A 48,554-nucleotide genomic window follows, 5' to 3' on the forward strand; every position below is an offset into this window, starting at 1 on the left:
GACAGAATATCGTATTTCCGAGGTCCAGAAACGCAAAAAGCCCCACGAAGGGGCTTTGTTGGGATCGCAGGGATCGTTGGTTGCGGGGGCCTGAGTGCGCGGAGACTTGTAAATTGGCAAACATCCAACCGATCAACGACTTATCCGCAAGGTTTAGCTTTACGATCTCGCGGGCAAACGTCGATCCCTAGGCTGTAACAACAATCTTGGGATGATAAGCCGTCCATTCGCCAATCCATGTTGGCTTCAACGAAACGTTCAGCGTGTTCCCATTTGGCGATGTCGCGCCAGCAGACAAAAGCAACTCGCGCTCCCGGCGCGAGCGCGTGGCGCATATGGGTAAACGCCGCTGCAGCATCGTCAAAGAACATCACTCCAAACCGCGAGAACAGGATGTCGAAGGCGCCCTTAGGAAATTCGGTGCTGCTGGCGTCAGCCACTCATAACAGGACCGGTGTATCCTGCGCTAGCACGCGCGCTCTATCGATCAGTTCGGATATGTCCACGCCCAGCACATAGCCCTCCGCGCCGACGCGAGCGGCCAGATCTCGGCTGGACGCCCCCGCGCCGCAGCCGACTTCCAGCACGCGTTCGCCCGTGGCGGGCGCGGCAGCTTCGATCGCAGCCTGGCCGAATCGTGCCATCATGGCATCGAGCCGGACCTGATAGATGCCCCCAGGGCACCCCCCTCTGTCCTTTCCAGTCGGCAGTCTGATCGGCATTTTGCTCTGCCATGCTCACATCCTTCCTTTTCCGATCTGCTCTTAACCAGGCTATGCGTCCATGCGGTCGTTGCCACCGTGCGCGGCCATGAACATGGCGACGGCCGACCGGCAATAGGATTCGATTTCGTTGTCGTCCTCTGCTCTCGCCTCATCGAAGCGTGCGATAATCAGGAGATCAAAGCCTTTGAAAAGCGCGGCAAACAGGCGGGCAGACTGGACAGGATCAGGCACATTCAGAGGCACCTTCGCATGCAATTGACGCAGCAGGGCCTCAATTTGGGCGATCATATGGGCGGGACCGGCTTCGTAATGGATCTTGCTCAACGACTTTTGACATCGGCCGTGACCATGGCTTCGACACTGCGAACGTCCGGGCGCAACAGCTTGCGAAACAGGGATGATCCCACCGCCATGAGCTGATCTTCGGCCGAACCGTCGACGCCTTCAAAAAGGACATGCGGCATTAATTGATGGCAGCGGGCTGCAAATGCTGCGCCGTACGCCCTACTTTCTTCTTGTGGCGCGCGAGTTCCGCGAATGCTTACGGCCGGGAGAGCCCAAACGTCTTCCTGATGCCGCTATCCAATGCCTTGGCTGGAACAAATCGTTTCAGGCGACTGAGAAGCGTAGCCTGCTTTCCAACCGGCCTGCGCATTTTGTGAGGGCCTGTGATCGCTGCCATGATTTCGGCAGCGACAGTCTGAGGACTGCTTGCTGTCCTAATGGCGGAAAGAACGGCCTCATTGGATTTGGCTAATTGGTGAGCGTAGTCGTCAATGCGCGTCTCCGTCCGCTTCGCATTGACATCGAGACTTGTCCTCGTGAACGTCGGCTCAAGCAGGACAGAGCGAATGTTGAATTGCCGAACTTCGTGGTCAAGCGTTTCAGATAGTCCCTCCAGGGCATGCTTGCTGCTGGCATAAAGGCCCATATAAGGTGCGGGGAGGAAGCCGAGGACCGAGCTGACATTGACGATCAGACCGGAGTTCTGCTGCCGCATCGCAGGCAATACCGCTCTTATCATGCGCAGTGGGCCAAAGAGATTGGTTTCAAAAAGGGCCTTCGCCTCATCGTCCGACGTGCTTTCGACCGGCCCGACAAGAGAGACGCCTGCATTGTTCACCACGACATCAATCCGACCTGAACGGGACAGAACCCAATCGACGAATTGCCTCACCGACTCGTCATTGTCCACATCGAGACGTCCGTACTCAACACTAGGAACCGGTCCACTTTTGTCCGGATTGCGTGATCCTGCAAATACCTTGAACCCATTCTGTGACAGCAACCTCACGGTCGCCTGCCCTATACCGGAGGATGCTCCGGTCACCACAACAATCTTGTCTGTGGACATCTACGCTCTCCAAAATTAGCGTTGGATTAGAAATCAATTTAGATTTCGTTTGTAATCTATAACTCAGTTAGATTGCAAGCGAAATAAAACGCATTTGCAGAAATTGAGGAGGCGGATGGTCAGTCCACACGACACATGGGTGAGTCGTCTCGACGCAGGAAACATCGGTCGAGTTAATGCGGCGGTTCTCGCCTGAAGAGTAACAGGTGTGACGGATGCTTATGGCGTCAAGTCACGCCGTTCGCCTGTCCGCTGGTGGATTGCCCAGCGCACGCTGGAACGCGGACCGTTGCTCGCCTCTTTCGACGTAGTCCTGCAAGCCAGGGCTATCCAGCAGAATATCAGAGTGCTTGAGCGGCCGCAGTACGCTCACCATAATGAGATCACCGGCGCTGAACTGAGCCCCCTCAAGCCACTCTTTCCCTCCAAGCGTATCGCCCAGTTCCTGGAGCCGCTGACTGAGATGACCAACGCTGCCGGAGGCGATACAGGGTTCGATCGTATTAACCGCTGCAAACATCCACATGATGGAACGCGAGCGCGCATTCGCTTCATCGGGAAGGAGGCCGGCGAAACGCTGTGCTATGTGAAGCACGATCGCACCGGATTCGAAAAGAATGAGATCGCCCTCCTGGTAGATCGGCATCTGGCCGAACGGCTGCATTTCCAGATATTCGGGGCGGCGCATCTCGGAAAAAGTCAGGTGCCGTAGAGTGTAAGGCTGTCCGACTTCCTCAAGAGCCCATCTTACACGCATATCGCGGTGGTATCCTCTGCCCCCATCCGGAGGATTTTTAAAAATTGAGACGATAGGGTTCATGTAAAGGCTCCTCATTGGCAGGATTGAAGCGGGACGAAGACATGGCTTCCGAAAGGGTTCAGTGGGCACACAAAACACACGCCACTCTCGCCAAAGCAGTATGGCCCCTCCGCAGCATCATCTGCTGCGGAGGCGCGGGTTGGCTATTCCGCAGCAAGCGAATGTTGAGCTGTTTCCGTATTCCCGTGCTCCGTCGGATGCATTTCTGCCTTGGGCGGCTTGACGCGGAACCATGCAGCATAGAGTGCCGGCAGGAAGAGCAGGATGATGAGCGTGCCCACCGCCGTTCCGCCGATAAGCGTGTAGGCCATCGAACCCCAGAAAACCGAATGCGTCAGGGGAATGAAGGCAAGGACCGCGGCAAGCGCTGTCAGGATGACGGGCCTCGTTCGCTGCACCGTGGCTTCAATCACGGCATGATAGTCGTCCAGACCCGCGGCCTTGTTCTCCTTGATCTGCTCGGTGAGGATCAACGTGTTGCGCATGAGGATGCCCGCCAGGCCGATAAGACCCAGGATCGCGTTAAACCCGAAAGGCTGGTTGAACAGGATCAGGGTCGGCACGACGCCTGCAAGACCGAGCGGTGCCGTCAGCATCACCATCGTCATCGTCGACAGGCTGCGGACCTGAAGGATGATGACGATCAGGGTCGCTGCGATCATCAGTGGGAACACCTTCACCAGGGCAGTATTCGCCTTGAGTGATTCCTCTATATTGCCACCCATCTCGATCGTGTAACCAGCGGGCATAGATGCAATGAGCGGCTGAAGAGAGGTCATCACCTGTTGCGAAACCTCCGGCGGTTGGGTCGCCTCGTTAATGTCGGATCGGACCGTCACCACAGGCGTTCTGTCACGACGCTTGAGGATCGGCTCTTCGAAGCGCACCTCCGTGTGGCCGATCTGATCGAGCGGGATCGCACGGCCGTCTCTTGTCACGAGCGAGAAGTCGGCTAGCCTTGCAGGATCGAGGCGGATTTCACCGGCACTTCTCGCCACGACAGGAACGTTTCGGATGTTCTCACGAACTTGCGTGACGGGAACACCACTCAGCAGGAGCTGTATCTGCTGGGCAGCCTCGGCGGACGACATGCCGATGAGGTTCAGGCGATCCTGATCAGGAACGAACCGGACAACAGGTGTACGGTTACCCCAGTCACGGTTGGCATTTCTGACGTCAGGTACCGAGCTCATGAGAGCAAGTGCCTGCTCGGAGATTTTGTACAGCTCTTCGGCGTCCGGTCCTTTGATCCGAAACTCGACGGGGAATGGCGTGTAGGGGCCAAAGACGAGTTGCGTCACACGGACGAATGCCTCGGGCGCCAGCCCTTGCGCAACGGCTTCCCGCAGACGCAGTTTCAGCGCCTCACGCTCATGTGCGTCGGATGTCAGCACAACGATCTTCGCAAAGGCAGGATCGGGCAGTTCGGGCGCCATGGCGAAGAAAAAGCGGGGCGCACCCTGGCCGATGTAGCTGGTCGCGATCTTCGTTTCGGGCTGCTGCTTCAACCAGGCCTCGAGCTTCTTTACCGTGGCTGTCGTCGTTTCGATGCTCGTGCCTTCAGGCATGCGAACTTCGACAAGAACCTCAGGGCGGTCCGATGTGGGGAAGAATTGCTGCTTCACCGCGCCCATCCCGACGACCGACAGCGCCATGACGACGCCGACCACGGCACAGGTCAGGAACTTGTGCTTGACGGTGAATTCGATCGCACCGCGCAGGCGTCTGTAGTTCGGCGTATCGTAAATCGCATGATGACCGCCTGCTACCGGCTTGATATCGGGCAACAGCTTTACACCGAGATAGGGCGTGAAGATCACCGCCACGAACCAGGAAACAATCAGTGCGAAACCGACGATCCAGAAGATGTTACCGGCATATTCACCCGCCGCAGAGGCGGCAAAACCGACGGGCATCAGGCCGATTATGGTCACAAGCGTGCCCGACAGCATCGGTGCCGCAGTATGGCTCCAGGCATAGGCAGCCGCCTTGATGCGGTCCATGCCCTCTTCCATCTTCACGACCATCACCTCGATGGCGATGATGGCGTCATCGACAAGCAGGCCAAGTGCCAGGATCAATGCACCGAGCGTGATGCGGTCGAAGAACCGCCCCGTCTCGAGCATGATGATGAAGACCACAGCGAGCGTCAGCGGAACGGCCAGAGCCACGACGATGCCCACCCGCCAGCCGAGCGCAATGAGACTGACGAAGAGCACGACGCCGAGGGCCATGGCGAACTTCACCATGAATTCACCCACCGCCGCGTCAATGTTGACGGCCTGATCGCTGACCTTCGTCAGTGTTATGCCAAGGGGTAATGACTGTGCAATCTGGCCGGAGCGTTGCTCTAACGCCTTGCCAAGCTCCAGACCATTCCAGCCCTGCTGCATGACCACGCCGAGCATGATGGCCGGCTCGCCGTCATGACGGATGACATAGCTTGCCGGCTCCTGATAACCCCGGCGTACCTCAGCAATATCGGAAAGCTTGAACGCACGGCCGGAAGCGACGATGGGCGTATCAGCGATAGACTGAATACTGTCATAGGCACCGTCGAGACGAATGAAGACCTGCGGACCCTGCGTATCTATCGAGCCAGCGGGCGTAACGGTATTGCGCCGTTGAAGCGCTGCGGCAATGTCCTGAGGTGATATGCCGAGCGTAGCGAGCTTCTCGTAGGAGAACTCTACGAATATCTGCTCCGGCTGTTCGCCGAGAATGTTGATTTTCTTCACGCCTGGAACATGGAGCATATCCTGCCTGATCTTTTCGGCCTCCCGGACGAGATCGCGCATCGGCATGCCCTGCGCCTTGAGAGCGTAAAGGCCGAAGCTGACGTCGGAATATTCATCGTTCACGAACGGCCCCAGAACACCCTGCGGCAGGTTTCTGGCTTCATCGCCAAGCTTCTTGCGCGCCTGATAAAATTCTTCGGCGACGGCGCTTGGCGGCGTATTGTCCTTGAGCGTGACGGTAAGATAGGCAAAGCCGGGGCGCGTCGTTGTCTCGACCCGGTCGTACCAGGCCAATTCCTGAATGCGCTTCTCCAGCGGCTCGGCAACGAGATCCTGCATCTCGCGCGCGGTTGCGCCCGGCCAGACAGTCGTGACAGTCAATGTCTTAATGGTAAAGGAGGGGTCTTCAGCGCGTCCCAGCTTGACGAAGGCATAGACGCCGGCAAGCGACAGAAGGACGATGAAGAACAGCGTCACGGCGCGTTCGCGAACCGCAAGGGCGGACAGATTGAGGTTCATCAGTTTGCCGCCTCTTTTGTGCCAACGCTGGTGCGAACTTGCGCTCCATCCTTCAGAAGATGTGCGCCAAGCGCAATGACCTCCTCTCCCGGTTTGACGTTAGTGACGACCACATTCTCTTCGCTCACGCGCTCTACGTTCACATCACGAAACTTCACGACAGACGATTGCTGATCGATCACCCAGACGCCTGTCCGCGTCCCGTCATCCAACAGGGCGCCTATCGGCAGTTCGGCATGATTCTGCACATCCCTGTTCGCGATTTCGATGGTAACGGTCGCCCCCAGGGGCGCATTCGCAGCCCCCCCTTCAAGCACCCAGCGCGTTTCATAGGTGCGGGTCTGCTGATCGGCAGAATCGGAGATTTGGCGCAGCTCGGCCTTCTCCACATTATTTCTGCCGTACACCGATGCGGAAGCCTGAACCCCGATTTCAGGGCGCATGGTTTCAGGGAGCCAGACAATTGCTTCGCGCGGACCAGACTTCGCGAGCCGCACAACCGGCTGCCCGGCGGTTACCACCTGGCCCGGCTCCCCGAGCGTCTCGACAATGGTTCCATCTGCATCGGCAACAAGAACCGCATATTTTGCTTCGTTTTCCGCGACATCTGCGTCAGCCTGAGCGGCGGCCAACTGCGCCGTCGCCGTATCCAGCAGGGCTTTCGATCGTTCATATTGCTGCGTCGAGGCAGCAGAGGTCTTCACCAGCACGGCAAAGCGTTTCTCATCGGCTTTCGCTTGGACAAATGTCGCCTGTGCCGCAATGACGGCGTTTCGCTTGGCGGTCAGAGCAAGGCGAAGATCGGTCTCGTCAAGCCTCATCAATGGCTGGCCAGCGCTTACCTGCTCCCCGACGTCGACGAAACGTTCAACGATCTTGCCGGGAACGCGAAAGCCGAGATTACTCTGGACCCGGGCACCAACGGTTCCGGTAAAGCTACTGCTCGAATTGCCAGGAAGCCTGGCCGTCGCGAGGTTGACCAGTGGCGCCAAGGTCCGGGGATCGGCAGCCTTTGCCTCTGGCGCCTGCGCCGGAAGCAGCAGTGCTGCGGCTCCGCCTGCGGCCAGCGCCAGCACTGCTGCTGCAGTGACAACAAGTTTCCGTTTCATTTCATCGCCCCTTCTTGACGGCCTGTTCAAAAATATTAGATTGCACTCTAACTCTAAAAGACATATAGATGTCAAATGAAATCTAATTGGAGGTCCACATGCGAGTGAGCCGCGTACAGGCAGAAGAAAACCGCGAGAGGGTGATCAACGTCGCCAGCCGGTTGTTTCGAGAGCATGGTTTCGACGGAATCGGGCTCAAGGATCTGATGAAGGGTGCAGGCCTCACCCAGGGTGGCTTCTACAAGCAGTTCGCATCAAAGGACGATCTTGCGGCACTCGCATCACGGCGTGCTCTCGAGAGCGCCACGAGAAGGTGGTCTGATGCCGCAGCAGACACATCAGATCCGCTGGAATCGATTATCGGCTTCTACCTCTCCAAAGATCATAGTGGCGAGAAGGCCGAAGGATGCCCACTTGTTGCTCTCGGCGCCGACGCGGCGCGTCAAACTGCCGAAGTTCGTCGCCCGTTTGAGGATGGTATCCGGGCGCATTTCGAGGTGCTCGAAGAGCTGATCGGAGACGATGGCGATGGAGCTCGAAGCGAAAAGGCTATGGCAATATTGTCCATGATGGTCGGTGCGGTGACGCTGTCCCGAATCATCGAGGATGAACTGCTATCGACGAGAGTACTCGATGCGGCAGCGAGCGAGGTCCGGCGCATTGCTGGCCACGATGCCAGCGACTGACAGACAGTTTTTGGATATTCGCCGCCGATTGCTGGCACAGCTCAGCCGAAGCCGCACGCCTATCGGGAGAGAATAGCGCGAACCGCATGTCCCACGTTCACGACCAGTCATTCGGTCGGACGCCGAAGGCATGTCAAATTTTTAATCGTAAACAGGTGGAAATACAAATGCGTCGTGTCGTTGTCACGGGAATGGGAGCCGTCAGCCCCCTTGGTGCAAATGTCGATATCTCCTGGTCCCGGCTCCTTGCTGGCAAAAGCGGAATCCGGCGACTGGGTGACGACATCGTCGGGGATTTGCCGTCAAAAATCGGAGGCGTGGTCCCTTCCCTGGCTGACGATCCTGAAGGAGGATTTGATCCTGACAGGACGCTGCCCTCGAAGGATCAACGCAAGGTCGACCGCTTCATCATCTTTGCGCTGGCAGCGGCGGAAGAGGCTCTCGCGCAGGCGAACTGGAAGCCAGCTTCCGAAGAAGAAAGACTGAGAACGGCGACAATCATCGCATCGGGCATCGGTGGCTTTCCCGCGATAACGGAGGCTGTACGTACCGTCGATCAACGCGGCGTCCGCCGTCTTTCGCCCTTCACCATTCCATCCTTTCTCGTGAATCTCGCTGCCGGACAAGTCTCTATCCGGCATGGCTTTAGAGGCCCGCTGGGAGCACCGGTGACGGCATGCGCTGCCGGCGTTCAGGCGATTGGCGATGCAGCGCGACTGATCAGGTCCAATGAAGCCGACATTGCGGTTTGTGGCGGAACCGAGGCCTGTGTGAACATTGTCAGCCTTGGTGGTTTCGCAGCCGCAAGATCACTATCGACAGGCTTTAACGAGACCCCGGCCAAGGCCTCACGTCCTTTCGACACGGCGCGCGACGGCTTCGTGATGGGTGAAGGCGCGGGCATTCTCGTCATTGAAGCGTTAAGCCACGCCCTTGCTCGCGGTGCAACGCCGATAGCAGAACTCGTTGGATATGGAACGACCGCCGACGCCCATCATATTACCTCCGGGCCGGAAGATGGAAGCGGCGCCCGCAGGGCAATGCAAATCGCCATCGCGCAGGCGGGTATCGCGCCGCACGAAATCGGCCATCTAAACGCACATGCGACTTCGACCCCGGTTGGAGATCTCGGAGAGCTCAGAGCAATCAAGAGCCTGTTCGGCCAAAGGAAGTCGATCGCTGTCAGCGGCACGAAGTCGGCGACGGGGCACCTGCTGGGGGCCGCCGGCGGCCTTGAGGCTATTTTTACGATCCTGGCGCTCCAGCACCAGATCGCGCCCCCGACCTTGAATCTCAGTTCACCGGACCCTGAGGCCAATGGCATCGACTTTGTCGCAAACGATGCCCGACCCATTGATGTTGAATATGCGATATCCAATGGCTTCGGCTTCGGCGGCGTTAATGCCAGCGCTGTGTTTCGACGCTGGCCGAGGAGAGGCAATCGTACGCCATTAGCCGACTAACCCCCGCGCGTGGTCCCCTTTGAACAAAGTCTCTACCAGGACGCTCCCATTATGCAACCAACGACTGTCGTTTCACCACCCGGCATAACGCTCCTCAAGCCAAGGATCGCCGTCATCGGCGTCGGCGGTGGGGGCGGCAATGCCGTCAATAACATGATCATGCAGGATCTCGAGGGTGCGGAGTTTATCGTTGCGAACACCGATGCCCAGGCCCTGTCGATGTCAAAAGCGCCACGGCTTATCCAGCTTGGCCCGACCGTCACGCAGGGGCTTGGTGCAGGTTCAGTAGCTGATATTGGACAGGCAGCAGCCGAAGAGTCGATCGACGAGATCATGGATCACCTCCACGGAACACATATGTGTTTCGTGACGGCGGGCATGGGGGGCGGAACGGGAACAGGTGCCGCACCCGTTATCGCCCATGCTGCGCGCAAGGCAGGCATACTGACGGTCGGCGTCGTCACCATGCCCTTCACATTCGAAGGTACCCAGCGAATGCGAACAGCGCGGCAGGGAATCGAGCGTCTCAGCGAATGCGCGGATACGGTGATCGTCATCCCCAATCAGAACCTGTTCCGGATTGCCGATGCGAAGACAACCTTTGCTGATGCCTTCGAAATGGCAGATGATGTGCTGCATGCCGGGGTCAGTTCCGTCATCGATCTGATCGTCAAGGAAGGATTGATCAATCTCGACTTCGCCGATGTAAGGTCAGTCATGCGTGACATGGGCCGGGCGGTCATGGGCACGGGCGAGGCAACGGGAGACGCCCGCGCCCGACATGCCGCCGAGGCAGCGATTGCCAATCCGCTGTTCGATGAAGCGTCCGTCAGGGGAGCGAAAGGCCTTCTCGTCTCGATCTCCGGCGGACCGGACATGACCCTTTTTGATGTCGACGAAGCGGCAACGCGTGTTCGCGAGGAAATCGATGACGACGCCAGTATCGTCGTCGGCGCAACATTCAATGATGCGCTTGAGGGGCAGCTAAGGGTCTCGGTCGTCGCCACCGGATTGAGACAACCAGCAGAGGTGATCCACCTTTCGGAGCGAAGGGCGTGATGCTGGCTCATACCATGGAGATTTGAAATGTTGAAGCGTTTTCGAGAAATATGGCGATCGTGGGAAGATGCCGTCCTGGGTATCGACGATCCGCAGGGAGACTCCCTCATCGCGCTGGAAAAACGGCTGGCCCGGCTGGAGACCGAAGTGGCTGGATTAAAGGCACAGCCCCACGAGGAGGTAGTGCGGGAAGACGGCGCCGAAAATAAAGGGTGATGGCTGTATAAACCGGCTCAGTTCCGCGTGGAAACCAACAGATAAGTTTACAGTGCCCTTGCGACGCCACCCATAAAGCTGCGAGGGATCCAGGCCTTCAGACCGGGCAACCGCCGCGACATTCGCCCCAGGCTGCAGCGTCGCGGCGACGATCCGTGCCTCTTCGTCATCCGACCAGGCACGCGGCTTGCGCCGTCTTCGCACGGGCTCCGCGGTCAAAACCTCAATGGTTAGAGGGTGGATGCCGCCGGCAGCGAATTGATCTTGAGCAGGGGTCCGACTGGCGACGCCTAGATCGCCTGTGGTTTGAAGTCGCTCTTGGCGACTGGCATGACGGCTTGGAGCAGTGCCACAGACTTCTCCAGACCTTCCAGGCTGTTCAGAAGGACGTCTTCATGCTCGATGGAAAGCCAGCCGTCGTAGCCTGCCATCTTCAGCCTGTAGCAGAATTGCCGCCACCATTCCTCTCCGTGGCCGAAACCGAGCGTGATATAGGACCAGCTCCTGGCGGGAATATCCATCAGGCTTCCATTCTCCAGGAGGCTGCCTACGGCCTGTTTCGGGGAGTTCAGGAATGTGTCCTTGGCATGGACGTGATAGACGGCTTCGCCGAGCGCTTCCGCCGCCACAAGAGGATCGGCACCCATCCAGAAAAGATGGGAGGGGTCCAGGTTTGCACCGATGACCGGGCCTACCGCCTCACGCAGCCTGAGCAGGGACGGAACGTTATAGACGCACTGGTTGCCATGAAGTTCCAGCGCGATGCGTTCGACCCCGTGTTCTTTTGCCAGCGCAGCGATCCTCGTCCAGTACGGGATAAGTTTCTCCTCCCATTGATACCGGAGTATGGCCTGCGTTTCGGGAGGCCAGGAGGAAACCACCCAGTTCGGCATGGTGTCCGTTGCGTTTCCGGCGGGGAGGCCCGACATGGAGCAGACAGTACTAATCCCGAGCTCGCCGGCCGCTCGGATCGTATCCTCAAGCCCCTGCCCTTGCGCGGGGTCAGTCGGATGCAACGGGTTTCCGTTGGCGTTGAGGCTAATGACCTCCAGTCCACGGTCAGCGAAGGATGCGAGGAAGTCCTTCCGCACGTTGCCGTCCTTCAATATCCCCGGCAGATCAAAGTGCGGAGCGGTGGACCAGCCGCAGGTGTTGACTTCTACTCCGGAAACCCCGAGCCGGCGGGCATGGTCGAGCATCTCATCGAACGGCAGGCCGCCCAGACTGTCTGAAACAAAACCCAGCTTCATGCGTAGAACTCCGGCTTCATGATCATCTCCACGGGCATCTTGTGTCCCTTGTTCAGCGCTTGCACCCCCGCCTCGGCGACGACGGCGGCGCAGTACCCGTCCCAGCTGCTGGACGCCGTCTCTGGGAACAAGCCGCTCTCCGCAAAGCGCAGGAATGCCCTGTTCTGACGCCGGTAGGCCTCATGGTAGCGGCCACGCCAGTCGGCCTCGTAACTCGTGCTCTGTCCCAGATCGCGGTCCACCCGCGTGTAGTTCACCGGGTTCATCGCTATGGTCGCCTTTTCGCCCACCAGTTCGGCGCGAACATCGTAGCCATAGGCTGCGTTGTTGTTGATCTCGATGTTGACAAGCTGGCCATCCGCCGTCTCAAGCACCATATGAACGGGCGCGACGAGGGAGTCGGAGCGCTTCGGCTGGAACGCAGAAATCGAAATGTATTCGGTGCCAAGGACATGGCGCACCACGTCGAATTCATGGGGTGCCGAATTGGTAATAGCCATCGCACCGGTAAAGTCGGCAGCCGGGGTCGCCACGTTGCGGTGGAAGTTATGCATCATGAGGGCTCGGCCGATCGCGCCATCCTGCACGGCTCGCTTCATCTCGACGTACGACTGATCGAAGCGGCGCATGAAGCCAAGCATGATGAAGCGTTCACCAGCCTGCTCCTCCGCCTTGAGGATATCGAGGCACTCCGATGACGATTGCGAAAGGGGCTTTTCACAAAGGACCCGCTTGCCCGCCTTGATGCAGGACAACGAAAGGGTCGCGTGCGTAAAGTCCGGGCTGGCGATGATGATCGCATCGACGTCCTGTCGTGCCGCGATACCATCCGGATTCACATCTACATCGCGAGCGCCGTAGCGGTCAGCGACTTTCCTCGCCCGATCAGAGTCCATGTCGCACACGACCTGGAGCGTTGCGCCCGGCAGATCTTCCGCCACGATCTTTGCATGGTCTGCCCCCATCAATCCCGCCCCGATGATTGCGATCCTGGTACTCATTTTCTATGATCGTCCTGTAACTGATGAAAGGGATGGCCGGCGCAAGCAGAGCACCGGCCTGTATCGTTGCGTGCCGGGCCTCGTTTCCCGACGCGCTTCCCTTGGGAGGGTTATTTCTTTGCGTACTGATCAACGTTTTGCTTGGTGATCGAAGCAAACGGAACCAGCTTTTCCGCCGGCGCCTGTTCGCCCTTCTTCAGGCCCTCAACAACCTCAAAGGCAGCCTTGGCCTGCCCTGCTGCATCCTGGAAGATCGTCTGGGACATCGTGCCGGCCTTGATGGCGTTAAGCGCGTCGGCCGTGCCGTCGACGCCCGAGATCAGTACGCCCTTAAGGCGATTGGCTCCCTGCAGGGCTTCGAGAGCACCAAGCGCCATCTGATCGTTGGCAGCGACGATGGCATCGAAGTTCGGGAAGCTCTGGATCCAGTCTTCCGTGACCTTCATGCCCTCGGCGCGATCATAGTTGCCCGATAGGCTTGCGAGCGTCGTAACATCCGATCGGCCGAGCGCATCCTCAAACCCCTTCTTCCGCTCCTGCGTGTGGGAGAGACCCGGCGTGCCTTCGAGATAGAGAATCTTCGCATCTTTCGGCAGATTCGCCTTCATGTATTCGCCCTGAAGACGGCCGGCATCGATGTTCTTTGAACCCACAAATGTATATTTGCCGCCAGCAGACTGGATCCCGAGAGCGATCACGGGAATGCCCGCCTCATTGGCCTTCTCAACTCCAGGCACAATGCCCTGATAGTCGACCGGCACGACAACGATGGCATTGACCTTCTGCGCGATGAAGTTATCGATCTGGTCGAGCTGCTTGCTGACATCGTTATTCGCGTCAGAGAAATTGACCGTCACTGCCGGGTCAGATTTGGCAGCCTCGATGAAGGCGTTCTTACGTGCCATGACGAACACGTCGGTGTCGGCCATGTTGGCATAACCGACGACAAACTTGTCGGCTGCTGTTTCGGCGGTTGCGGCGGTTGCGGCGGTTGCGGCGGTTGCGGCGGTTGCGGAAAGCGCGGCCAGAGAGACTGCGCAGGCGAAAGCAAATTTTGCGATAATTTTCATGGTTTCCTCCCAAAGGGTGTGTGTTGGTGCAGGGGCGGAAATCCCGCCGACACAGAGTTATTTCCGGGACCGAAGGTCCCTGGAACGGGTTTATGCCTTCTTCTTGCCGCGGGCTGATTTCGTCCAAACATCAAGGATCACCGCGATCGCAATGATCAGACCCTTAATGATCTGCTGCCAGTAGGAGCTGACATTCATGAGATTGAGGATGTTGTTAATAACGCCGATGATCATGGAGCCAATGATCGTACCGGTGATGGTTCCGGTCCCCCCCATCAGACTGGTACCACCGACAACCACGGCCGTGATCGCGTCAAACTCATAGCCAACGCCGCCTGCGGGCTGGCCGGAATTGATGCGCGACATCAGAACAATGCCGGCGACGGCACAGAGGACGCCATTGAAAATGAACGCCTTGATGACGATGCTGTCGGGGTTGATTCCAGAGGCAAGTGCGGCGCGCTGATTCCCGCCGACGGCATAGACGTATCGACCGAACTTAGTTTTGTTGAGCAGAAGCCACGACAGGACGACCACTACCGCCAGAATGAGCACGGAGATGGGGACTGGGCCTAGTGAACCCTGTCCTATGATCTTGAAGTCACCGAGGCCAGTTACGGGCGATCCGCCCGTATAGAGCAGTACGGTTCCACGTGCGACCGTCGTCATGGCAAGCGTCATAATGAACGAGGGGATTCGGAAGAACGTGATTACGAAGCCGTTGATCGTGCCAGTTATGACACCCACGACAAGACCGGCTGCCACCGCAAGTACGATGCTGCCGGTCATCGACATCACGCTTGCCGCGATTACCCCGCAAAGAGCAAGAACCGAGCCGAGGGAAACGTCAATATGCCCCAGGATGATGACGAAGGTGATGCCACAGGCCAAAAGACTGACAACGACCACCTGTCTCAGAACGTTAGTGAGATTTGCTTCCGTCAAAAACGTCGGGCTCAACATCGAGGCCAAGATGCAGATGCCGACGAAGATCAGGACGGTGCCGTACTTGCGGTAGATCTGGGAGAAGCTCATCTCCCGTAGACCCCGCAACACCCGTCCCTCCCGCTTTTCTGCTCCTGCTACTGGATCTATACTCATCAATGTCCTCCCGTGGCGAGGCGCATGATGCTTTCCTGCGTCGCCTCGCTCCTTGTAAGTTCACCGGTCACCCGGCCTCCGCTCATCACCACCACGCGGTCACTCATCCCGAGAATTTCGGGCAGCTCGGATGAGATCATGATGATCGCGAGCCCTTGGCGGGCGAATTCGGTCATGAGCTTGTGAATTTCCGATTTGGATCCCACGTCGATCCCGCGCGTAGGCTCATCGAGAATGAGAAGCTTCAGATCGCCCAGCAGCCATTTCGCAAGAACGATCTTTTGCTGGTTGCCGCCGCTCAAGTTCTCCACAGTCATCGCTGTGTTGGGCGTTTTGATCTGCAGCATCTTGATCATGCGCTGCGCAGCGCTTTCCTCCTGCCGTTTGCTGATGAACAGCCGCGAGGTGAACTTCTGGAGGTTTGCCAAAGAGATATTTTCGCCCACGGACCGGCACAGAACCAGGCCCTCCGACTTGCGATCCTCGGACACCATGGCAATGCCGCTGGCGATCGCGTCCCTCGGCGAGCCAAGCTTCAAAGCAGCGCCGTTCAGTCGGACCACTCCGGCGTCGGCGCCATCAAGTCCAAAAATCACGCGTGCGACCTCGGTTCGGCCGGCACCTATGAGACCCGATAAGCCTACAATCTCGCCAGCACGAACATTGAAGCTCACGTTTTCGAAGACGTCGTGGCGGGTCAGGTTTTCGACCGACAGGACGACCTCACCGATCGGCACTTCTTCTTTGGGAAATACCTCGGAAATCGTCCGCCCGACCATCTGAGAGATAAGCGTGCCTGTATTGTATTCACTAGCCGGTCCCGCGGCGATATATTGACCGTCGCGCATGACGGTAATGTCGTCGGCTATCTGGAAGATCTCATCCATCTTGTGCGTGATATAGATGATGGCGACACCAGCGGCTTTCAGCTCGGCGATCTGCCGGAAGAGCATCGCGACTTCGGTGTCGCTGATTGCTGATGTCGGCTCGTCCATGATGACAAGAGAGGCTTCGCGCGAGATTGCCTTGACGATCTCGACGAGTTGCATGGTCGCGATCGACAGTTCGCGCATTTTCATTTCGGGGCTGTAACGCAGGCCTACGCGGGCGAGCAGGACCTTTGTTTCGTTGTTCATCCTGTCGAAGTCGACGAACTTGGACAGAAGCCCGGTTTCGGCGCGGACAGGTTCGCGACCGAGAAAGATGTTTTCGGCGATCGTCATATCGAGCACCGGGCTAAGCTCCTGATGTATCATGGAAATGCCGCGATCGAGTGCCGCTGCAGCATTCTGATGATCCAGCTTTTCGCCCCGAAAATAGATCTCGCCGCCATCGATCGCGTACATACCGCTCAGAATCTTCATAAGGGTCGATTTGCCCGCGCCGTTCTCGCCAACGAGCACGTGCACGGTGCCGGCACGGACCTGGAGGTTCATCTCGTCAAGCGCGAGCACACCGGGGAAGGCCTTGGTGATCGACCGCATCTCAAGGACAAAGTCGTTTTCGTCATTTATAGGCGCGCGAGCGCCGTCGCCGCCCGACAGCGGCGCCACCTTCAAGGTCGCGGACATGAAAGGTTTTCCTCCAAATGAAAGGACTCTCCCAAGTCCTCTCTGCCTTAACGGCGGTATTTCATGACGAACAAATCACTAAAACTGACCTGATTGTCAACTTATGGATGGATTTTACTCTCAAATACTCTCATAATTAATTTCATTTTATGAGAGGCTTCGATGTCCCGACCGACGATCCCAGATCTTGCCAAAGCTGCCCGCGTGAGTATTTCAACGGTCGATCGCGTTTTGAATGGCCGCGACCCAGTCCGCTCGCAGACCGCCGAGCGGGTTCTCAATGCCGCCCGGGAGATAGGCTATCACGGAGTCACGGCGATTGAGCGGCGGTTGGAACACGACAAGCCAGTTATCAAGTTCGGTTTCCTTCTCAAGCAGTCGCATCGAAAGCTTTACCAGATGTGGGGGGAGCTGCTGACGGCGGCCGTAGAAGCTTTTCCGGATGCGCATGGGCGACCGATCGTGAGGTTTATGAACGATCTCGCACCAGACAAAGCTGCAGAGGCAATCTACTCCCTCAGCCGGGAGGCCGACGTGATTGGGATAATTACGTCAGATCATCCGCAGGTGAACCACGCCGTAGACGGTCTTGCCGCCGAAGGCATTCCCGTCGTGACGATGATCTCCGACCTCTCAACTGCCGCGCGCGCGGCCTATGTCGGCAACGACTGCGTCAAGAAGGGTCGGACCGCGGCTTGGTTCATAGCGGGACTCAATGCCAACGGCGGCAAGGTCGCTGTCTTCGTTGGTAGCCATAGGTATTTGGCCCAAGAGCTTAACGAAATGGGATTCCGGTCGTATTTTCGAGAAAGCGCGCCCGGCTTTCAAATGCTGGAAACGGTCGCCACTCTTGAGGAACCCGAAATCGCATATGAAGCCACTTGCCGTCTTCTCCAAACCGAACAGGATTTGGTCGGACTTTACGTCGCCGGCGGCGGCATCACCGGCGTGATGCAAGCCCTTCGCGAGAACGGCGGGCCTGTGGCAGAACGCCTGGTCGTCATTGCTCACGAGCTGACGAATGAAACGAGGGCAGGTCTTGCGGAGGGGTTGATCAAGGTGGTCCTATCCCATCCTGCAAGGCTACTGGCGGAGACTCTGGTCCGAGCCATGGCAGAAGCGCTTGACGCTGATAGACCAACGACTCTTTCTCAGCACATTATTCCCTTTGAGTTTTATTCTGCGACAAACATCTAGCGCAACATTGATTGCTGGCACCGGCGATGATCCGTCCGCGTCGCAATCCGCGGGTTGCGTCGGACACTTTTTATGCAAGCGCGTGACCACCAAAGCGGTAAACCGGGCCCTTCGGGCCGATCGCCTCGACGTTTCGGGGCTGGTCAGTGTCTTGCCCTTCAGTCGCACAGTTATCGACTCTCCGCACTCGGAGCTGAAGGTAAGCAAATGTGTCCGAGACAAGCCGTGAAGTTTCCGAATATCCGAGCGGCGAGACACGAGCCAACAAACTCGGCAATAGCAGCTTTCCCTCACGGTAGGTGTACTGCGAGACTCAGGAATCGATATCCTATCTGTAGGTTGCGTTGAGTTTCACGTGCTGCCGGAAAACGCGTCTGAATTCGCGGTAACTCTCAAACCCAAGAGAGATCGCCAACCGAACCACCGTCGATTGGGTGACGGAACAACAAACAGCAAGGGAATTTGCTGTCCCGAAGGCGACGACTTCCGGGCAAGCGACAGCAGTTCGCGCTACTCTCTCTTGATGGCTCGATAGCCTCAAGCTTTTGACCTCAAGCATGTTTCTCAAATCAAATACTGTTTTGGGCTTCTGAACTGTTGATTTCGTTGCCATGACGATTGTCTTTCGCCCCGCCGATGCGTTTCTGAGTGGCTGATTTTTCCAATACCTATGTGATGGCAGGAGCAATATCGGCCCCTGCCATCTATGCCTTCAAATCACAGGAACCGGCTGTTTTTTCGACACGGATTCAATCGCAGCAAGTGCAATCGCCAGAGCGTTGCGAGCATCAGCTCCTGTTGGTGCATTCTGAACAACGCCGCTACGAACCGCATCGACAAAGGAAGCAAGCTGCGCCGTATAGGCCTGAACGAAGTGGTCCGTATCGCGCCGCCATGTGTCGTTGGATACGCCAGTAGCGTCGAACAGCGTCATGCTAGAACGTCGTACGTCGCCCATCGCAACCATTCCGCCGGAGCCGAATACTTCGCCGCGAATATCGTAGCCGTACATTGCAGAGAAGTTTGCTTCCGCAACCGCGATCGAGCCGTTGTCAAAACGAATATTGACGACGGCGGTATCGAGGAAGCCTGTATTGCGTGCGTCCGAGCGAACCAGCGCATCTGCCATTGCGAACACTTCTACAGGCTTTGCGCCGGCGTTCAACCAAAGCAGGGTGTCGAAGTCGTGGATCAACGTTTCATAAAAGATGGTCCACAAAGGAATCCTGCCTGGGTCGCCGCCGAACGGACCAGGATCACGCGTTAGCGACCGGATGAGTTGAACTGCGCCGACCTTTCCGGCATCGATCGCTTCGCGGCCTTCGGCAAATGCCTGGTCCCAGCGACGATTAAAACCGACCTGCAGCGGAACGCCTGCGGCCTTTGCGGCTGCAATGCCGCGGTCCGCATCTTCAAGCGTGAGCGCCATTGGCTTCTCGCAGAATATCGCCTTGCCGGCCTCCGCAGCCTGCACGAGGATATTGGTGTGAAAGCGTGCGGGTGTCGCAATGATGACCGCATCCAGACCGGGGTGAGAAAGCACTTCTGCAACGTCGGTGTAAGAAGCGTCGGCGCCCAGCCTCTCCGCAAGCTTTGCAGCGGCTCCGGGGGCGGGGTCGGCGACGGCTATCAGCTCCGCGTCCACGAGCCTTTTTGCGACACTCTCACCATGAAACGAACCGATGCGCCCTGCCCCGATAAGTCCGACGTTGACTGTTTTGACCTTGGTCATGATTTTTAGTCCTGTTTTTGAAATCAGAGAGTGAAGGCTTCGCGGAAGGCAGCAAGCGCGGCGTCAGCATCTCCGGATGCCCATGCTTCCATCCCGATCGGGCCGGAGTAGCCCATGTGGCTCAGGGCTCTTGCGATCCCCTTCCAGTTCACTTCGCCGGTACCCGGCTCAAATCGCCCGGGTACATCGGCCACCTGAATCTCACCGATCCACGGCAGGCTCCTGCGGCAAAGTTCGATCAGGTTCCCCTCACCGATCTGCGCGTGGTAGAGGTCCAGGTTCAAACGCAGGCGCGGATGGTCGATGCTCGATACGAGTGCCAACGTGTCTTCGGCGCGCCCGAACGGAACGCCGGGGTGATCGACGGGAAGATTGAGGTTTTCCAGCGTGAAAACCACGTTTTCTTCTTCCGCGAGGTCGACGACTCGGCGTAGCGTATCCTGAGCCTTCAGCCACATGGCTCCCGTGACGACCTCGACAGGCTGAATCGGTAGTCCACGATCCCCGAGGCCAGTGCCGTGAAGGTTGAGGCGCTGCACGCCAAGACGTTTACCGATCTGAGCTGTTTCGCGCGCGGTTCTCAAAAGTTCGGCTGCACCTTCTTCATCCGTAAGGCGCCCGGTCAGGTAACCGTTCATAATTGTGAAGGTCGCACCTGTGGCTTCGAGCTTGGCGATGTCGTGCTCTGGCCAATTCCAGAGGCCCACGCCAAATCCCTGCTCCTTCAATCGGGAAGCGCGCCATTCGATAGGCTTGTCCCGCCACAGCATCTCCGCGCAGGCGGCTAACGGAAACGGGGTGTTATTCGTACTGCTCATTTGGGGTGGTTCCCTGGATTTTGGATATGACTGTCCCAAGGCCCGGCGAACGCGCCGGGCCAAAATTCATGTTTCCAAGTGTCTTCAGATGGTGCCGCCCAGCTCCGCGGAGATCGACTGGAGCTCTTTGCCGCCGGCCATCAGGTTCTGCAGGCCATCGAGGCTGATTTCATGTTTGGCAAATGTGCCAAGCGTCTTTCCCCTGTTCAGAGCTGTAAAACGGTTGCCGACGGCAAAAGCGTGTCGGACGTTGTGGGTAATGAAAATCACGCCCAGACCTTTGCGACGAACCTGATCGATGTACTTCAGGACCATCGAGGTTTGCGCAACACCGAGTGCAGATGTCGGTTCATCGAGAATGAGGACTTTCGCCCCGAAATACACGGCGCGTGCGATCGCCACGCATTGACGTTCGCCACCGGAGAGCGTGCCGACGGCCTGCCCGGGTTCACGAACATCGATGCCGATTCTCTTCATTTCTTCGCTGGTCACGCGATCCGCGAATTCCATGTCCATGTATTTGAACGGACCGAAGCCCTTCAACGGCTCGCGACCCATGAAGAAGTTTCTAGTGACAGACATCAGCGGGATCATCGCCAGATCCTGGTAGACGGTAGCAATCCCGGCATCGAGCGCGTCTCTTGGCCCCGTAAAGAGATGTTGTTTCCCCTCGACGAGGAAGTCGCCGGATGTCGGTCTGTGAACGCCGGCAAGAGTATTAATCAGAGTTGATTTTCCGGCTCCGTTATCTCCGAGGAGGCACAGAACCTCTCCTGCGTGAACACTCAGCGAAACGCCGTTGAGTGCGATAATCGAGCCGAAGTGCTTTACGAGGTTCTTGACCTCGACGAGTGGTGTCTGGGTCGTGCTCATCAGCGTTCTCCCGTCACACGCTTGCGAATGATGTTGTTGAAAATAACGGCAGTCAGCAGCATGCCTCCGAGGAAGACGAGGTACCAATCCTGGTCGATTGACGTATAGGTGAGGCCGATCAAAACCATGCCGAAGACGATCGATCCGAAGAACGCACCGATTGCCGAACCATATCCGCCAGTCAGGAGACATCCGCCGATGACGGCCGCGATGATGGCTTCGAATTCCTTCTGAAATCCCCGTCGGGCGTCCGTTGAACCCGCATCGAGCACGGTAAGAATCGCGACAAGCGTGGCGCACATGGCGGTGATGATAAAAAGGGTGGTCTTTACGCGCGCGACAGGAACACCCGACTTGCGCGCTGCCTTCGGGTCGCCTCCGGATGCAAAGATCCAGTTTCCAAACCTCGTGCGAAGCAGAACCCAGGTCGCGACGAGTGCAATCAGCACAAACCAGAGGATTTCTACGGGGATACCGGGAACTTTCGGCGTTCCGTTCGGGAAGGTCTCAATAATCCCGGCATTTCCGAGCCATGTAAACAGGCCCGGGAATGCATCACCCGAAAACAGCGGCGCAAGGGGACTGTCCGCCACAGCTTCCCTCATCCCACGAAGCTGGGTTGAACCACCGCTCGCCCATTTCAGCCCGACGAGTGTAAGGCCGCGAAGAATAAAGAGAAACGCGAGCGTTACTATGAACGATGGAAGCCCGGTGCGCATGGTGAGTTGGGCATTGGTGACACCGATGACCACGGCGAAAGCAAGCGCGATCAAGATCGCGACGCTGAGCGGAAGATTAAGGACGACGAGGGCCGTGCCGAAAACCAGCCCCGCGAACGCGACCATCGAGCCGATCGACAGATCGAACTCGCCGCCGATCATCAAGAGTGCCGCGCCAACCGCAAGAATCCCCAGCTGAGCAGCTGGCGCCATGAAGTTTACAACGCCTGCAAGTGTGAACATGGCGGGGTTGGCGGTCAGTATGAAAAATATTGTGACGAGCACCAGTCCTGCGACTGCGCCGAGTTCCGGACGTCGCGCGAGCGCGGTCAGAGTCGAAACCTTTTTCAGGCGCTCGTCGGATCGAGTCGGCGACCCGTTCTGTTCGTTTGCCAGCGTCATGGTCGTACCTCAGATGTAAGTTGTTTTACGTGCGCCATCGGCTGCCGTTCACGCGTCCTGCGGATCGGATGTCTGGCGATGAGGGCAGCCCCCGCTGGAGGTGCGGAAGCTGCTGGATGGGTACCGCTCAGCGGATACCCTGGGAGGATTTCTCAATCACCGAAGCTGCGGTATCCTTCTCGACGAAGCTCGGACCCGAGGCGACGTTTCCAGCAGGAATCGTGCCATATCTTGCATTCAGTGCAAGGAAAGTGACTGGCAGATAACCTTGGAGATAGGGTTGCTGATCCACGGCAAAAAGTGCCTTGCCTTCCGAAACAGCCTTCAGGAAATTGGCCGAAAGATCAAAAGAAGCGACCTTGACCTTTTCGCCGTTGCCCATCTTATCGACAACAACGACAGCCCGCTCACCAACGAGGGGTGCCGATAGGCCAAGTATGACATCGACGGAAGGATCAGAGGTCAAGGCAGCCTGAATCTTTGATTCAATTTCCGCCGGGTCGGCGGTCGTCGGCAGGATCGTAACCTTTCCACCTTCGAAACCCTTCTCGGTACCCGCGCAGCGCTGGTCAAGGGCGGCATTTCCGACCTCCTGGTTTACGCAAAGCACGTGCTTCATGCCGAGCGACTTGAGTTTTTCGCCGACCTTGACACCTGCCGTCAGTTCGTCCTGGCCAACATGGAGCTTGATGCCAAGCTTTTCAGTTGCTGCAATGCCGGAGTTCATGGAAATGACGGGGATACCGGCCGCGATGGCCTTAGCAATCGCCGGGCCCAGCGCATCCGGATCGGGATTGGAAATCACGATACCCGCCGGGTTCTGATTGACCGCTGCTTCAATGAGCTGTGCCATGGCGACCATGTCGAAGGTCTCCGGCGCCCGATAGTCGACCTTGGCATTGATGTCCTTGCCGGCCTGCATCATTCCGTTTTTCACGATCGACCAGAAGGGGTCAGACGCTTGTCCATGAGTGACAGCAATGATGCTGGGCTGTTCGTCGGCTTTGACGCCAACCGACCACGCGCCAGCCAGTGACACAGCAAAAACCGCAGAAGCGAACTTCTTCCAAATGGATTTCATTTTTTCCTCCTCGATGTCGCCCACTCCTCTGGGCGACCAATTCGAATGCTACCGGGTGCAAATTGGTTTGCTACCGGGTGCAAGCGGGTGCATGTTATGTCAGAATGCGATAAAAGCAAGCGTTCATTTCACTGGAATCTCAGATTGGAATGAATATTCCATTTGCAGGAGAAGTCATGCGCAAGAGATCAACGGCAAAACAGGTAGCGGAGGCTGCTGGCGTCTCCAAGTGGACTGTCATCAGAGCTTTTACGCCCGGGGCTTCAATCACCGAGGAAAGCAAGCGGAAGGTTCTTGAGACTGCTGCAGCTTTGAACTACACGCCAAACCTGCTTGCACGAAGCCTTGCCACAAGCTCAACGGGACAGGTGGCGGTTTTTGTCGACGACTTCTCAAATCCCCAAAAACTTCCATTTCTTGAAGCTCTGACCGAGAAGCTGCAAGCCGCGGGTCTGGTGGTGATGCTGATCAACATCAATAATCATTTTGACCATGTTAACGCCCTCCTCCACGCCGACCAGCGCCAGGTCGACGCCATAGTTCTATTTGGAACCGCGTTCAGAGACGAGACACTTGCGGATCTGCAGCACGGCCACGGCATGCCTCCCATGTTCGTGCTTGCACGCGACAGTCAGATCGACGGCGTTCCAGCAGTTGTTTGCGACGCGGAACACGCTCTCAGGGAGATTGTCGCTCACCTTCACGAACAGGGATACAAACGCCCGGGCTTCATGAGCGGTGCTGCCGCTTTGTCCACCGCTTTAAAGAGAGGCCACTACTTCACGGAGTTTTGGAAGGAAAGAGGCGTGCAAAACATCGTCCACATGAGTGCCGAAAAATATAGCCTGGACGCCGGCGCCACCTCGGTTAGGAAGTACTTAAGCGAGACGTCGCCGCTAGAGCGCGTGGATGTTCTGATGTGCGAAAATGACATTCTGGCGATGGGCGCGTTGGATGAGATCAGGGGAAACTTTCACCTTGAGGTACCAGGAGATATCGCGATAGTGGGCTTCGACAATTACGAATTATCGGGCTCATTCGGATACGGCATTACCACCTACGAGCAACCGCGCGATGAAATGGTTGATGCGATTTTGAGCATGATCAAGAAGCGCTCGGATTTGAAGACCGTAACTCTCCGGGGAAAGCTTGTCGTTCGAAGCTCGACATAAACGCTGCGACTTCGCCGGCTAAAAAACTCGATCGTCGCGACCCTGGTGGCCCTGAGCGCTTTGCGAGCAAGGTGTGTTTCGGCGTGGAATATTGGCTCTGACGCAGATTTGGTGCAATTCGCTCATGTCGCGCCGATCAGGCGAGCTTGAAGCAGATCAAGCTTTCCGCGACCGTACATCTGGCGCTTCACCAGCTTGAGCTTGGTGATCTGCCCCTCGGTTTGTCCATTGGACCACGGTGAGATGATCGCTGCTCGGACTGCCTCTATGTCTTTCGCAACGCCATTGCCAAAGGAGGCAACCAGACTTTCGCGAGCGCGGTCTATCCACGGCGCGAGCTCGTTTTCCGCCTTGCGCCGGATCATGCGATGGAAGTCGGCGATGATGTCGCGAGCTTTAACCAGCAAGGGAACACCGCCTTCTATTGCAGCGATGGTGACGGTCTCGGATTTCGTCAGATTGTCTCTGCTGGTTGTCAAAAGGCGGGCAATCGTTCGGGCAGAGGGAATGCGGTTCAACGTTTCCGCATCCGCCTTGTCGGCCCGCTTCCGTCGTGTTGCCCATTCACTTACGACCCGGCGCGAACCACGAAAGCCCCGTGTTCTCAACCGCCGCCACAGCTCAGTAGCATTCCGCTTGCCAGCAGTCCATTGAGCATCGAGCCATTCGAGATAGGTCTCCAACGAGCTCTCTCTTGACCGAAAGACGTCGTTGCGTTGTCCCCTGAGCACTTGGCGGACCAAGCCGCGGCTATGACCGGTACGGCGCACAATTTCCTTTATCGTCGCACCGTCCTTTGCGAACGCCATGATGACCGTGTTGGTCTGTTCTCGCCGGAGATAGCCCTGGTATTGAAGGCGTTCGGCCGCGGTCAGCAGCTTGGGATTGATGCGCGTTGCACCGAGCGTCTTGCGGATTTGCCGCATAGATTTGCGAACGGTGTCCAGGAATGCACGGCTGGCATTCTCCATCAGATGCCATCGATCAGCGACCTGCACTGCATCGGGCAACGCCTTTGCTGCCGCCAGCCCGTAAGCGCCGCCGCGGTCACGCGCTATAATCTGGATTTGGGGATTTCCCCGCAACCAGGCCTCTGCCGTCGCTGGCTCACGGTCCGGTAGCAGACGGATCGGCCGCCGACGCTCCAGGTCACACACGATCGTGCCATAGCGATGATTGCGCCGCCAGGCCCAGTCATCGATGCCGATCACCGACGGCGGGATCGACGGCGGTAACCCTTGCCTGCGGATAACTCGTAGCAAGGTGTCGTTACTGACGGGAAGCATCAACCGCTGGGCAAAACGCGCCGCCGGGCGTCCTCCAAGTGCAAGCGCTAAATGGTGGACGAGATGCTCGAGACGCCCGGTTCGTCTGGCGTAGGGAGGGAGCACATCGCCGAACCGCTCGGAGAATATTTGCCTGCCGCAGAGCACCGCGTCACAGGTGAACCTACGTGTGCGGACGAGAAGTCGGACACGCCTTCCCGACAGAGGGAGGTCCGCGACCTGGCGGCAATAACGGCTTCGAACCGTCCGCGAGATTCGTCCGCATGCCGGACATGACGCGGTAGCGCCGGCTCGGGAAAGCAAGATGCAGGTCTCATCGTCAATGTGGGTGATGCGTTCGGCGATGAAACCAGCCGGTACCAAATCAGAGGGGCGAAACTTGGTGCTCATCAGGCTGATTCCTTTGTGGAAACCAGCAAAGCAGCATCGTTACAACTGCATCAAAACTGAGTCAGAGCCAACATTCCATGCCGATTGACAGGATGCAGCCATCGGAACCGTCGCCAACGACGAGGAACGGCCAATCATCCATTCTGATCGCGGAGCCCATTATCGATGGCCCGGCTGGTTAACCCGTATCAGCGAAGCAAGACTGGTTCGCTCGATGTCTCGAAAGGGTTGCTCGCAAGACAACGCCGCGTGCGAAGGGTTCTTCGGTCGGTTGAAAACCGAGCTCTTCTATCCACGAGACTGGAAGGTCATCACGATCGAGCAGTTCGTGGCAGAGGTGGACGCCTACATCCGATGGTACAATGAAACGCGCATCAAAATATCACTGGGATCACTTAGCCCGGTCGAATATCGTAAGAGCCTCGGCCTGAGTATTTAAAACAGTCCAACTTTTTATCCGCCCCCCCACCGGCTCAGTTCCGCGTGGAAACCAACACCATGAGCCATCGAAGCGGACATCATCCTTCGAAAAGAACGACCTGCCTGCTTGCGAGACGGTCATTGTGCAACGGCAACAACAACCTTCCCCTTGGCACGCCCGGTTTCGACATAAGCCAAGGCGTCAGCCGTCTGCGCAAAAGGGAACACCTTGTCGACGACCGGACGGATGGCGCCGGCGTCGATCAGCTTGGCGATATCGCTCAATTGCTGCCCTTGCGCGCGCATGAACAGGAAGGAGTAGTCGACGCTGCGGCTCTTTGCCTTTTTCAGAATGCCTCGGCTCAACATTCGCACAACTAAGCGCAAGAACAGGTTCAGTTTCAGGGATTTGGCGAAGGGAACGTCCGGGGGTCCAGAGATCGAAATCAGCTTCCCGCCGGGCTTCAGCACATTCACCGACTTTTCCAGCGTCTTGGCATCCTGGCTGTTCAGCACCAGATCGTAACCGGACAGCAACTGCTCGAAATCCTGCGTCTTGTAGTCGATGATCACATCCGCACCGAGGCTTTTGACAAGCTCGGCATTGGCGGCACTGGTGGTGGTTGCCACGGTGGCGCCAAGATGTTTTGCAAGCTGGATGGCAAACGTGCCGACACCGCCGGAACCGGCCTGAAGGAAGACCTTCTGGCCTGGCTTGACCTTGCCCACTTCGACCAGCGCCTGCCAGGCGGTCAGTCCGACCAGCGGGATCGAGGCGGCCTCCTCCATGGAGAGGCTTGTCGGTTTCAGCGCGAGGTCTGCGGCATCGACCGCAATCAACTCTGCAAAGGTGCCTGCCCTGAGATCGCGCGGACGGGCGTAGACCTCGTCGCCCGACTTGAACTGCCGGACGTTGGCACCGACACGGAGGACCGTGCCGGCCAGATCATGACCGAGAATGAAGGGCGGTCGATAGGGCAGGAAGAGCTTGAACTCGCCATCGCGCACCTTGGAATCCAGAAGGTTGATCGCGGTGGCCTCGATGCGAACCAGCACATCATTGGCACCGATCTGAGATTCGGGCATGTCGGCCAGACGTAGCGCGCCCTTCTTCTTGTATTTATCGACAACGAAGGCTTTCACGGGCTTTCTCCAGTGTGAAACGAGTGTTCGGTCAGGCAGCCAGGAAAGCCAGGGCTTTCGGCACGAACTGGGCATGGTATTGGAAGATCCCGCCGTGGCTGGCATCCTCGTATATCACGAGTTTGGCGTTGGGGATGCGCCGCGCCATATCGCGGCTGTTGGATGTTGGCACCATGATGTCATTGTCCCCGTTGGCCACAAGAACGGGAATGTGGATGCGTCCCAGATCCTGCGGTGTCTGACGGCCCCAGGTCTTGATGGCGCTAAGCTGGCGCAGGAATGCGCGTGGTGTCGGCTCCTCGTCGCGATCGATCTGGCGCTCTTTGAGGCGTGCCAGAAAGTCCTTCGCTGCCCGGCGGCCATTGGTTGACGACGTGAAGAACAGGTAGGTCTTGGGGTCCTGCAAGGTCAGCATGCCCTTGATGATCAAAGGCCAGGAGACGGCTCCGACCCTTGCAATACCCGTTCCGCCGGCAGGTCCCGTGCCGGTGAGGATCAGCTTGCGCACCAGGTCGGGCGTTTTCAGCACAATATCCTGGGCGACGAAGCCGCCAAGTGAGAAGCCCATGAGGTCAACCGTGGTGAAGCCCAGCTCACTGATGACGGCGATGACATCGCGGGCCATTTCATCGATCGTGACTGGCGCCGTTCCGCTGGAAAGGCCGATCCCCTGATAGTCCAGCGCAATGATATGGTGAGAGACAGCAAGCCCATCGACAATGCGCGGGTCGAAATTATCCAGCACGGCGCCCCAGTGATTGAGAAGAACCAGCGGAACGCCGCCGCGCGGGCCAAGCTCGCGATAGGCAAAGCGGATGTTGCCTGCCATGATGAAGCGGTTGGGAGCGTCGCGGTAGCGATATGTCGATGCAGTCTTGATCGATGCGTAGGTCATGATGGCTCTGCCTTGCCCGCACGCGGGCCGGTACGTGAATGGATAATCTCAGGCGATGTTGAACTGCTTGCGCAGGATGCGATCGAACAGCGCACGCGGCAGGAAACGCCGGGCAAACGAGGTCTGTCGGGCAGCCTTGCCAGAGGGGTAGCGCAGCCGCGGCTTCCGGGCCTGCGCTGCCGCAAGGATGGTCGCTGCGACATCCTCCGCCGTGTCGCCAGCCGCCATCGCTGCATTGAACGCGGCCTGGTAGCGGGCGAATACCTCGCGATAGGCGGCAACCGGGTGGTCGCCCTGCGGTGAGTTGGCTTCGATGGAGGTCTTCGTCGCCCATGGCTCGATGACGGCGACCCGGATACCGAACGGTCGCGCCTCATGGTCCAGGGATTCGGAATAGCCCTCGATTGCGTGTTTGCTTGCCGTGTAATACGCGCCGAAGGGGCCAGGAATAAGCCCAACGACCGAACCGATGTTCAGAATCCGTCCAGCACCCTGCTGACGCATGATCGGAAGGACTGCGTTCGTCACCCGCACGACGCCCAGAAAGTTGGTGTCGAACAGCGCGCGAACCTGCTCGATCGAACTTTCCTCCGCGGCCCCGGATACGGCGTAGCCGGCATTGTTGACGAGTAGGTCGATGCGGCCGAGTTCCACATGTGCCAGAGCCACGGCGGCGGCAACGGAAGCGACCGAGGTCACGTCGCAAGCGATCATTCTGATGCCATCGCGGATCTCGCCGGGTGCCGCCTTGCGGCTTGTGCCGATCACCCGGTAGCCCGCGCGGCTAAGCGCCAATGCCGCCGCCTTGCCGATACCGCTGGAGGCGCCGGTCACGAATGCAGTCTTCTGTTCTTTCGATGCAACGGCCGCCATAGCGTTCTTCTCGATCTGGCGCGCGACATCCGGCCGCGCTGCTTTTGATTGTCAGGGATTGGTAATGATGATCGGCATCACAGGGGCCGCACCGAAATGAGGCCCCTGATCGCTCAAATGCCCGAAGTGTCGGTAAAGCGCGGATAGTCGGTATAACCCGCAGCACCTCCGCCGTAGATCGTCGTCGGATTGATCTCAGCCAGCGGCGCGCCGCTTTGCAGTCGCTCCACGAGATCCGGATTGGCAATGAAGGGACGACCGAAGGCGATGAGATCCGCCTTGTCATCGGCCAGATGCGAAGTCGCAAGGTCGAGATCATAGCCATTGTTGGCGATATAAGTCTTGCTGAAGCGGCCGCGCAGCGATCCGTAATCGAAGGGTGCGACGTCGCGCGGCCCACCGGTGGCACCTTCAACGACATGAATGTAGGCGATGCCGAGCGCATCGAGCTGATCAACGATATAGTTGTATTGCGTCTGGGGATCGCTGGAGGAGATACCGTTGGCGGGTGAGACTGGCGAAATCCGGATGCCGGTGCGCTCAGCGCCGATTTCCTGCGCCACCGCAGCGGTGACTTCGAGCATCAGGCGCGCGCGGTTTTCGACGGAACCGCCATAGGCATCGGTGCGGACATTGGCGCCGTCCTTTGCGAACTGCTCCAGCAGATAGCCATTGGCCCCGTGAACCTCGACGCCATCGAAGCCCGCCTCGATGGCATTGGCTGCGGCCTTGCGGAAATCGCTGACGATGCCGGGAAGCTCATCAAGCTCAAGGGCACGCGGCTCCGATACGTCGGCGAAACCGTTGTTCACGAACGTTTTGGTCCCGGCACGGATCGCCGAGGGTGCGGCCGGTGCGTCACCGCCAAGAAGATCAACATGGCTGACGCGACCGACATGCCAGAGCTGAACGAAGATCCGTCCGCCCTTGGCATGAACCGCGTCGGTAACCTTGCGCCAACCCTCAATCTGCTCAGGCGTGTAGAGGCCGGGCGTATCCTGGTAGCCTTGGGCCTGCCTGGAAACCTGCGTCGCTTCGGTGATAATCAGTCCGGCGCTTGCGCGCTGGGCATAATATTCCGTGGCGAGATCGCTCGGCACGAGGCCCGCTGCGGCGCGATTGCGCGTGAGAGGCGCCATAACGACACGGTTTGCAAGGGTGATGCCGCCGAGAGCGTAGGGTTCGAAAAGTGTCTTGTCGATCATGATTTACCTATATTGTTGCCGCAGAAACGGCCATCTATCGGGATGGGCGCACGCACTTTAGGCAAGGTTACGGTAACGTTCGCCAGGCAGTGCATTACCGAAGTTGGCCATCATGGTCTTGCGGGCGAGGTCGAATGCGTCCCACTGGCCGGCGTCAGGAAGCGGCGGGATAGTAACCGGCTCACGGCGGTCGAACCCGACCAAGGCCGCATCGACCAGATCGCCCACTTCCATCACGTTGTTCATTTTGCTGACGTCAGCGCCGACATGGTCCCATATTTCGGTCCGGGTCGTGGCAGGAAGAACGGCCTGGATGTAGACACCCTTCGGCCCAAGTTCTTGCGCAAGTCCCTGTGACAGGAAAAGAACGAAAGCCTTGGTCGCGCCGTAGACCGTCATGCCGAATTCCGGTGCAAGGCCAACGACCGAACCGATATTGACGATCGCACCCTCACCGGCCTCGGCAAGACGCGGAGCGATGGCCCTGGCAAGCCGGACAAGTGCGGTCGCGTTGAGCGCAACGAGCTTGGTCATGTCATCGATGCTCTGATCGATGAAGGTCCCGCCGATCGCCGTTCCGGCATTGTTGACGAGAATGCCGATGCGCGCATCGTCACGCAGCCTGGTCTCGACCTTGGCGAGATCCGTCGCCTGGGTGAGATCCGCCTGGAGGGTAACGACCGTCACACCGGTTTCCTGGCGCAGACGGCTCGCAAGCGTCTCCATACGCACCACGTCTCGGGCGACCAGCACCAGATCGTGTCCGCGGCGTGCAAAGCGTTCGGCATAGGTTGCGCCAATGCCCGTGGAGGCGCCGGTGATCAGGACTGTAGGAATTTGGCTCATTGGATTGCTCTTTTCTCTAACTGACCTTATATTCATGACAATCATCATAATTGAGTTAAATATGATGACCATCATGTAAATGTCAACAGCCGTCGTGGAGAATTTTGAAATGAAGGTCAGCCGAGAACAGATGGCGGAAAACCGACGCCGAATTCTGGATGTCGCCAGCCGGTTGTTTAAGGACAAGGGGTTCGAGGCTGTAAGCGTCGCGGAGGTCATGAAAGCAGCCGGCATGACCCATGGTGGCTTTTACGGCCACTTCACCTCAAAAGACGATCTGGTGGCGCAGACCCTTGCGCACGCCCTCGGCGCAGACAGTTTTGAAGGTGGCGGGTTCAGCGATTTCGTCCGCTCCTATCTGGCGCCGCGTCACCGGGATAATCCCGGTAATGGATGCCCGACGGCAGGCCTGGCGGCTGCCATTCGTCACCAGACGCCCGCGGCGAAAGCCGTTATGGCCGAGGGACTGCGCTCCCAAGTCGCACGTATTGAGCAGGCGCTTCCGGACGGGGGTTCGGCCGGTGCCCGCCGCGCGGCGATCGGGAGCTGGGCGGCCATGATCGGAGCCGTCATCCTCGCTAGGGCAGTTGACGATCCTGACTTGTCTGACGAGGTTCTTGAGCAGACGCGCGCTTGGATCGACGCAAATGTCGGCTAGGAGCATCAGAGAGTGCGCATTTCAAGTGCCTGATCTACGTCTGCTTCGAGGAAACGATCGAATTTGACGTGACGACCGACATGGGGGCGCGAAGCGGTAACTATTCCGCTCTTACGCCCTAAGCGGGAGGCCAGCGGAGTGCTGCATAGAGGCTTGAGGCGCAACATAAGAGAGATGGCGGTTCACTATGTCGTCGGGGAAGACCTCCAGGCATCATCACCTGCGATGATCAGGACGCGGTGTAGTTGCCCTCAAACCGTTGAGGAACAGGCTTTTGTGTGACGATCCAGAAAATCACCCGCTGGCCTGAAAGAAGATCGCCAGATGTGCTAAAGCTTGAAGTTCTTCCGGTTGTACGCGTGCTGGAAGCCTATTTTTCTGAGGTTGTCATAGGAGATATTGAGCTTGCCAGCCGAGGGTACTTCTGTTTCGACGACGAACGTCAAAACGCCCTGTTCGATACCGTAGTCGGTGCGAGCCTGGATGAGCGCCTTTTGAACGCCCCGATTCCGAAACTCGGGGGCTGTGGTACCGCCACCGAGCCACGCATATGAACCCGAGACGTACATGGCGCCGGTGCCGATAGGCGTTTCATCATCAAGAGCGAAAAAACACGACCAGCCCTCTTTACCCACAATGGCGGACCAGAGGGCGGTCAAGCTTGGCGGGAAGTTGAAACCCTTGCACATCATCGATCCGAAGAGCAGGGCTTCGTCGCCTTGAACTTTTCGGGTGCGCTCACTGACCGGCGCATCGAGGTTGCTAAAAGGCGCGCTGCGGGTAAGCTTTGCCCATCCGGGACTGTGCTCGGGCAGCTCCTTGGTCTGGATCCAGTTTCTCACCTCGTCCGAGACAGCGTCCAGCCCCAGAACACGATTTAGGCCGATCGCCGGTCCGCTTGGCAACGAGATCGCGCATCCGCCGTTGATGACAAGGCAGGTCGCTGTCTGGTCAGCACACTGAAGTCGCCATCGGTTGCGCCGTCCTCAACCGCATGCTTGCTTGCGCACGCCCGAAAGCCGTCCGCCGCAAAGCAGCCACGCCGTAGTCAGCCGTTTCAAAGATCCCCATCCGTTCAGTTCCACATCCGTGCACCAACGCCCCCGTCGTGCTCGAAACGTGGTCGGCCGAGAAGCTCGGAAAAGACGGCTTGACCTTGCTGCTTATAAAAAACGTCGGCGTCTCAGTTTGCTTCCTTTTGGTTGAGAACAAAGAAGGTCATTGCAACTGTTCGTCGATGCTGCGGGTACGGTCAGTGGTCGCATCACCGGTGTGCTTCGTGCCGACGGGTTCGATTAGGACGATCCAGCATTCCTTGTCTGCCACCGGATTGTGCATGGTCGCCTTCGGCACGATATGGGAATCGCCCTGCCTCAGGTGAACAAACCGGTCTTCGTACTCGATGCGAAGAGATCCTTTGACGACATGGAAGAGTTCGTCCTCGTCGTCGCTTATGCCAAACTAGCTCTCCAAGAAATTTGGCGACCTTCAGTTATTGGTCATTAACGCAGCCAATGACCTTGGGAGACCAATGCTCTGTCACGCTCTGGAGCGCTGTAACGAAGTTATCGGATGCATGCACTGCAATCTCCCTTTCGTTCGTGTTTGAGTCAGAAGCCTCGCTGCGGGTCAATCAACGGGACTCCACTTACTCGATCTCCGCTAGGTTCTATGGACCTGATTTCCCGCAAAGGCAGCCGTTATTCCAAGGCCAATCAAGAGGCCCCCACTGACATAGCGTTCGGCTGTGAGAAAGCCCCGATTGCGCCTCAGGTAGTCGCCCCCAAAGCCTGCGGCAAGCGCATAGCCGCCATCGGTGATAATACCAAGCAGAGTATAGACCAAGCCTAGAAAAGCGATTTGCATCGCTACTTGGCCGAGGCTTACATCAACAAATTGAGGTAGGAAAGCCAGGAAGAAAAGGGCAGTTTTAGGGTTGAGCAGATTGACGACAAAACCATCCCGCAGCAGGCGCCAATAACCATTCGTCTTGATTGTGATATTGTCGTCAGGAATCTGGCTCCGGCCCAAAATCCTCCTCAGCCCAAGCCAGACCAAGTAGGCCGCTCCCGCATACTGGATAACGCCAAATGCCAGAGCCGACGATGCCAAAACCGCCGACAAACCCAGCGCTGCGATAATGACATGTACGAGCGTCGCAGCATGAATCCCGAGGATCGAAACAAAGCCTGCGAGGCGGCCCTGCTCGAGCGATCGGGCAAAAATGTACAGAACCGCGGGACCTGGAATCAGAAGTAATGCCAAGGCGGAGCCGACGAACAACCCGAGATTTTCTATCGCTGGCATAACTGTCCTCCAATTGCTTTAATTTTCGCATGCCTAACGCAGGCCGCGAGCGGTCTTTCAAAAGAAACCGCAAAAGCAGGAAGAACATACGGACGCCCAACCGTCTTGAACGCTATAAACCTCGCGCATAGGAAATGGGAGTAACTCCGGTCGTTTGCTTAAACAAACGCGAAAGATGACTCTGATCCGCAAAGCCAACAATGCCGGCCACCTCCGCCGGCGGAATACCTGACCGAAGCAATTGCCGAGCCTGGGACAGCCGCAATTGTCGTTGGTAGGCATGCGGCGGCAATCCAATTGAAGATCGGAAGGATCGCACGAGGTAAACCGGATTCAAACCGACCAGCCGTGCAAGTTCAGAAAGAGAAATGCGCTTGTCGTAGTTGGCGTCAAGAAACTCACGAACGGTCGTAACATGACGCGGCTCGTTTCCTGCGTCGATCGTCGCGGTCCATTTCCCTCTTGAGTAAGCGGCAAGGGCAGCAAGACCACTTGTGAGCATCGTCTCTCCCTCAAACCCACCATCATCTATTTCGAGCGAGCGATGAGCGTTGCCAAGGTTTTGGAATAGCTGGATATCGCCAAGGCATTGCAAACGCTCGAGGGGTGGTAGGCGCGTCTCCCCTGGATCAAGCACCGCGTACTGAAGAAACGCCGGAGATACGAACAGGCAACGGTAGTTCAACGTCTCCTCATCGCCCGGCAAGCACATGTGAACGACACCCGGTGCAAGAACATTTATATTCCCGGGCCTAAGGGCCTCGTGCGGCTTTTCGCAGAGGAAGGTCATCGTCCCGCGTTCATGAAGATGGATCGCATACGCGTCATGAAAGTGTTTCGGAAAGCGGTGCTGCGTTCCGGATGCGCGCAATAGTTCGACCCCAGCTACCTCATGACTACGCCAAATCCGTATACCTCCCGCGTCCTTCTTCCCTCGCACCATTCGGTAACCCTTCCTACAAATACGCGCGCTCACAGTCCCTCATAGTAACCGAAGTTTTTTAATCCGGTCGATTGGTAATGACGACACGACCAGCAATCCAGCATGAGTGTGGCGATGCAGCGGCGCAGGGACTTTTCGCGGAAGGTTTATAGCGTTCAAGACGCGCATTGTCCCTTGTGCGAAATCCAATCGCAGCAGCCCCCCGACTGAGAACAACAACCAATTGCAGGCCGGGGATGATAGAGGGAGCAGGAGCATCGGATCATTGGCGAAATTTCGATAAGTATTCACGCCGCGACTGGAGTGCGTTTTTTTTCGCACTTGCAATTTCCCAGCAGGGCTTTGAGCCAACCGGCCCTGCTTTTTGCCCGGCCGGTTACTTTTCAGTGACCGGTCGGGCTTTTTCTTTGCTGGACTGTCAATCAGCGCTGAACATTCACCCCTTGGGGTGCGTGGGATCGGTGAACGCTGTGGAGTCTCGGACTGACACGAACAGACATGAATGCTGCCGTCCGTGAGGACACCAACATCGTGAAGGCGATGAAGCGAATGGTGGCTACAGGCTCTGATTGCTTCAAAGCGCAACCTTCGAGATCGTCCCGGCATTGAGGCTCGTAAGGCGTCAGTGCCGGGCTTGATTTTCTGCCACACCGGCATCCATTCCGGCGGCCCGTTCGATCCCGTCCTGCAAGGTACCCAGAAAACCATCCATGGTCTGTTCGCGCAGGTCTACGGCTTTGGCACCACCGCCTGCGACGAATGTTACATCGGTGATGCCGATAACTTTGAGAATAAGCCGAAGGTACAGGGCGGCGATGTCGCGGTCCTGGATGGGCGATCCTTCAGTATAAACTCCACCGGAAGCAATCAAAACCGTCGCCTTCCTGCCTTCAAGCATTCCCGTGCCATCGAACCCAAGTGTCAGCCCCTTGCGAACGATGTGGTCGAACCATGCCTTCAGGACGGCGGGAATATTATAGTTGTAGACAGGAGTGGCGATGACGACATGGTCCGCCGCAATCAACTCCTGAACCAGCTCGTCGGACAGGCTTAAAGCCTGTTTCATCTCAGGTGAGTGCTGGTCGCTCGGCGTGAAGTAAGCCTGCAGCCATGGCTCAGTCACGAACCGAAGATCAGTGTTCATGAGATCCCGATTGACGATCTGACCATCTGGCCAGGTTCTTTTCCACGCGTCGACAAAACGCCGCGTCATGTTTCGCGATATCGAGGCTTCGCCGCGCGGGCTGGATTCTACTACGAGCATTGTTGGCATCCGGGCGCGTGTCCTCACCTCCTGACCTATTGCGGCAGAGCTGATCTTATCTTTGACCAGATCGCTTATCATGACTTCGTGCGGCTCGCGCGCCTTCAATAACGCTGCCATGACGGTGGCCCTTACACCCCTCATCGCCCGAACGATGAGCTTCAAGACGTCAGGATTTTCAGCACGGCCTCTTCATCCATTGCCTGGGCCTCAAACAGGGCCTTTGCGAGTGCATTGAAGGTTGGTCTGTGCCTCCTGAGGATTGCCGCCGCCCGATCGAGTGCCGCTACCAGCCTGGCATGAACGCGAGCGGCCAGTTCGGTATCTCGGTCCAGAACCGCGCCCGCATCGCGATGCGGCCGATAGAGCAGCGGATGTTGAGCCCCGAAGCCGAGCGTCCGCTCCATGTCAAAGGCGAGCCGCGTGGCCCGCGCCAGATCGCTGTCGTCGGTACCTCCCGAACCGCTCGAGACACGTTTCAGCACCAGTTGCTCGGCAGCCCGCCCGGCCATCAGCATGGTCAGCATGTTTTCGTACCAATCGCGCGTGTCGGTGGCCCAGACGTGGAAGCCGACGAGATTGTAGCCGCCCTCGCCGGAATCGATATTGAGACCGCGAACGGGTCCGAGATCGAGCGCATGATGCACGACCGCATGTCCGGCCTCGTGGAACGCGAAGCGCCAGCGCAGATTATAGGGCACGGGCGGGCGATGCCCGCGGATGCCCTCTTCGATATCCTCATAACGAACCGCCCGCTTGCCGCGCCGCGCCTTTAATCGCGCTTCCCGGACGATGCGTTCGATATCCGCACCCGTCATCCCCATTGCCCGCGTGGCAAGCCGCCTGAGGATCGCATCGGAATTGCCTTCTCGCGCGGCCGCCGACAATTCCGACGCGTTGGTGTTCTGCTGCTCGGTCATCGACTGGCTCCTTTCCATTGGTCTTCTTCTTCCTCCAGATAATCGGCGACGATCTTCTTCAGAGAGAATCCGTCCTCGGTTTCAGACCGGGTTTCTGGTACCGGCTCCCGGATCAGCGATGTCACATCGTCACCGAGATGATGGGCCAGGATTTCGGCCAGCGTCGGGATATCGGGCCTGGGGATTTCGATATGGGTCTCCAATCGTCCGGATCGCCTGATGGCCTCGTCGATATGATCGGGCCGGTTGGTGGCGCCGACGACGATCAGCCCTTCGTTTTTGATCGCGCCATCGAGCAGTTCCAGCGCCTTGTTGACGACGGTATTCCAGTAGTCGGCATATTCCCGCTCGGCCGGCTGCCTTTTGCCGATGCCGTCGATCTCATCGATGAACAGGATCGCCGGCGCCATGGCCCTCGCCTCGACAAAGGTCTTGCTCATCCTGTCGATGACATCGTTGAGATGACCGCCCTGCAGCCAGGTCGAAACGGATGTGACGACAAGCGGAACCTGCAGGCTGTTGCACAGCGCCCGGGCAAAGGTGGTCTTGCCGGTTCCGGGCGGACCGGACAGCAGCAGCTTGGTGCTCATCTCCGACCATGCCAGGATGCTGGCGCGGTAATCGTCCAGGTCCGCCTTGAGATCGAGCGCCCAGTCCTTCGCCTTGCCATATCCGGAGAGGGTCTCGACGGTCATTGGCGGCTTGTGGCCGATCTCGCCCACCGTCGGCGAAGATTCCGGCCGGATCACTTCGGCGCCGGACGGCTTGTCCTTCTTCCAGCGGCCGTTGCTATCGGTGTCGGACGATTTCGGCTTCTCGTTGGAGCCCTGGGGTTTCTCGGTGGATGTGCTGGAGGATGCCGATCCGGATGCCATGTCATCGCTCCCGCCACCACCGTCCTCCTCTTCCTCGAAGTCACTGCGATTGCGCTCAATGAGCGTGGCAAGGACATGCAGCACGTCGCGAACATGTCGTCCAGGACGAAACGCGAGCACCAGGTCCTCCAGCGACAGCCAGCGCGCTTCGGAATCCGACGGCAGACTGAGCGTCTCAATTGTGGCGTCCGGATAGAGCACCTCGACCAGATCGGCGACGAAGCTGCGATCAAGCTTTCCCGTTTCCAGCGACAGGTCGGCGGCGATCTGCAGCAACGAGGGAATGTCCGATCGTGTCTCCGCGATGGCGAGGACGGCCAAGTCGCGGGACAGCGCGCTGAGCATCCGCCGGCGCAGGGCGTTGCCCGTGACACGATGCACGCCGGCACCCGAGAAGGTCATCAGGCGCCTACGTGCCTCACCTTCGAGGACATCGAAGTGATCGTCATTGAACATGTGGTCCGCATCGACGATCGCAAACGGGCCGCCCGGCACCAGCCGGGTTTTCTCCAGGAGCCGCAGCACTTGCCCCTCGAAGCCATCGAGCGGCGCATGCAGAGTGACGACCGGTGTCATACGGGTCAGCGTATAGACGATCTCCCGAAGCGACCGTCCGCTCCTTTGCACCGCGCGTGCCAGAACCAGAGTTGCAACGATGTGACTGACCCGTGGCTGAGCGACTGCCCGATCCACAAGACCGACGGCATAGGCACGCCGATCAATACCATTGCCCGGCACTGCGTCTTGCGCGATTGTGCCGCGACGCGCCCGAGGGAGGACCACGAGTTGCGAGGCGAACGGCGGATGAATGATCCCGGCGGTCACAATACCATCGCCAGCAGAGCCGACCGTCGGATTGCCGGTCTCCTTCGGTGCGACAAGCCAGTCACCAAAATTCCGCCGGAACCAGATATCGTCACGGATCGGATCGCCGGTCAGGCGTGTCGTGTCGAAAGCCGGGCTATAGCGGCAGGTGAGATGACCATCGACATCGACGATCTTGCTTTCCAGCAGACCGTTGCGCAGAGCGATTCGGCGGGCCTCGCGACGGGCAAGATGACGGAGGCGGCGGATAAACAGTCGGGCGAGCTTATCCATCAATCCGGCCTCCCGTCTCCGCGGCAATAATTGCCGTTTGGGCGTCCTGCACCGGATCGCGCGGACGCGTCCGACCACGCCGCCGCCCGTCAATGCCACCGGGCTTCGGGATCCGCGCCAACACACGCTCGCGCGGCGAACGACGCGGCGGATGCGCGTCAGCCGACGAACCGGTCGAGCCAGACAGGCTCAGGTGTTCGCTCCGGGACCGATCGAGATCCCGGTTGCGGCTTCGCAGCCAGTCGAGCATCAGGCGGCATGCCGCATTGCCGCTGTCGGCAGTAGCGCGCAACCGCAGCATCAGAGGTTCCGGCACAAGGCCATCCAGCAAAGAACTGTGCCGGACGAAGGCGAGCGCCAGGCCGATCAGAACGGCGGGGTCGTCGCGATAGCTCGAACCGCGATCCACGTCATCGGATTGTACCGGGGGGATATTCGCGAGCCTGCTGTGAAGGCAAGGCAACGCGATGGTATCGGTCGTGACCGCTTCGCACCGGAAGCCGGCCACAGACGGGCTGTGGGTATCGATGGACATGAGTGTCTCCTCGCCGGAGCGCATCGCATCCGGCGTTTATGGAATGGAAGATGAGCGAAGCCGACCACGCGTTTCAGGCGCGACCGCGATCAGTGCCGTTGGGCTAGCGGCTCGTCAGTGCCGGCGCGGACGGCGTGCAAAACCGACCCGGATGCGGGCGGGCTCCGGTTCGTCGTCCTGATCGTCGTCGAAGCAGCCAAGATCGTAATGGCCATCATCCTCGTCCGGCGCGGCCATCGCCTGCTCTTCCTCGTAGCTTCGCGCGGGACCGTTCAAGGCAATCAGCGACTTGCCGGAAACGGCCGAGGCCGAAGCGACCATCATCACACCGAGTGCCTTGCTGGCTTCGACTTCCAGAAGCTGCTGCACGCGGCGGCCGAAGCGCAGACGCAGTTCGGCCATGCAGGTGGCGACACCGTCGATTTCCAGCAGGTCGTCGATCTCGGACAAGGCCCAGATGCCGCTGGCATGATCGCTCGGACGGCTGGCGCCATCGACGATGGCAACCTCGACCGTGTCGACCATCAGGCGCTTGTGGTTTTTATAGAGCCAGTCCGGCAACACCATCGCCGAGGCCATCATCTTCAGCTTCAGTTCGTCGAGACGGCTGGTATCGCCGTACGAGGCCAGCGACCGCTTCAGATCGAGGATGTAGGCGGTGTGCCGGGCGCGGTTTACGAGGATGAGGTCCGGCGTGTACGATCCCTTGGCCGGTGCCTCGCAGTCTAGCTTGATGCCATCGAGACTCTGCCAGTCGTTTCCGGACACGGCTTCGAGCGCCGCCTTGACCAAAGGAAGCTTGAGCGACTGGGTCAAGACAACGATGTTGGGATTGGCTTTCGCCAGACGCTCGACCGCCTGCTCGAGCAGCTTGCCTTCGCGGAAAGAGACGGCGCGGACGAGCGAAGCGATGTGAACGTAGTGGCCGAGGATTTCGTCCTCGACCGGTTCACCGTCGGCGATTGCCGCAATGGCGCGGTCGATCAGCAGATCGAGATCGGCCTCGACCTCGGCGAAGCGAACGATATGCGGATGGCGGCGCAATGCGGGCGGCTCACCGATGCCGTTTCGGGCACCAGCACCGAATGAGCGGTGGGAGAACATCGATGCCATTGCGGCGGACGAACGGAGAACTTCCCCTGTGGGGGTCATAGAGGTAAACGTGGTCATAGCCCGATTCCTTTTTCGAGAAGGCTGAGGGTCAGGCCCTAGTCGATGTTGGTAGCATCGGCTTGGGCCGCTTTGTGTCCGGTCTTCCGAACGACCCCAAACTGGCAGGACCGGGAGCCGGGCTCAAGGACCCGGGAGAGCAAAAAAGAACAAAGCCGGTACATAGTTAACGGCGGGCTCACAACGTCCAGGCCGATGAACGCGTCCGGCGATCGCAGCGGTCGGCCTGCGCGTTTTCACTCGCCATCATCGGGCAAAAGGATAAGGGCCGACATGCGGCCCTTTCGAGTTTGGCGGGAAGGCCGGTTCACCGGCCTTCCTGCAACTGCATCTTACGACGTGACGGCGGGCACGAGTTCAGCCTCGGCGACGCTGTCATCGGCAAGCGCCGGCACCTTGGCAAACTGCCTGCGGTTTCGCGGCGCCTCACGGCTAACCGTCATAAAGCCGCCGGTCGCCTCCTCCAGCGCAGCACCAAACCGATCGATCACCTCTTCCGTGACATCGGCATCGTCAGAGACCTCGTCCAACATTGCCGGCTCGACATCGTGATGATCGCCGACGCTCTCCGCTTCTGCCGGAACCGCCGGTTCGGAAGCCGGAGCAGTTGGCGCCGCGAGCGGCCATTCCGGCTTCCGCTCTCTGGACACCGCCCAGCCGAGCACCGGAAGCACATGCAGCGCAAGCCAGTCACGCATGTCTTTCGACTTCGGCCAGCCTTCGACGCCACCCAATGTGTAGAGCATATCGTTGACCTCGGCCCAGCCGCTTCCTTTCAGGAACTTCGTGGCCTTAGTGTTGCGGCCATAATCGAGCTCCGGCTCGATGAACAAGGCCAGGCTTTCGAGTTCCTGCCGCGCGACGCGGGCGGTGTCCTGGATTTCCTTCGCTAGCGCCTCCTTGATCACACGGCTTCTGCTCAGCGCAGCTTCGACCGCCTTGCAGATCGTGACGACGTGCTCGATGAACGCTTTCAATCCATCCCGGATCTTGGCCGCAATCAACGCTTTCAGTCCGCCCACACCGCCGGCCCAGAACTGATCGTCCTTCTCGGCCTTGTCACCGCCCTCCTCGCCACCGGCGAGAATGGTCTTCACGTCGGAGACCTGAAGGCGCCCGTTTTCCTCGGCAAAGGCAATGGCCGCCTTGACCTGATCGTCGGTTGCCGAACTCAGGTGGAACAACACTGTCGCGCCGACCGAGAGGTCGACCAGTTCATCACGGTAGGGTGTCAGGTTGCGGTACACCGCAGTATAATTGCGGGCGCTGCGCGGTGCGAGACCGCAGCGCATCTTTACCCAATGATCAAACCGGCCGTCGGCCAGCAGGTCTGCGGCTTTCGCCAGATGATCGCCGAGCTCAAAAGTCTGCTCGGTGGTGCGGCGCCCGAGGTCGAAGATATGGGCCGCGCTGCTTTCGAGCAGATCGCGCGTCGTGTGCCCGATCCCCTCTTCTTCATAGTTATAGGAGAAGGCGGCGGTCGCAGTGGTCTTGGTATTTCTGGTGCGCATGGAAGTCTCCGTGTGACGTGTTTACAATGTATCCGACGAACAACACATCGGATGACTATATGATTGCGCCAGTACGGATGTAATGCAAATTCAAGTAAAACACATTTAAAGTATACAGTTTATTGTAATCTTTATTTCTATGCAGTTTTTAGCGATTATATTTAAATATAAACGACGTACTAATCAATTAATATCGATATATACGTTATTCCTAAAAAATTTACGCTTCAAACTTGTTCGGTATTATTTCACCGCAAAATCCAGAATCCGGAGCCGGATAGCCGACCTCCCACATTCAAGGCCTTCACGAAGTAGTTTTGCGGTCACGGGAACACGCCACGAAGTAATCACGAAGCCAGCGTCTCGCCGCCTGAGAGCGATGCTCGATTTCCACCCGAAGATGGCACGTTCCGCGCGAACGGCTGGGACATATGACATGCGACTTCGCGGATGAACCAAACCGGAAGATTTCAGTTCGCCGCCTCATATTCCGGAGTGGAGATGGTCCTGCAGGCGCAAGCGCGACAGGAAGTCGCCGGCGATTTCCCTCAGCTTGCCCACAGGTCGTTTCAAGGTGTCCGCACGTCGAGACAAATTGCGCTCATTTGATTCAAGGTCCGATATTTTTGATTCCAAACGCTGGTCATTTGATTCACGACCGCCGTTTGTCCCTCGCCAGCTTATCTCGACCTGTCTCAACGTGCCCGCAATTGATCTCAAATTGCGCTCATTTGATTCAGAACCCCAAAAAAACGATTCATAAACCGGGATTTCCGATTCCATGCAAACGGCGTTGCCGCAGCGATAACGGTCTGGCATCGATAGCAGAAGACCTGACAGGGAAGAGCGAATGCCAGCAAAGTCCGAGGAGATCCGCAACACGAAACAGCGCGAGCGACAGCAGAAGCTGCGTGATGCCGACAGAAAGGCCAAGCGCCCCGGACGCGACGATGTGGCCCGCACGGCGCTGTTCATGGCGATCTCCGCCATGGCTGCCGAGGGAGCAACGGAAACCCTGGGAAAGTTTAAAAAACGGGTGGTCAGGATGCTGGTCAAGCAGGGCTTCGACGAGCATGAATCCCATACCGTCTTCGATGGGCTTGTTGAGAAGTACCGGGATGGCGACTGGCCGTTCCGCCGCAAGCCCCATCTGCTTTATCCTGACGGCGATCCTGATGGTGCCGACGAGGGCGCCTGAGCGGTTTCGTCTACCTGCCTACGGTCCCGGCCTGTTCACGCTGCGCTGCCACGGGAACGCCTAACGGCGTTTGCAATCTCTACGACACCTCCCCCCATTACTCGGTTAAACGCCGTTTATCCTGAATCGGATTTCCAGAGTGCTGGGGGGGGGGACAGCTCATCTAAGATCAACTCATCAGCATCCATCCGATTCGCTAAAATGCTATCGATCTGATTAGGCTCTGGTCAGCCATGTTTTCAAATAATCCTGGATACTCCAAAGTCACTGCATTGATTTCAAAAGGGGTACGGATAATGTCGCCGGCGGCTGAGGTGAACGCCTCGGCCGGAATGCGCACCAGCGGAAGCCCTTGCATGGCGGAAACTGGTTTTTTGATTGGCTTTTTGCTAACCGGGACAATCTTGCAAGGGAGGACTCCTGGCGCACTCGTGACACCGATGATCGAGTGGCGTACCGATTTTTACAGAGGCTCTGGCCGGTGCGGACCGTCCTGCAGAGCATTGCCCAGCCTGTGTCACCTTATCCGTGTGGTGGCTTTCAGGCACAAAGAGATGGGATCGAGGGCGAACGGACGCCTGAGGGATCCAGAGTGGTGAGCGCATTCCTTCAACTCCACCCTGGATACGAAGGATCCGAACGTGCCCAACATCATCGACCTCCCGTCCGCACTCGGTGCGATCAAGACCCACCACCTCCACGACGTCGATAACGACACCAAATCCCGCCTGTATTCCGGCACGACGGCCATGGCCTCCATTACCGGCGCACCGATGTCCCGCGTCCGGGATGCCGTGCGGCTCGCCCGTCATGGCGCAGGCTGGGTAGACCGCCGCCGTGCTCCCGCGGTCACAAAGACAAGCGACGACGAGATCGAGAGCACCTTGCGATTGCTGGGTTATGCCGGAGAATGGCACGACATCAAAGGTCGCCCGACCCTTGCTGCGTACCTCAAAGCCCGAACGGGAATTCAGCAAAGCCATCCCTGCGTCGTTTTTCTGGGCAACCACCGCGTTGCCATCAGTGGTGAACTGTTTTGCGATGTGACCAATAACGGCCTGATGGTCGATATCGACCGGGCACCCTGGCGGCGCAAGCAGGTGCACCGTGTGTTCGTCCTCACCCACCGCATCCCCGCGACGCCTATCCCGTCGAAGACCCCGTCCCGCGTCCAGCCGGCACACCTGACGACCGAGCAAAAACGCCAGGTCAAGGAACTGGATCGCCTGTTTCGCGAAGCCGTCAAAGCGGAGACAGGCGCAATGCGGATCAAGGTGACAGCCACCGAGGTCTTCATTATCCGCCCCGACGACTCCGGCTGGACGTGGTGCGGCGCGCGCGATGGCGTCGTCGACAGCCTTCTCAAGCTTCAGCAGCATGGCTGGATTGGCGGCAACACCGATGCGGCCGCGGCCTACCGCACCACGATGGGTTACTGACCAGCGCTCAGGAGCGGCTCCTTATCGCGGCAATTATCGCCGCCAGTACCTGCCAACCGCCAGACCATGATGATCTGGCATCGCTGCGGGGCTCTCAAGCTCCCCGCCGCCGGTTACCATGTCCCCCGACCTCGCCCATTCGAACGGAGATCACTCCATGACCAAGAACGTTCTGTTCTACGCACGCCATTCTACCGGATACCATGACCATGCCTGCCTCGAAACGCAGCTCTACTACGGGCACCGCTTCATCAAGGAGAAAGGCTGGACCTTCGTAAAGTCCTATGCTGAAGAGGACATCGGCGAAGTCGTCTTCATGGCGCAGCCCCGCGTGCGCAAGCTTTTCGCCCATATCGAGCGCGAAACGGTCGATATCGTCCTCTGCCATACGCTGGACCGGTTGTGCTCGCGATTTGATGTCGCCAGCCGGCTGTTGAGCGAACTCGCTCGCAAGGGCATCGAACTCTGGGTCGCCGATCCCGGCGAGCGTATCACCGCCCGGAACCTGTTCGATTACTATATCGATGACCGCAGCAAGATGTTTGCCGTCGGCAGCCACGTTGCCCAGGTGCCCGATGACCTGCGCGAGGAGAAACACTTTGCGCCCCTTCCATTCGGCTACCGCTATGCCGGCGCCTGCAATGCGGACGGCCAGCGCATCTTCGGTTTCAAGGTCGTCGATCCGGTCGCCGCCGATGTCATCAGGCGTATTTTCGGTATGTATGCCGAGGGAATGACACCGACAAAAATCGCTGCTCTTCTTAATGTCGAAGGCGTGGCCGGTCCCCGTGGCAGTATCTGGCGCGACGCTGCGATCCGCGGCAACCGCGCAAGCGGAACCGGGATCCTCAACAATCCGGCTTACATCGGCGCGTGTAAACAACTTGGCGGCGATGACTACCATTACGTATCGGCACTGCGCATCGTCAGCGATGACCTCTGGGACCGCGTGAAGGATCGCCAGGATGCCGCAGCCGAACGTGCTGCAGGATTGGCAGGGCGCCGCAGGCAGCAGAGCTGAGCACGCTGCAAAGGATCTGGCCGGCGATGCCGGCCAGTGTTCACGAAGACATTGATGAATATGGAATTCCGCAAATGGCCAAGAATGTTCTGTTTTATGCCCGCTACTCCACCGACCGCCAGCATGAGGTCTCAATCGAAACGCAGATCGAACTCGGCAAGGCCTTTGTCGCACGTCAGGGCTGGAAGCTGGTCGAGATCTACTCCGACGCCGCCATCAGCGGCACCAGCTACCAGCTCCGCGCCGGCATCCAGAGCCTCATGGCGCATGTGAAGCGCGAGCGCATCGATGTCGTCCTCTGCATCACCGTCGATCGCCTGTCGCGCGACATCGAGCATAGCGCGAAGATCCTCAAGCAGCTTCGCTATTGCGACGCGGACATCTGGACGGTCCACGCCGGCACCCCGGTGACCGACCTCGAGATGGCATTGCGCGCCGCGCTCAGCCATGAACTGGTCGAACAGATCCGGTATCGCACGCGCGAAGGCATGAAGATGGCCGTCCGGAAAGGCAAGGCATCCACCTGCCTCGCCTACGGCTACATGCTCTCCCAGCAGCGCGATGCGAACGGCGATCGCATCAAGGGTTTGCGCGAGATCGATCCTGCAAAGGCTGAGGTGGTTCGCCGCATTTTCACCCTATATGCCGACGGCATGTCGCCTCGCGACATCGCCCAGCTTTTGAACAAAGAGGGCATCCCGGGCTCGCGCGGCCGTAAGTGGCGCGATACCGCCATCCGCGGCCACGTCAGCCGTGGTACGGGCATCCTCAACAATGAGAGTTACATCGGCCGCATGGTCTGGAACAAGAGTAACTACCGCAAGAACCCGGAAACCGAACGCCGTACCGCGCGCGCAAACGACGCGAGCGAATGGGTGCTGACTGATGTGCCGGAGATGCGCATCGTTTCCGACGACCTATGGCAGCGGGTGAAGGAGCGTCAGAAAGAGATCGGTGAGCTGTTCGATTTCGGGCAGAGCAACCGGCTGAATGCAACGCACCGCCCGGGATACCTGCTCAGTCATCTGCTCGAATGTGCGGAATGTGGCGGCCCCTACGCCATCAGCGGCAAAGATCGCTATAGCTGCACCAACCGCAAGAAGCGCCTGCCGATCGACGAGCTTGGTGGCGCCTGCTGCGGTAACAGCAAGACCATTACCCGACAGGAGCTGGAGAGCCGCGTTCTCGATTGCCTGCCGGCCGCCTTCTTCTCCCTGGGGATGTTCGACACTATGTCGGCAAAGGTGATCGAACAGGAAACATCAAAGCTTCGCCGCCCGAAAGCCGAGCGCGAGCAGATGACGCGCGAACTGAACGAGTTGGAGCGCAAGCAGAAGAGCATCATCCAGCAGATCTCCGACCGCGCCATGCAAGGCCGCCCTCCTCTCGTCGCGCTCGACGATACACTCGATCAAATCGAGCTCCAGCGTGTTGCCCTGGCAAGGGAGATCGAAGCTTTCACCACGTCCGAGCCAGACATGCGGGCGAAGATCGAGGAATTGAAGCAGCGTCACAATCCCGCCCAGACGGAACTGCGCATGCGCCATTTCTTCCTGCAGGCGCGCCGCGGCAAGAACGATGACGCCAAGCGTCAGGTGATGCCGATTGTGCGCTCACTGGTGCAGAAGGTGGTGATCGGCAAGACCCCAGGTCACCAGCCGGCCACCCTGGAAGTCCACGGCCTGATCTCCTCCATCCTTGCGCAAATGGACGTTCTCGACTTGATGGAGCGTCGCTTCGTCGCCGAAGTGCATGCGGACTTCATCGAGAAGCTGGAAGCTGGGGAGATCGAGACGAAGGAGAAACAAAAAAAGCTCCTCGACTCATATGAGGAGGAGCTTCGTCGCAAATACCCCGAGTGGGAGAATTTGCAAGTTTCGT

The 48,554-nt window shown here is 58.4% G+C and carries 42 protein-coding genes and 5 pseudogenes; 13 read left to right on the plus strand and 34 right to left on the minus strand.

Annotation, left to right across the window (positions count from 1 at the left end; genetic code table 11):
• Positions 1 to 272: 272 nt before the first annotated feature.
• The 6 genes and pseudogenes from WDZ78_RS22585 to WDZ78_RS22610 all read right to left on the minus strand — a co-directional run.
• Positions 273 to 735 (minus strand): annotated as a pseudogene (locus WDZ78_RS22585) (class I SAM-dependent methyltransferase); the annotation flags it as partial.
• Between the two features lie 38 nt (positions 736 to 773).
• Positions 774 to 1,225: pseudogene (locus WDZ78_RS22590) on the minus strand (TetR/AcrR family transcriptional regulator C-terminal domain-containing protein); the annotation flags it as partial.
• Between the two features lie 41 nt (positions 1,226 to 1,266).
• On the minus strand, positions 1,267 to 2,079 hold the full coding sequence (locus WDZ78_RS22595; RefSeq protein WP_059756123.1) for an oxidoreductase: 813 nt from the start codon (positions 2,077 to 2,079) through the stop codon (positions 1,267 to 1,269).
• A 232-nt stretch (positions 2,080 to 2,311) separates the two neighbouring features.
• A complete protein-coding gene (locus tag WDZ78_RS22600; RefSeq protein ID WP_425674302.1) occupies positions 2,312 to 2,899 on the minus strand; it encodes a glutathione S-transferase family protein in 588 nt (195 codons plus the stop codon).
• A 143-nt stretch (positions 2,900 to 3,042) separates the two neighbouring features.
• On the minus strand, positions 3,043 to 6,156 hold the full coding sequence (locus WDZ78_RS22605) for an efflux RND transporter permease subunit (RefSeq protein ID WP_059756126.1): 3,114 nt from the start codon (positions 6,154 to 6,156) through the stop codon (positions 3,043 to 3,045).
• Positions 6,156 to 7,265: an efflux RND transporter periplasmic adaptor subunit gene (locus WDZ78_RS22610; protein WP_425674303.1), complete on the minus strand. Its 1,110-nt coding sequence runs from the start codon at positions 7,263 to 7,265 to the stop codon at positions 6,156 to 6,158. Before WDZ78_RS22610 ends, WDZ78_RS22605 begins: the two co-directional genes overlap by 1 nt.
• A 98-nt stretch (positions 7,266 to 7,363) precedes the next feature.
• On the opposite strand from WDZ78_RS22610, the gene WDZ78_RS22615 reads away from it, so the two are divergent.
• The 4 genes from WDZ78_RS22615 (at position 7,364) to WDZ78_RS22630 (ending at position 10,689) form a co-directional block, all read left to right on the plus strand.
• On the plus strand, positions 7,364 to 7,951 hold the full coding sequence (locus WDZ78_RS22615; protein ID WP_425674305.1) for a TetR/AcrR family transcriptional regulator: 588 nt from the start codon (positions 7,364 to 7,366) through the stop codon (positions 7,949 to 7,951).
• Between the two features lie 167 nt (positions 7,952 to 8,118).
• A complete protein-coding gene (fabF, locus tag WDZ78_RS22620) occupies positions 8,119 to 9,414 on the plus strand; it encodes a beta-ketoacyl-ACP synthase II (RefSeq protein WP_425674321.1) in 1,296 nt (431 codons plus the stop codon).
• A 51-nt stretch (positions 9,415 to 9,465) separates the two neighbouring features.
• Positions 9,466 to 10,473: a cell division protein FtsZ gene (gene ftsZ / locus WDZ78_RS22625; protein ID WP_425674306.1), complete on the plus strand. Its 1,008-nt coding sequence runs from the start codon at positions 9,466 to 9,468 to the stop codon at positions 10,471 to 10,473.
• Between the two features lie 27 nt (positions 10,474 to 10,500).
• Positions 10,501 to 10,689, plus strand: coding sequence for a hypothetical protein (locus tag WDZ78_RS22630; protein WP_059756138.1), 189 nt, complete (start codon positions 10,501 to 10,503; stop codon positions 10,687 to 10,689).
• On the opposite strand, the gene WDZ78_RS22635 is transcribed toward WDZ78_RS22630, so the two are convergent.
• The 6 genes from WDZ78_RS22635 to WDZ78_RS22660 all read right to left on the minus strand — a co-directional run bounded on the left by WDZ78_RS22635 (position 10,630) and on the right by WDZ78_RS22660 (position 16,682).
• Entirely contained in the window at positions 10,630 to 10,893 is a 264-nt protein-coding gene (locus tag WDZ78_RS22635; RefSeq protein WP_245289636.1) for a transposase, read from the minus strand. The genes WDZ78_RS22630 and WDZ78_RS22635 overlap by 60 nt on opposite strands.
• An 86-nt stretch (positions 10,894 to 10,979) precedes the next feature.
• The gene (locus WDZ78_RS22640) at positions 10,980 to 11,939 is read right to left on the minus strand and encodes a sugar phosphate isomerase/epimerase family protein (protein WP_059756141.1); all 960 of its coding nucleotides are present in this window, start codon (positions 11,937 to 11,939) and stop codon (positions 10,980 to 10,982) included.
• Entirely contained in the window at positions 11,936 to 12,940 is a 1,005-nt protein-coding gene (locus WDZ78_RS22645; protein WP_059756149.1) for a Gfo/Idh/MocA family protein, read from the minus strand. The genes WDZ78_RS22640 and WDZ78_RS22645 overlap by 4 nt, the downstream gene beginning before the upstream one ends.
• Positions 12,941 to 13,050: 110 nt before the next feature.
• Positions 13,051 to 14,010, minus strand: coding sequence for a sugar ABC transporter substrate-binding protein (locus WDZ78_RS22650; RefSeq protein WP_425674307.1), 960 nt, complete (start codon positions 14,008 to 14,010; stop codon positions 13,051 to 13,053).
• A 90-nt stretch (positions 14,011 to 14,100) separates the two neighbouring features.
• The gene (locus WDZ78_RS22655) at positions 14,101 to 15,111 is read right to left on the minus strand and encodes an ABC transporter permease (RefSeq protein ID WP_059756155.1); all 1,011 of its coding nucleotides are present in this window, start codon (positions 15,109 to 15,111) and stop codon (positions 14,101 to 14,103) included.
• The gene (locus WDZ78_RS22660; protein WP_059756156.1) at positions 15,111 to 16,682 is read right to left on the minus strand and encodes a sugar ABC transporter ATP-binding protein; all 1,572 of its coding nucleotides are present in this window, start codon (positions 16,680 to 16,682) and stop codon (positions 15,111 to 15,113) included. The genes WDZ78_RS22655 and WDZ78_RS22660 overlap by 1 nt, the downstream gene beginning before the upstream one ends.
• Before the next feature lie 162 nt (positions 16,683 to 16,844).
• On the opposite strand from WDZ78_RS22660, the gene WDZ78_RS22665 reads away from it, so the two are divergent.
• Complete coding sequence (locus WDZ78_RS22665) at positions 16,845 to 17,879, plus strand: LacI family DNA-binding transcriptional regulator (protein WP_059756158.1); 1,035 nt, start codon at positions 16,845 to 16,847, stop codon at positions 17,877 to 17,879.
• A 712-nt stretch (positions 17,880 to 18,591) separates the two neighbouring features.
• On the opposite strand, the gene WDZ78_RS22670 is transcribed toward WDZ78_RS22665, so the two are convergent.
• From WDZ78_RS22670 to WDZ78_RS22690, 5 genes are all read right to left on the minus strand, one after another.
• Positions 18,592 to 19,611 (minus strand): Gfo/Idh/MocA family oxidoreductase, encoded by a 1,020-nt coding sequence (locus WDZ78_RS22670; protein WP_059756159.1) that lies wholly within the window; start codon positions 19,609 to 19,611, stop codon positions 18,592 to 18,594.
• A gap of 23 nt (positions 19,612 to 19,634) precedes the next feature.
• Positions 19,635 to 20,429 (minus strand): TIM barrel protein, encoded by a 795-nt coding sequence (locus WDZ78_RS22675; RefSeq protein ID WP_059756162.1) that lies wholly within the window; start codon positions 20,427 to 20,429, stop codon positions 19,635 to 19,637.
• A gap of 84 nt (positions 20,430 to 20,513) precedes the next feature.
• Positions 20,514 to 21,302, minus strand: a complete 789-nt coding sequence (locus tag WDZ78_RS22680) for an ATP-binding cassette domain-containing protein (RefSeq protein WP_059756165.1) — start codon at positions 21,300 to 21,302, stop codon at positions 20,514 to 20,516.
• Positions 21,302 to 22,423, minus strand: a complete 1,122-nt coding sequence (locus WDZ78_RS22685; protein WP_425674308.1) for an ABC transporter permease — start codon at positions 22,421 to 22,423, stop codon at positions 21,302 to 21,304. The genes WDZ78_RS22680 and WDZ78_RS22685 overlap by 1 nt, the downstream gene beginning before the upstream one ends.
• Positions 22,424 to 22,550: 127 nt before the next feature.
• Entirely contained in the window at positions 22,551 to 23,504 is a 954-nt protein-coding gene (locus WDZ78_RS22690) for a sugar ABC transporter substrate-binding protein (RefSeq protein WP_425674309.1), read from the minus strand.
• Positions 23,505 to 23,680: 176 nt separating this feature from the next.
• Here WDZ78_RS22690 and WDZ78_RS22695 point away from each other — a divergent pair, with 176 nt between their 5' ends.
• The gene (locus WDZ78_RS22695; RefSeq protein WP_120356884.1) at positions 23,681 to 24,676 is read left to right on the plus strand and encodes a LacI family DNA-binding transcriptional regulator; all 996 of its coding nucleotides are present in this window, start codon (positions 23,681 to 23,683) and stop codon (positions 24,674 to 24,676) included.
• Positions 24,677 to 24,798: 122 nt separating this feature from the next.
• Here WDZ78_RS22695 and WDZ78_RS22700 read toward each other — a convergent pair whose 3' ends face one another.
• Positions 24,799 to 26,352 (minus strand): ISL3 family transposase, encoded by a 1,554-nt coding sequence (locus tag WDZ78_RS22700; protein ID WP_425674310.1) that lies wholly within the window; start codon positions 26,350 to 26,352, stop codon positions 24,799 to 24,801.
• Positions 26,353 to 26,443: 91 nt separating this feature from the next.
• On the opposite strand from WDZ78_RS22700, the pseudogene WDZ78_RS22705 reads away from it, so the two are divergent.
• A pseudogene (locus WDZ78_RS22705) lies at positions 26,444 to 26,791 on the plus strand (transposase); the annotation flags it as partial.
• 119 nt (positions 26,792 to 26,910) lie between these two features.
• Here WDZ78_RS22705 and WDZ78_RS22710 read toward each other — a convergent pair.
• From WDZ78_RS22710 to WDZ78_RS22730, 5 genes are all read right to left on the minus strand, one after another.
• The gene (locus tag WDZ78_RS22710; protein ID WP_425674311.1) at positions 26,911 to 27,915 is read right to left on the minus strand and encodes an NADP-dependent oxidoreductase; all 1,005 of its coding nucleotides are present in this window, start codon (positions 27,913 to 27,915) and stop codon (positions 26,911 to 26,913) included.
• A gap of 31 nt (positions 27,916 to 27,946) precedes the next feature.
• Entirely contained in the window at positions 27,947 to 28,810 is an 864-nt protein-coding gene (locus WDZ78_RS22715; protein ID WP_003504084.1) for an alpha/beta fold hydrolase, read from the minus strand.
• A gap of 48 nt (positions 28,811 to 28,858) precedes the next feature.
• Complete coding sequence (locus WDZ78_RS22720; RefSeq protein WP_003504083.1) at positions 28,859 to 29,683, minus strand: oxidoreductase; 825 nt, start codon at positions 29,681 to 29,683, stop codon at positions 28,859 to 28,861.
• Positions 29,684 to 29,796: 113 nt separating this feature from the next.
• Complete coding sequence (locus WDZ78_RS22725; RefSeq protein ID WP_059756172.1) at positions 29,797 to 30,888, minus strand: alkene reductase; 1,092 nt, start codon at positions 30,886 to 30,888, stop codon at positions 29,797 to 29,799.
• A gap of 57 nt (positions 30,889 to 30,945) precedes the next feature.
• Positions 30,946 to 31,734, minus strand: coding sequence for an SDR family NAD(P)-dependent oxidoreductase (locus WDZ78_RS22730; protein WP_082710574.1), 789 nt, complete (start codon positions 31,732 to 31,734; stop codon positions 30,946 to 30,948).
• 109 nt (positions 31,735 to 31,843) lie between these two features.
• On the opposite strand from WDZ78_RS22730, the gene WDZ78_RS22735 reads away from it, so the two are divergent.
• Positions 31,844 to 32,392, plus strand: coding sequence for a TetR/AcrR family transcriptional regulator (locus tag WDZ78_RS22735; protein WP_003504079.1), 549 nt, complete (start codon positions 31,844 to 31,846; stop codon positions 32,390 to 32,392).
• Between the two features lie 329 nt (positions 32,393 to 32,721).
• Here WDZ78_RS22735 and WDZ78_RS22740 read toward each other — a convergent pair whose 3' ends face one another.
• Complete coding sequence (locus WDZ78_RS22740; protein ID WP_349642984.1) at positions 32,722 to 33,297, minus strand: GNAT family N-acetyltransferase; 576 nt, start codon at positions 33,295 to 33,297, stop codon at positions 32,722 to 32,724.
• Between the two features lie 32 nt (positions 33,298 to 33,329).
• Here WDZ78_RS22740 and WDZ78_RS22745 point away from each other — a divergent pair.
• Positions 33,330 to 33,440: pseudogene (locus WDZ78_RS22745) on the plus strand (IS5/IS1182 family transposase); the annotation flags it as partial.
• 170 nt (positions 33,441 to 33,610) lie between these two features.
• Here WDZ78_RS22745 and WDZ78_RS22750 read toward each other — a convergent pair.
• The 10 genes and pseudogenes from WDZ78_RS22750 to WDZ78_RS22795 form a co-directional block, all read right to left on the minus strand.
• A pseudogene (locus WDZ78_RS22750) lies at positions 33,611 to 33,974 on the minus strand (cupin domain-containing protein).
• An 80-nt stretch (positions 33,975 to 34,054) separates the two neighbouring features.
• A complete protein-coding gene (locus WDZ78_RS22755) occupies positions 34,055 to 34,699 on the minus strand; it encodes a LysE family translocator (protein WP_003504075.1) in 645 nt (214 codons plus the stop codon).
• Positions 34,700 to 34,811: 112 nt separating this feature from the next.
• Complete coding sequence (locus tag WDZ78_RS22760; RefSeq protein WP_059756177.1) at positions 34,812 to 35,642, minus strand: AraC family transcriptional regulator; 831 nt, start codon at positions 35,640 to 35,642, stop codon at positions 34,812 to 34,814.
• Positions 35,643 to 36,264: 622 nt separating this feature from the next.
• Complete coding sequence (locus WDZ78_RS22765; RefSeq protein ID WP_197419707.1) at positions 36,265 to 37,026, minus strand: FMN-dependent NADH-azoreductase; 762 nt, start codon at positions 37,024 to 37,026, stop codon at positions 36,265 to 36,267.
• Positions 37,027 to 37,067: 41 nt separating this feature from the next.
• Positions 37,068 to 37,826, minus strand: a complete 759-nt coding sequence (locus WDZ78_RS22770; protein WP_120356885.1) for an ATP-dependent Zn protease — start codon at positions 37,824 to 37,826, stop codon at positions 37,068 to 37,070.
• Positions 37,823 to 39,799: an AAA family ATPase gene (locus WDZ78_RS22775; RefSeq protein WP_425674312.1), complete on the minus strand. Its 1,977-nt coding sequence runs from the start codon at positions 39,797 to 39,799 to the stop codon at positions 37,823 to 37,825. Before WDZ78_RS22775 ends, WDZ78_RS22770 begins: the two co-directional genes overlap by 4 nt.
• On the minus strand, positions 39,792 to 40,334 hold the full coding sequence (locus WDZ78_RS22780; protein WP_425674313.1) for a hypothetical protein: 543 nt from the start codon (positions 40,332 to 40,334) through the stop codon (positions 39,792 to 39,794). The genes WDZ78_RS22775 and WDZ78_RS22780 overlap by 8 nt, the downstream gene beginning before the upstream one ends.
• Positions 40,335 to 40,448: 114 nt before the next feature.
• Complete coding sequence (locus WDZ78_RS22785) at positions 40,449 to 41,504, minus strand: hypothetical protein (RefSeq protein WP_425674314.1); 1,056 nt, start codon at positions 41,502 to 41,504, stop codon at positions 40,449 to 40,451.
• Between the two features lie 332 nt (positions 41,505 to 41,836).
• Positions 41,837 to 43,015, minus strand: a complete 1,179-nt coding sequence (locus WDZ78_RS22790) for a hypothetical protein (protein WP_425674315.1) — start codon at positions 43,013 to 43,015, stop codon at positions 41,837 to 41,839.
• Between the two features lie 483 nt (positions 43,016 to 43,498).
• On the minus strand, positions 43,499 to 43,798 hold the full coding sequence (locus tag WDZ78_RS22795; RefSeq protein WP_425674316.1) for a hypothetical protein: 300 nt from the start codon (positions 43,796 to 43,798) through the stop codon (positions 43,499 to 43,501).
• Between the two features lie 67 nt (positions 43,799 to 43,865).
• Between WDZ78_RS22795 and WDZ78_RS22800 the strand changes: the two genes are divergently transcribed.
• From WDZ78_RS22800 to WDZ78_RS22815, 4 genes are all read left to right on the plus strand, one after another.
• A complete protein-coding gene (locus WDZ78_RS22800) occupies positions 43,866 to 44,213 on the plus strand; it encodes a hypothetical protein (RefSeq protein WP_059760063.1) in 348 nt (115 codons plus the stop codon).
• A gap of 641 nt (positions 44,214 to 44,854) precedes the next feature.
• Positions 44,855 to 45,652, plus strand: a complete 798-nt coding sequence (locus tag WDZ78_RS22805) for a hypothetical protein (protein WP_425674317.1) — start codon at positions 44,855 to 44,857, stop codon at positions 45,650 to 45,652.
• A gap of 157 nt (positions 45,653 to 45,809) precedes the next feature.
• Positions 45,810 to 46,673, plus strand: a complete 864-nt coding sequence (locus WDZ78_RS22810) for a recombinase family protein (RefSeq protein ID WP_245289670.1) — start codon at positions 45,810 to 45,812, stop codon at positions 46,671 to 46,673.
• 26 nt (positions 46,674 to 46,699) lie between these two features.
• Positions 46,700 to 48,554 (plus strand): recombinase family protein (locus WDZ78_RS22815; protein WP_425674319.1); only part of this gene is annotated, 1,855 nt, incomplete at its 3' end.

The organism is Agrobacterium sp. M50-1, assembly GCF_049843495.1.
GTDB lineage: Bacteria > Pseudomonadota > Alphaproteobacteria > Rhizobiales > Rhizobiaceae > Agrobacterium > Agrobacterium radiobacter.

Bases quoted from the DNA above. Each gene is read 5' to 3' on its own strand.
- WDZ78_RS22665 (WP_059756158.1), top strand. From the start codon at position 16,845: ATGTCCCGACCGACGATCCCAGATCTTGCCAAAGCTGCCCGCGTGAGT.
- WDZ78_RS22615 (WP_425674305.1), top strand. From the start codon at position 7,364: ATGCGAGTGAGCCGCGTACAGGCAGAAGAAAACCGCGAGAGGGTGATC.
- WDZ78_RS22650 (WP_425674307.1), bottom strand. From the start codon at position 14,010: ATGAAAATTATCGCAAAATTTGCTTTCGCCTGCGCAGTCTCTCTGGCC.
- WDZ78_RS22660 (WP_059756156.1), bottom strand. From the start codon at position 16,682: ATGTCCGCGACCTTGAAGGTGGCGCCGCTGTCGGGCGGCGACGGCGCT.
- WDZ78_RS22775 (WP_425674312.1), bottom strand. From the start codon at position 39,799: ATGGATAAGCTCGCCCGACTGTTTATCCGCCGCCTCCGTCATCTTGCC.
- WDZ78_RS22610 (WP_425674303.1), bottom strand. From the start codon at position 7,265: ATGAAACGGAAACTTGTTGTCACTGCAGCAGCAGTGCTGGCGCTGGCC.
- WDZ78_RS22765 (WP_197419707.1), bottom strand. From the start codon at position 37,026: ATGGCAGCGTTATTGAAGGCGCGCGAGCCGCACGAAGTCATGATAAGC.
- WDZ78_RS22680 (WP_059756165.1), bottom strand. From the start codon at position 21,302: ATGAGCACGACCCAGACACCACTCGTCGAGGTCAAGAACCTCGTAAAG.
- WDZ78_RS22645 (WP_059756149.1), bottom strand. From the start codon at position 12,940: ATGAGTACCAGGATCGCAATCATCGGGGCGGGATTGATGGGGGCAGAC.
- WDZ78_RS22655 (WP_059756155.1), bottom strand. From the start codon at position 15,111: ATGAGTATAGATCCAGTAGCAGGAGCAGAAAAGCGGGAGGGACGGGTG.
- WDZ78_RS22785 (WP_425674314.1), bottom strand. From the start codon at position 41,504: ATGACCACGTTTACCTCTATGACCCCCACAGGGGAAGTTCTCCGTTCG.
- WDZ78_RS22695 (WP_120356884.1), top strand. From the start codon at position 23,681: ATGCGCAAGAGATCAACGGCAAAACAGGTAGCGGAGGCTGCTGGCGTC.
- WDZ78_RS22690 (WP_425674309.1), bottom strand. From the start codon at position 23,504: ATGAAATCCATTTGGAAGAAGTTCGCTTCTGCGGTTTTTGCTGTGTCA.
- fabF (WP_425674321.1), top strand. From the start codon at position 8,119: ATGCGTCGTGTCGTTGTCACGGGAATGGGAGCCGTCAGCCCCCTTGGT.
- WDZ78_RS22780 (WP_425674313.1), bottom strand. From the start codon at position 40,334: ATGTCCATCGATACCCACAGCCCGTCTGTGGCCGGCTTCCGGTGCGAA.
- WDZ78_RS22700 (WP_425674310.1), bottom strand. From the start codon at position 26,352: ATGAGCACCAAGTTTCGCCCCTCTGATTTGGTACCGGCTGGTTTCATC.
- ftsZ (WP_425674306.1), top strand. From the start codon at position 9,466: ATGCAACCAACGACTGTCGTTTCACCACCCGGCATAACGCTCCTCAAG.
- WDZ78_RS22735 (WP_003504079.1), top strand. From the start codon at position 31,844: ATGAAGGTCAGCCGAGAACAGATGGCGGAAAACCGACGCCGAATTCTG.
- WDZ78_RS22800 (WP_059760063.1), top strand. From the start codon at position 43,866: ATGCCAGCAAAGTCCGAGGAGATCCGCAACACGAAACAGCGCGAGCGA.
- WDZ78_RS22795 (WP_425674316.1), bottom strand. From the start codon at position 43,798: ATGGAATCGGAAATCCCGGTTTATGAATCGTTTTTTTGGGGTTCTGAA.
- WDZ78_RS22605 (WP_059756126.1), bottom strand. From the start codon at position 6,156: ATGAACCTCAATCTGTCCGCCCTTGCGGTTCGCGAACGCGCCGTGACG.
- WDZ78_RS22730 (WP_082710574.1), bottom strand. From the start codon at position 31,734: ATGAGCCAAATTCCTACAGTCCTGATCACCGGCGCCTCCACGGGCATT.
- WDZ78_RS22685 (WP_425674308.1), bottom strand. From the start codon at position 22,423: ATGACGCTGGCAAACGAACAGAACGGGTCGCCGACTCGATCCGACGAG.
- WDZ78_RS22760 (WP_059756177.1), bottom strand. From the start codon at position 35,642: ATGGTGCGAGGGAAGAAGGACGCGGGAGGTATACGGATTTGGCGTAGT.
- WDZ78_RS22725 (WP_059756172.1), bottom strand. From the start codon at position 30,888: ATGATCGACAAGACACTTTTCGAACCCTACGCTCTCGGCGGCATCACC.
- WDZ78_RS22630 (WP_059756138.1), top strand. From the start codon at position 10,501: ATGTTGAAGCGTTTTCGAGAAATATGGCGATCGTGGGAAGATGCCGTC.
- WDZ78_RS22790 (WP_425674315.1), bottom strand. From the start codon at position 43,015: ATGCGCACCAGAAATACCAAGACCACTGCGACCGCCGCCTTCTCCTAT.
- WDZ78_RS22595 (WP_059756123.1), bottom strand. From the start codon at position 2,079: ATGTCCACAGACAAGATTGTTGTGGTGACCGGAGCATCCTCCGGTATA.
- WDZ78_RS22715 (WP_003504084.1), bottom strand. From the start codon at position 28,810: ATGACCTACGCATCGATCAAGACTGCATCGACATATCGCTACCGCGAC.
- WDZ78_RS22810 (WP_245289670.1), top strand. From the start codon at position 45,810: ATGACCAAGAACGTTCTGTTCTACGCACGCCATTCTACCGGATACCAT.
- WDZ78_RS22675 (WP_059756162.1), bottom strand. From the start codon at position 20,429: ATGAGCAGTACGAATAACACCCCGTTTCCGTTAGCCGCCTGCGCGGAG.
- WDZ78_RS22640 (WP_059756141.1), bottom strand. From the start codon at position 11,939: ATGAAGCTGGGTTTTGTTTCAGACAGTCTGGGCGGCCTGCCGTTCGAT.
- WDZ78_RS22755 (WP_003504075.1), bottom strand. From the start codon at position 34,699: ATGCCAGCGATAGAAAATCTCGGGTTGTTCGTCGGCTCCGCCTTGGCA.
- WDZ78_RS22670 (WP_059756159.1), bottom strand. From the start codon at position 19,611: ATGACCAAGGTCAAAACAGTCAACGTCGGACTTATCGGGGCAGGGCGC.
- WDZ78_RS22720 (WP_003504083.1), bottom strand. From the start codon at position 29,683: ATGGCGGCCGTTGCATCGAAAGAACAGAAGACTGCATTCGTGACCGGC.
- WDZ78_RS22770 (WP_120356885.1), bottom strand. From the start codon at position 37,826: ATGACCGAGCAGCAGAACACCAACGCGTCGGAATTGTCGGCGGCCGCG.
- WDZ78_RS22600 (WP_425674302.1), bottom strand. From the start codon at position 2,899: ATGAACCCTATCGTCTCAATTTTTAAAAATCCTCCGGATGGGGGCAGA.